General features: G+C 72.9%; 46 protein-coding genes and 3 tRNA genes (2 of these 49 cut by a window edge). 25 read left to right on the forward strand and 24 right to left on the reverse strand.

Going from position 1 to position 57065, the window contains the following annotated elements:
• The 9 genes from ACWCXC_RS12270 to ACWCXC_RS12310 form a co-directional block, all read left to right on the forward strand.
• Window positions 1–443 carry the 3' portion of a phosphonatase-like hydrolase gene (locus tag ACWCXC_RS12270; protein WP_450888617.1) on the forward strand. It extends 241 nt beyond the left edge of the window, so only the last 443 of its 684 coding nucleotides appear in the window; the start codon falls outside the window, past its left edge; the stop codon is at window positions 441–443.
• Entirely contained in the window at window positions 440–1525 is a 1086-nt protein-coding gene (locus tag ACWCXC_RS12275) for an ABC transporter ATP-binding protein (protein WP_450888466.1), read from the forward strand. Before ACWCXC_RS12270 ends, ACWCXC_RS12275 begins: the two co-directional genes overlap by 4 nt.
• Window positions 1518–2438, forward strand: a complete 921-nt coding sequence (locus tag ACWCXC_RS12280) for a 2-aminoethylphosphonate ABC transporter permease subunit (RefSeq protein WP_450888468.1) — start codon at window positions 1518–1520, stop codon at window positions 2436–2438. Before ACWCXC_RS12275 ends, ACWCXC_RS12280 begins: the two co-directional genes overlap by 8 nt.
• Complete coding sequence (locus tag ACWCXC_RS12285) at window positions 2425–3222, forward strand: ABC transporter permease (protein ID WP_450680644.1); 798 nt, start codon at window positions 2425–2427, stop codon at window positions 3220–3222. Before ACWCXC_RS12280 ends, ACWCXC_RS12285 begins: the two co-directional genes overlap by 14 nt.
• A gap of 52 nt (window positions 3223–3274) precedes the next feature.
• Entirely contained in the window at window positions 3275–4336 is a 1062-nt protein-coding gene (locus ACWCXC_RS12290) for a 2-aminoethylphosphonate ABC transporter substrate-binding protein (RefSeq protein ID WP_450680643.1), read from the forward strand.
• A gap of 112 nt (window positions 4337–4448) precedes the next feature.
• Window positions 4449–5237 (forward strand): HAD-IIA family hydrolase, encoded by a 789-nt coding sequence (locus ACWCXC_RS12295; protein WP_450680642.1) that lies wholly within the window; start codon window positions 4449–4451, stop codon window positions 5235–5237.
• Between the two features lie 135 nt (window positions 5238–5372).
• Window positions 5373–5936 (forward strand): hypothetical protein, encoded by a 564-nt coding sequence (locus ACWCXC_RS12300; protein WP_450888471.1) that lies wholly within the window; start codon window positions 5373–5375, stop codon window positions 5934–5936.
• 1 nt (window position 5937) lies between these two features.
• Window positions 5938–6654 (forward strand): class F sortase, encoded by a 717-nt coding sequence (locus ACWCXC_RS12305; protein ID WP_450680640.1) that lies wholly within the window; start codon window positions 5938–5940, stop codon window positions 6652–6654.
• 373 nt (window positions 6655–7027) lie between these two features.
• The gene (locus ACWCXC_RS12310; RefSeq protein WP_450680661.1) at window positions 7028–8059 is read left to right on the forward strand and encodes a glycoside hydrolase family 6 protein; all 1032 of its coding nucleotides are present in this window, start codon (window positions 7028–7030) and stop codon (window positions 8057–8059) included.
• Between the two features lie 77 nt (window positions 8060–8136).
• Here ACWCXC_RS12310 and ACWCXC_RS12315 read toward each other — a convergent pair whose 3' ends face one another.
• From ACWCXC_RS12315 to ACWCXC_RS12325, 3 genes are all read right to left on the reverse strand, one after another.
• The gene (locus ACWCXC_RS12315) at window positions 8137–10071 is read right to left on the reverse strand and encodes a galactose oxidase-like domain-containing protein (RefSeq protein WP_450680639.1); all 1935 of its coding nucleotides are present in this window, start codon (window positions 10069–10071) and stop codon (window positions 8137–8139) included.
• Window positions 10068–11987: a glycosyltransferase family 2 protein gene (locus ACWCXC_RS12320; protein WP_450680638.1), complete on the reverse strand. Its 1920-nt coding sequence runs from the start codon at window positions 11985–11987 to the stop codon at window positions 10068–10070. The genes ACWCXC_RS12315 and ACWCXC_RS12320 overlap by 4 nt, the downstream gene beginning before the upstream one ends.
• 492 nt (window positions 11988–12479) lie before the next feature.
• Window positions 12480–12553, reverse strand: a tRNA-Lys gene (locus tag ACWCXC_RS12325).
• 183 nt (window positions 12554–12736) lie between these two features.
• Between ACWCXC_RS12325 and ACWCXC_RS12330 the strand changes: the two genes are divergently transcribed.
• From ACWCXC_RS12330 to ACWCXC_RS12345, 4 genes are all read left to right on the forward strand, one after another.
• The gene (locus ACWCXC_RS12330) at window positions 12737–14173 is read left to right on the forward strand and encodes a peptidoglycan-binding protein (protein WP_450888474.1); all 1437 of its coding nucleotides are present in this window, start codon (window positions 12737–12739) and stop codon (window positions 14171–14173) included.
• A gap of 25 nt (window positions 14174–14198) precedes the next feature.
• Entirely contained in the window at window positions 14199–16220 is a 2022-nt protein-coding gene (locus ACWCXC_RS12335) for an SPFH domain-containing protein (RefSeq protein ID WP_450888476.1), read from the forward strand.
• Between the two features lie 159 nt (window positions 16221–16379).
• Window positions 16380–16970: a lytic polysaccharide monooxygenase auxiliary activity family 9 protein gene (locus ACWCXC_RS12340; protein ID WP_450680635.1), complete on the forward strand. Its 591-nt coding sequence runs from the start codon at window positions 16380–16382 to the stop codon at window positions 16968–16970.
• Window positions 16971–16996: 26 nt separating this feature from the next.
• Window positions 16997–18664 (forward strand): AMP-binding protein, encoded by a 1668-nt coding sequence (locus ACWCXC_RS12345; protein WP_450680634.1) that lies wholly within the window; start codon window positions 16997–16999, stop codon window positions 18662–18664.
• Here the strand turns inward: ACWCXC_RS12345 and ACWCXC_RS12350 are convergent.
• The 8 genes from ACWCXC_RS12350 to ACWCXC_RS12385 all read right to left on the reverse strand — a co-directional run bounded on the left by ACWCXC_RS12350 (window position 18650) and on the right by ACWCXC_RS12385 (window position 25632).
• The gene (locus tag ACWCXC_RS12350) at window positions 18650–20194 is read right to left on the reverse strand and encodes an MFS transporter (protein WP_450888479.1); all 1545 of its coding nucleotides are present in this window, start codon (window positions 20192–20194) and stop codon (window positions 18650–18652) included. The genes ACWCXC_RS12345 and ACWCXC_RS12350 overlap by 15 nt on opposite strands.
• Window positions 20195–20324: 130 nt before the next feature.
• Window positions 20325–20398 (reverse strand) — tRNA-Lys (locus ACWCXC_RS12355).
• Between the two features lie 73 nt (window positions 20399–20471).
• Entirely contained in the window at window positions 20472–21230 is a 759-nt protein-coding gene (locus ACWCXC_RS12360; protein ID WP_450680632.1) for an IclR family transcriptional regulator, read from the reverse strand.
• A 166-nt stretch (window positions 21231–21396) separates the two neighbouring features.
• Window positions 21397–22248, reverse strand: a complete 852-nt coding sequence (ehuA, locus tag ACWCXC_RS12365) for an ectoine/hydroxyectoine ABC transporter ATP-binding protein EhuA (protein ID WP_450888481.1) — start codon at window positions 22246–22248, stop codon at window positions 21397–21399.
• Window positions 22238–22882 carry an ectoine/hydroxyectoine ABC transporter permease subunit EhuD gene (gene ehuD, locus ACWCXC_RS12370; RefSeq protein WP_450680630.1) on the reverse strand — a complete coding sequence of 215 codons (645 nt, stop codon included), beginning with the start codon at window positions 22880–22882 and terminating at the stop codon, window positions 22238–22240. The genes ehuA and ehuD overlap by 11 nt, the downstream gene beginning before the upstream one ends.
• Window positions 22879–23613 carry an ectoine/hydroxyectoine ABC transporter permease subunit EhuC gene (gene ehuC / locus ACWCXC_RS12375; protein WP_450680629.1) on the reverse strand — a complete coding sequence of 245 codons (735 nt, stop codon included), beginning with the start codon at window positions 23611–23613 and terminating at the stop codon, window positions 22879–22881. The genes ehuD and ehuC overlap by 4 nt, the downstream gene beginning before the upstream one ends.
• A 19-nt stretch (window positions 23614–23632) precedes the next feature.
• Entirely contained in the window at window positions 23633–24535 is a 903-nt protein-coding gene (gene ehuB, locus ACWCXC_RS12380) for an ectoine/hydroxyectoine ABC transporter substrate-binding protein EhuB (RefSeq protein WP_450680628.1), read from the reverse strand.
• A 149-nt stretch (window positions 24536–24684) separates the two neighbouring features.
• The gene (locus ACWCXC_RS12385; protein WP_450888484.1) at window positions 24685–25632 is read right to left on the reverse strand and encodes an NAD(P)-dependent oxidoreductase; all 948 of its coding nucleotides are present in this window, start codon (window positions 25630–25632) and stop codon (window positions 24685–24687) included.
• A gap of 206 nt (window positions 25633–25838) precedes the next feature.
• Here ACWCXC_RS12385 and ACWCXC_RS12390 point away from each other — a divergent pair, with 206 nt between their 5' ends.
• Together ACWCXC_RS12390 and ACWCXC_RS12395 are read left to right on the forward strand one after the other, a co-directional pair.
• The gene (locus tag ACWCXC_RS12390) at window positions 25839–26618 is read left to right on the forward strand and encodes a maleate cis-trans isomerase family protein (RefSeq protein ID WP_450680626.1); all 780 of its coding nucleotides are present in this window, start codon (window positions 25839–25841) and stop codon (window positions 26616–26618) included.
• A gap of 128 nt (window positions 26619–26746) precedes the next feature.
• A complete protein-coding gene (locus ACWCXC_RS12395) occupies window positions 26747–27844 on the forward strand; it encodes an LLM class flavin-dependent oxidoreductase (RefSeq protein ID WP_450888486.1) in 1098 nt (365 codons plus the stop codon).
• A 31-nt stretch (window positions 27845–27875) separates the two neighbouring features.
• Here the strand turns inward: ACWCXC_RS12395 and ACWCXC_RS12400 are convergent, their stop codons facing one another.
• Window positions 27876–29744 (reverse strand): putative bifunctional diguanylate cyclase/phosphodiesterase, encoded by a 1869-nt coding sequence (locus ACWCXC_RS12400; RefSeq protein WP_450888488.1) that lies wholly within the window; start codon window positions 29742–29744, stop codon window positions 27876–27878.
• Between the two features lie 415 nt (window positions 29745–30159).
• Here ACWCXC_RS12400 and ACWCXC_RS12405 point away from each other — a divergent pair, with 415 nt between their 5' ends.
• On the forward strand, window positions 30160–31374 hold the full coding sequence (locus ACWCXC_RS12405) for a M6 family metalloprotease domain-containing protein (RefSeq protein ID WP_450888619.1): 1215 nt from the start codon (window positions 30160–30162) through the stop codon (window positions 31372–31374).
• Window positions 31375–31441: 67 nt separating this feature from the next.
• On the opposite strand, the gene ACWCXC_RS12410 is transcribed toward ACWCXC_RS12405, so the two are convergent.
• From ACWCXC_RS12410 to ACWCXC_RS12435, 6 genes are all read right to left on the reverse strand, one after another.
• Window positions 31442–31515, reverse strand: a tRNA-Lys gene (locus tag ACWCXC_RS12410).
• Entirely contained in the window at window positions 31506–32228 is a 723-nt protein-coding gene (locus ACWCXC_RS12415) for a bifunctional DNA primase/polymerase (protein ID WP_450680623.1), read from the reverse strand. The genes ACWCXC_RS12410 and ACWCXC_RS12415 overlap by 10 nt, the downstream gene beginning before the upstream one ends.
• 292 nt (window positions 32229–32520) lie before the next feature.
• On the reverse strand, window positions 32521–32862 hold the full coding sequence (locus ACWCXC_RS12420; protein ID WP_450680622.1) for a hypothetical protein: 342 nt from the start codon (window positions 32860–32862) through the stop codon (window positions 32521–32523).
• 263 nt (window positions 32863–33125) lie between these two features.
• On the reverse strand, window positions 33126–34460 hold the full coding sequence (locus ACWCXC_RS12425) for an AAA family ATPase (protein WP_450680621.1): 1335 nt from the start codon (window positions 34458–34460) through the stop codon (window positions 33126–33128).
• Window positions 34457–36070: a hypothetical protein gene (locus ACWCXC_RS12430; protein WP_450888491.1), complete on the reverse strand. Its 1614-nt coding sequence runs from the start codon at window positions 36068–36070 to the stop codon at window positions 34457–34459. Before ACWCXC_RS12430 ends, ACWCXC_RS12425 begins: the two co-directional genes overlap by 4 nt.
• A gap of 1062 nt (window positions 36071–37132) precedes the next feature.
• Window positions 37133–38101, reverse strand: a complete 969-nt coding sequence (locus tag ACWCXC_RS12435; protein WP_450680619.1) for a phosphatase PAP2 family protein — start codon at window positions 38099–38101, stop codon at window positions 37133–37135.
• 302 nt (window positions 38102–38403) lie between these two features.
• Between ACWCXC_RS12435 and ACWCXC_RS12440 the strand changes: the two genes are divergently transcribed.
• Window positions 38404–39000 carry a histidine phosphatase family protein gene (locus ACWCXC_RS12440; protein ID WP_450680618.1) on the forward strand — a complete coding sequence of 199 codons (597 nt, stop codon included), beginning with the start codon at window positions 38404–38406 and terminating at the stop codon, window positions 38998–39000.
• 12 nt (window positions 39001–39012) lie between these two features.
• Here ACWCXC_RS12440 and ACWCXC_RS12445 read toward each other — a convergent pair whose 3' ends face one another.
• Window positions 39013–40368, reverse strand: coding sequence for a tetratricopeptide repeat protein (locus ACWCXC_RS12445; protein WP_450680617.1), 1356 nt, complete (start codon window positions 40366–40368; stop codon window positions 39013–39015).
• Between the two features lie 243 nt (window positions 40369–40611).
• On the opposite strand from ACWCXC_RS12445, the gene ACWCXC_RS12450 reads away from it, so the two are divergent.
• The gene (locus ACWCXC_RS12450; protein WP_450680616.1) at window positions 40612–41067 is read left to right on the forward strand and encodes a hypothetical protein; all 456 of its coding nucleotides are present in this window, start codon (window positions 40612–40614) and stop codon (window positions 41065–41067) included.
• Between the two features lie 61 nt (window positions 41068–41128).
• Complete coding sequence (locus tag ACWCXC_RS12455; protein ID WP_450888494.1) at window positions 41129–42049, forward strand: spermidine synthase; 921 nt, start codon at window positions 41129–41131, stop codon at window positions 42047–42049.
• Between the two features lie 18 nt (window positions 42050–42067).
• Here ACWCXC_RS12455 and ACWCXC_RS12460 read toward each other — a convergent pair whose 3' ends face one another.
• Window positions 42068–42595 (reverse strand): hypothetical protein, encoded by a 528-nt coding sequence (locus ACWCXC_RS12460; protein ID WP_450680614.1) that lies wholly within the window; start codon window positions 42593–42595, stop codon window positions 42068–42070.
• 110 nt (window positions 42596–42705) lie between these two features.
• Between ACWCXC_RS12460 and ACWCXC_RS12465 the strand changes: the two genes are divergently transcribed.
• The 3 genes from ACWCXC_RS12465 to ACWCXC_RS12475 all read left to right on the forward strand — a co-directional run bounded on the left by ACWCXC_RS12465 (window position 42706) and on the right by ACWCXC_RS12475 (window position 46662).
• Window positions 42706–43413 carry a response regulator transcription factor gene (locus tag ACWCXC_RS12465; RefSeq protein WP_450680613.1) on the forward strand — a complete coding sequence of 236 codons (708 nt, stop codon included), beginning with the start codon at window positions 42706–42708 and terminating at the stop codon, window positions 43411–43413.
• Window positions 43410–44852: an ATP-binding protein gene (locus ACWCXC_RS12470; RefSeq protein WP_450680612.1), complete on the forward strand. Its 1443-nt coding sequence runs from the start codon at window positions 43410–43412 to the stop codon at window positions 44850–44852. The genes ACWCXC_RS12465 and ACWCXC_RS12470 overlap by 4 nt, the downstream gene beginning before the upstream one ends.
• Window positions 44853–45171: 319 nt before the next feature.
• Complete coding sequence (locus tag ACWCXC_RS12475) at window positions 45172–46662, forward strand: glycoside hydrolase family 18 protein (protein ID WP_450680611.1); 1491 nt, start codon at window positions 45172–45174, stop codon at window positions 46660–46662.
• A gap of 172 nt (window positions 46663–46834) precedes the next feature.
• On the opposite strand, the gene ACWCXC_RS12480 is transcribed toward ACWCXC_RS12475, so the two are convergent.
• Window positions 46835–48604 carry a 2-isopropylmalate synthase gene (locus ACWCXC_RS12480; RefSeq protein WP_450888621.1) on the reverse strand — a complete coding sequence of 590 codons (1770 nt, stop codon included), beginning with the start codon at window positions 48602–48604 and terminating at the stop codon, window positions 46835–46837.
• A gap of 230 nt (window positions 48605–48834) precedes the next feature.
• On the opposite strand from ACWCXC_RS12480, the gene ACWCXC_RS12485 reads away from it, so the two are divergent.
• A complete protein-coding gene (locus tag ACWCXC_RS12485) occupies window positions 48835–49527 on the forward strand; it encodes a FadR/GntR family transcriptional regulator (protein WP_450888498.1) in 693 nt (230 codons plus the stop codon).
• Window positions 49528–49529: 2 nt separating this feature from the next.
• On the opposite strand, the gene ACWCXC_RS12490 is transcribed toward ACWCXC_RS12485, so the two are convergent.
• From ACWCXC_RS12490 to aspT (ACWCXC_RS12500), 3 genes are read right to left on the reverse strand one after another with little or no spacing between them, the layout of a single operon-like run.
• Window positions 49530–51203: a bifunctional aspartate transaminase/aspartate 4-decarboxylase gene (locus ACWCXC_RS12490; RefSeq protein WP_450680609.1), complete on the reverse strand. Its 1674-nt coding sequence runs from the start codon at window positions 51201–51203 to the stop codon at window positions 49530–49532.
• A 15-nt stretch (window positions 51204–51218) separates the two neighbouring features.
• Window positions 51219–52922: an aspartate-alanine antiporter gene (gene aspT / locus ACWCXC_RS12495; protein ID WP_450680608.1), complete on the reverse strand. Its 1704-nt coding sequence runs from the start codon at window positions 52920–52922 to the stop codon at window positions 51219–51221.
• Window positions 52923–54599, reverse strand: coding sequence for an aspartate-alanine antiporter (gene aspT / locus ACWCXC_RS12500; RefSeq protein WP_450680607.1), 1677 nt, complete (start codon window positions 54597–54599; stop codon window positions 52923–52925).
• A gap of 669 nt (window positions 54600–55268) precedes the next feature.
• On the opposite strand from aspT (ACWCXC_RS12500), the gene ACWCXC_RS12505 reads away from it, so the two are divergent.
• Both ACWCXC_RS12505 and ACWCXC_RS12510 read left to right on the forward strand, forming a co-directional pair.
• Window positions 55269–56597, forward strand: coding sequence for an ABC transporter substrate-binding protein (locus ACWCXC_RS12505; protein ID WP_450680606.1), 1329 nt, complete (start codon window positions 55269–55271; stop codon window positions 56595–56597).
• A 211-nt stretch (window positions 56598–56808) separates the two neighbouring features.
• Window positions 56809–57065, forward strand: the start of a protein-coding gene (locus ACWCXC_RS12510) for a carbohydrate ABC transporter permease (protein WP_450680605.1). It continues 739 nt past the right edge of the window; only the first 257 of its 996 coding nucleotides appear in the window; the start codon lies at window positions 56809–56811; its stop codon lies off the right edge, out of view.

Genomic DNA, 57065 nt, shown 5'->3' on the forward strand with positions numbered 1-57065 from the left:
GCGCCCTCGTCGACGCGGGCGGCATCGCCCCCGTCCCCGGTGCCCGCGAGGCCATCGGCCGGCTCACCGACGAGGGCCGGACCGTCGTCCTGACCACCGGCTTCTCCCGCACCACCCAGGACGCCATCCTCGACGCGCTCGGCTGGCGAGACCTCGTCCCGCTCACCCTCTGCCCCGCCGACGCTGGCGGACGGGGCCGCCCCTACCCGGACATGGTCCTGGGCGCGCTGCTGCGCACCGGCGCCGTCGACGACGTCCGCCGCACGGTCGTCGCGGGCGACACCGCGTACGACATGCTCAGCGGGGTGCGCGCCGGGGCCGGGATCGTCGCGGGCGTCCTCACCGGCGCCCACGACACGGACCGGCTCACCGCCGGCGGGGCCACCCACGTCCTCGGCTCGGTCGCCGAACTGCCCGGCCTCCTCGCACGGGCCGAGGCATGACCGCCGGGGCCGAAGCCGCCCGGGGCGGCATCAGGTTCGACCGGGTCAGCGTCGCCTACGGCGGCACCGTGGTCCTGGACGGGCTCGACCTCACCGTCGAGCCCGGCGAGGTCATGGCCCTGCTCGGCCCCTCCGGCTCCGGCAAGACGACCGCCCTGCGCGCCGTCGCCGGCTTCGTCCGGCCGGCCTCCGGGCGGGTCTTCCTCGGAGACCGCGACGTCACCGCCCTGCCGCCGCACAAACGCGGCATCGGCATGGTCGTCCAGCAGTACGCCCTCTTCCCGCACCTGCGCGTCCAGGAGAACGTCGCCTTCGGCCTGAAGGCGCGCAAGACCCCCCGCGCCGAGGTCCCCGCCCGCGTCGCGGAGGCCCTGGCCCTGGTCGGCATGGGCGACTACGCCCGGCGCTACCCGCGCGAACTCTCCGGCGGCCAGCAGCAGCGCGTCGCCATCGCCCGCGCCCTCGCCGTCCGCCCCGGCGTCCTCCTGCTCGACGAACCGCTCTCCGCGCTCGACGCCCAGCTGCGCTCCGGCATGCTCGCCGAACTGGCCCGGCTCCACCGCGAACTGCCGGACGTCTCCATCCTCTACGTCACCCACGACCAGATCGAGGCGCTGACCCTCGCGGACCGGATCGCCGTCATGGACCGGGCCCGGCTCCGCGACTGCGGCACCCCGCAGGAGCTGTACCGGCGCCCGCGCACCGAGTTCACCGCCTCGTTCGTCGGCAACGCCAACCTGCTGCCGGTCACCGTCTCCGAGGCCCCCGGCACCGTCGACTTCGCCGGACACCGCCTCGCCGTCCCCACCGGCGAGGCGGCCGGCGGGGCCACCGCCACCCTCTGCGTCCGCCCGCACCTGATCGGCCTCGGGGACGGCCCCAACGCGCTGACCGGCACCCTCACCGAGGTCCAGTGGCGCGGCGCCACCCACCGGCTGCACCTGGACGTCGACGGCCACCGGATCAAGGCCGACGTGCGCGAACTGCGCGAGACGCCCGCGCTCGGCGGCCGGGCGACCGTGCACTTCGCCGCCGAGGACGCGGTGCTGCTGCCCGCCGGAGCGGGGGCCGGTCATGACTAGGACCGGTACGGCCCCGATCCGCCGCCCCGAACCCGTCGCTGCCGCCACCGCGCCGACCGGCGGCACCACGGCCGCCGCACCGCCCCGGGCCCCCCGGTCCCGCGCGGGGGCCTGGGCCGTGCCGCCCGTGGCGGTGCTCGCCCTCGTCTTCCTCTACCCGCTGTTCCTCGTCGTCCGGCAGTCCCTCGGCCCCGACGAGGGCGGCACCTCGCTCGCCCCGTACAGCGAGGTCCTGGCCTCCGCCTCGTTCCGCTCGGCGCTCACCACCACGGTGTGGCTGGCGGCCGGTTCGACGGTGGGCTGCCTGGTCCTCGGCTTCCTCCTCGCCCTCGTCATCGCCTTCGTCCCGTTCCCCGGCGGCCGGGCCGTCGCCCGGTTCGTGGACGTCTTCCTCTCCTTCCCGTCCTTCCTCATCACGCTCGCCCTGCTGTTCGTCTACGGCAGCACCGGCATCGCCAACGGCGCCTGGACCGGCGTCACCGGGGCGGCCGAGGGCCCCTTCCACTTCCTCACCACGCCGTGGGGCGTCCTCCTCGCCGAGATCACCTACTTCACGCCGTTCGTGATGCGCCCCCTGCTCGCCGCCTTCTCCCAACTGGACACCGCACAACTGGAGGTGGCGTCCTCGCTGGGCGCCGGGCCCGCCCGGATCATCCGCCGGGTGATCCTCCCCGAGGCCCTTCCCGCGCTCCTCGCGGGCGGCAGCCTCGTGCTCGTGATGTGCCTCAACGAGTTCGGCATCGTGCTGTTCACCGGGGCCAAGGGCGTGACCACCCTGCCGATGCTCGTCTACGGCAAGGCGATCCTGGAGTCCGACTACCCGGGCGCCTGCGTCGTCGCCGTCGTCAACATCGTTCTCTCCGTGGGCCTCTACGGCCTCTACCGGGCGGTGAGCCGACGTGCTGGTGCATAGCCGGGCCGGGACCTGGGCCGTACGCGCCCTGTTCCTGCTGCTCTTCGTCCCCCTGTTCGCCCTGCCCCTGCTGGTGATCCTCGCCGCGTCCCTCGCCACCCACTGGTCCGGGGTGCTGCCCTCCGGCCCGACGCTCGACCACTACGAGGCGGCCACCTCGGGAGCTGCCCTCCAGGCCCTCACCACCAGCCTGGTCACCGCCGCCGCCGCGAGCGTCACCGCGCTCGTCGTCGGCACCTGGGCGGCCCTCGCCGCCGCCGCGCTCGGCCGGCGCGGCAGACGGCTCCTCGACGCGCTGTTCATGCTGCCGGTCGCCGTGCCGTCCGTGGTCGTGGGCCTCGCCGTCCTCGTCGCGTTCAGCAGGCCGCCGGTGCTGCTCAACGGGACGCGCTGGATCGTGATCCTCGCGCACACCGTGCTCGTCATGGCGTTCGCCTACACCTCGGTCTCGGCGGCCGAGGCCCGTCTCGACCCGGTGTACGCGCAGGCTGCGGCCAGTCTCGGCGCCCGCCCCTCGTACGTGCTGTGGCGGGTCAGGCTCCCCCTCCTGCTGCCGTCGCTCACGGCGGCGGCCGGGCTCTGCTTCGCCCTGTCCATGGGCGAACTCAGCGCCACGATGATGCTCTACCCGCCGGACTGGACCCCCCTCCCGGTGCAGATCTTCGCGGCCACCGACCGCGGCGCGCTCTTCACCGGAGCGGCCGTCGCGGTGGTCCTGATGGCGGCGACGCTCCTCGTGCTGTTCGCGGTCTCCCGCGTCCGCACCCGCGCCTCCTACCGCTGACCCCCTCCTTCCCCCTCCGCAGATCCCCGTTCCCCCAGGAGACACGACTGCCATGCGCACCCACCACCTCCGGCCCCTCGCCGCCGCCACCGGCGCGCTCGTCCTCGCCGCCACCCTCTCCGCCTGCGGCGGCTCCTCCGCCGCCTCCGACGAGAAGGTCGTCACCGTCTACAGCGCCGACGGCCTCAAGGGCGAGAACGGCGACGGCTGGTACGACAAGGTCTTCAAGGACTTCGAGAAGCGGACCGGCATCACGGTCGAGTACGTCGAGGGCGGCTCCGGCGAGATGGTGCAGCGCGCCGTCCGCGAGAAGACCAACACCCAGGCCGACGTGCTGGTGACCCTCCCGCCGTTCATCCAGCAGGCCGACGCCAAGGGCCTGCTCCAGGCGTACACCCCGGCCGGCTCCGACCGGGTCGCCGCCGCCGACAAGGCCGCCGACGGGAAGTGGACCTCCGTCGTGAACAACTACTTCGGCTTCGTCTACAACCGCAAGGAACTGACCACCCCTCCGGCCACCTGGGACGATCTGCTCGACGGCCGGTTCAAGGAGAAGATCCAGTACTCCACCCCGGGCGTCGCCGGCGACGGAACCGCCGTGCTCATCAAGGCCATGCACGACTTCGGCGGCCAGGAGCCGGCCATGGCCTACCTGAAGAAGCTCCAGGCCAACAACGTCGGCCCGTCCGCCTCCACCGGCAAGCTCGCCCCCAAGGTCGACAAGGGCGAACTCCTCGCCGCCAACGGCGACGTCCAGATGAACTACGCCCAGTCCAAGGACATGCCGAACCTCGGCATCTGGTTCCCCGCGCCCTCCGGGGGCAGGCCCACCACCTTCGCCCTGCCCTACGCCGCCGGGCTGGTGAACAAGGCCCCGCACACCGCCAACGGCAAGAAGCTGCTGGACTTCATGCTCGCCGAGCAGGCCCAGAAGGACGTCAGCGCGGTCGGCGGCGGATTCGCCGCCCGGGGCGACATCGAGGCGACCGACGCCAACGCGGCCGAACTCGGGAAGCTGATGAGCGGCGTCGAGGTCTTCCAGCCCGACTGGGCCGACATCGGGACGAACCTCGACACCTACGTGGACGCCTGGAAGACGGCCACCGGCAGCTGACCCCGCGTCCGTACGCCCCTCGGGGCGGACCGCCTAAGATCGGGGACGTCGGCGCTGCACAACGCGGTGCCGCCGGCGTCCCCGCATCGACGTACGGCGACTGGAGTCCCACATGGCAGAGCGCAAGCCGATCTCGTCCTGGCTCACCGACATGGACGGTGTCCTCATCCACGAGGGGACCCCGATCCCCGGTGCCGACGCCTTCATCAAGCGGCTGCGGGACTCGGGCCTGCCCTTCCTGGTCCTCACCAACAACTCGATCTACACCGCCCGGGACCTGCACGCGCGGCTCAACCGCATGGGCCTGGACGTGCCCGTCGAGAACATCTGGACCTCCGCCCTGGCCACCGCCCAGTTCCTGGACGACCAGCGCCCCGGCGGCACCGCCTACGTCATCGGCGAGGCCGGACTCACCACCGCGCTGCACGACATCGGCTACGTCCTCACCGACCACGACCCCGACTACGTGGTCCTCGGCGAGACCCGGACGTACTCCTTCGAGGCGCTCACCAAGGCGATCCGGCTGATCAACGCCGGGGCCCGGTTCATCTGCACCAACCCGGACGAGACCGGCCCCTCCGCCGAGGGCCCGCTGCCCGCGACCGGCTCCGTGGCCGCCCTCATCACCAAGGCGACCGGCAAGGCCCCCTACTTCGCCGGCAAGCCCAACCCGCTGATGATGCGCACCGGGCTCAACGCGATCGGCGCCCACTCCGAGTCCAGCGCCATGATCGGCGACCGGATGGACACCGATGTGCTGGCCGGTCTGGAGGCGGGCATGCAGACCTTCCTCGTGCTCACCGGGCTCACCACGGTGGCGGACATCGACAAGTACCCCTTCCGCCCGTCCACCGTCGTCGACTCCATCGCGGACCTGGTCGACCTCGTCGACGCGGGCTGACCGGGGCCGGGGAGGCGGCGGCATCCGGCATCTCCCCGCACGCCACCCGCCCAGCGCACTCCACCGGCCCAGCGCCCCGGGTCTGCGGATGCGGAAAGCCGCGCCAGGCGTGAACCTTCGATAAGGAGGTTCACGATGCGTTCCATACCGCTCACGTTCTGTGCCGCCGCGGTGGCCGCGGCGACCCTGATGCCCGCGTCCGCCGCACTGGCCGACTCCCCGTCCGGCCACGGCGACGGCCGGTCCCGGGCCACCCTCACGATCACCCCGGCCTCCGCCACCCCCGGCGCGGAAGTCGATCTGAGGGTCGAGGGCTGCACGGGCATGGAGGCGAAGGGCAGCTCCGACGCCTTCGTCACCGAGGCGCGCTTCTCGCCCGCCGCCGACCGGGGCACACTCTTCGCCGAGGCCCGGATCCGCTCGGACGCCGAACCGGGCGACTACGACGTCCAGGTCGTCTGCAAGGACTCCGCGCACACCAAGGTCAGCGGCGTGCTGGCCGTCGTGCACCGCAACCGGCCGATGCCCGTCGCCCCCGTACGGGCCGGCGGCGGAGGCACCGCCGTGCTCGCGGACAAGGCCGCCCAGCAGGACGGACCCGGAACCGCGCACGCGGTGACCGGCCTCGCCCTGGCCGCCGTCGCGGCCGTCGCCGTCGCCCTCCGCAGCGCCCGGCGCCGCCGCCCGGCCAGCGACTGACATGTCCGCCTCGGACCACTCGGCGGGGCACGGCAGGCTGCTCACCGGGGTCGCCTGGGCCGTGCTCCTGCTGGGCCTGTGGCTCTGGGGCCGCGGGATCACCGACGGGAGCGGCGCCACGTCCGCCCCGACCACCGGCGACGTCGCCGCGGTCGGGCGCCCGCTCGGCGTACCGCTGCCCCCGGCCCACGACCCGATCGACGGCGTCGCCCCCGCGAGCGTCGCCATCCCCTCGATCGGGATCAAGGCCCCCGTCGTCGCCCGCGGCCTGGACGCCGACGGCGCCATCGACCCGCCGTCCTTCGCCACGCCCCAGACGGTCGGCTGGTACGGCGGCGGCACCGAACCGGGTGCCGGGGGCCCGGCGCTCTTCGTCGGCCATGTCGACACCGAGACCAAGCCGGCCGTCTTCTACGGGCTCAGCGCGGCCCGCCCCGGCGCCCGGATCGAGGTCACCCGGACGGACGGCAGCGTCGCCGAGTTCACCGTCGACGACGTCCAGGTCTTCACCCGCAAGCGCTTCAACGCCCAGAAGGCGTACGGCCCCCGCGAGGACGGCCGGGCGGAGCTGCGGCTGATCACCTGCGGCGGCACCTACGACCGCGAGGCCCGCGCGTACACCGCCAACGTCGTCGTCTCCGCCTATCTGACCGGCGAGAAGGCGGCGGGGAAGGCGTCGGAGGGGTCCCGCACCGAGGTGGCGGCCGGCCCCGGCTGACCCCTGGGCGAGCGAGCGCGGCCCGGCCCGGCCGGCCCCCGGAACCCTGGGGGGCCGGCCGGGCCGGTCCTCGACCGCGGGGCGCGGGCCGCGGGAGTGACCCGGCGCGGACACGGGAGGCCGGCGGGGGCGGCCCGGACGGCGCCCTGCCGGCACCGTCCACTGTAGGCGCGCCGACTGCTCACGCCCACACGCTTTCTGACGGAACGTCGATTACTGGTCACCCTCCGCACCCGGATACTTTGGACGGAGCGGGGTGAACCCGTCGTAACGGCTCTGCGGGGACGTCGTGAGGGTCCGGGCCGCCTCCGGGCCCTGTGCCAGGATGGACGCGATGCGACAGGGCACCGCCGTCGCGTACGAGGGGGAGTGGATGTACGGCAGTCACAACGGCCGGTTCGGCATGCGGGGGGTGTGCGCGGCCGTCGCGGGCGCCGCGCTGCTGCTCGCGGGATGCTCGTCCGACGACGGGGACTCCCCGAAGGGCGGGACGAACCCGGCCGCCCTCGGCCAGCAGCCCGAGGAGAGCGACCCGTTCTGGGTCAACCCCGACGGGACCGCCGCCCGGCAGCTCGCCCGCTACACCGAGGACGGCGAGAAGGAGAAGGCCGCGCTCGTCCGCCGCATCGCCGCGCAGCCGACCGGCGAGTGGATCGGCCCGGACAGCCCCGAGGCCGAGGCCAAGGGCTACACGGAGGCGGCGGAGCGGGTCGGCCGGCGGGCCCTGCTGGTCCTCTACAACATCCCGCACCGCGACTGCGGCCAGTTCTCCAAGGGCGGCGCCGCCGACGGCGACGCGTACCGCACCTGGGTGGAGGCCGTCGCGCGCGGCATCGGGGACCGGGACGCGACCGTGATCCTGGAGCCGGACGCCGTGCTGCACCTGGTCGACGGCTGCACCCCGCGGGAGTTCCACGAGGAGCGCTACGACCTGCTCAAGGGGGCGGTGCGGCGTCTGAAGCGCCAGTCCGGCACCACGGTCTACGTGGACGCGGGCAACGCCGGCTGGCACACCCCGGACGCGCTGTTCCAGCCGCTGCGGCAGGCGGGGATCGACCAGGCGGACGGCTTCGCGGTCAATGTGTCCAACTTCCAGACCACCGAGGTCAGCACCGAGTTCGGCAAGCAGCTCTCGGCCAAGGTCGGCGGCAAGCCGTTCGTGATCGACACCAGCCGCAACGGCAACGGCCCCTATACAGGCGGCGCCCCCGAGGAGAACTGGTGCAACCCGCCGGGCCGCGCCCTCGGCCGGACGCCGACGACCCGCACGGACGACCCGCTGGTGGACGCGTATCTCTGGATCAAGCGCCCGGGGGAGTCCGACGGCGACTGCAAGGGCGGCCCGAAGGCGGGCGAGTGGTGGCCACAGTACGCGCTGGGGCTGGCCCGGAGCGCGAAGGGCTGAGCGGACCGACGGCCACCGGCACGGACCGGGCGGCACCTCTGCCACCCGGTCCCTGCCGGTTCCCGAACAGCGGGCTCCTACGGGATCTCCACCCAGGTCGCCTCGGACGGGGTGCCCTGGGCGTCGGTGACGAAGAGCATGTACCAGCCGGAGGGCACCAGGGCCCGGTTCTCCGGCACGGTCACCGCGATCCCGCCGTCGGTCTTCTTCAGCTCCAGCGCCACCGAGCGCTGGTCGGTGTCGGTGACATGGGTGACCGCGCTCGGCCGCATCAGCTTGGCCGAGGTGATGGACGCGGCCTGGTTGGTGGTGAACACCGCCGTGGCCCCGCGCTCGATCCGCTTCGGCCCGGCGGTCAGCTCCGGACGCCCGTCCCGGTACAGATAGGGCGGGGTGTAGATCTCGATGCGCTGCTCGAAGACGCCCGGCCGGGTGTTGGCCTTGTCCGCGTAGAGCGAGTCCGATCCGAAGATCATGACCCGTCCGTCGGGCAGCAGCACCGAACCGGAGTGGTAGTTGCGCCCCACCGCCGGGTCCGCGACCCGTCGGTACGTGTCCGTCTTGGCGTCGTACAGCCGGGCCTGGAGCACATTGGAGCCGCCGCGCCCCCGGTAGTCGCCGGAGCCCCCGGTGACGAGCAGGGAGTCGTCGGGGAGCAGGGACGCGCTCGGGTAGCGGGTGCCCTCGTCGAGCGAGGCGCCGTCCTCGAAGCGCGGCTCGGCCGCCTTGAGGTCGACCAGCCGGGACTTCTCGCTGGACTTGGCGGACTCGCCGACGCCGCCGCCGCCGATCACCATGAACTTCTCGTCCTGCGCCGGGGGCAGCCGGACGGTCGCGGAGGTCTCCATCATGTCCGGGTCGCCGAGGCCGGGGATCTTGGTGAACCGGTTGGTCGCCAGGTCCCAGACGCCCGGATCGCGGCCGACGTCGGCGGGGCCGTAGCCCGCGTTCGAGCCGGAGTAGAAGAGCTTGCCGTCGTCGAGCAGGAAGACCGCGGGGTAGGTGGGGAACTTCCGGACGATGCCGGTGTACGTCCACTTCTTGGTCTTCGGATCGTAGATCTCGTCCTTGCCGGGGACGATCTGCCCGATCTCGTCCAGTCCGGAGAGGGCGAGGACCCTGCCGTCCTCCAGGGTGGTGAGCGTCGGGTACCAGCGGGCCTCGTTCATCGGGTCGACGCTGATGTACTTCTCCGCCACCGGATCGAACTCGAAGGCCTCCCGGATGCCCTGGAAGTCCTTCTTGTCCAGGGCCAGCTTCTGGGCTATCCCGTACACATTGCGGGTGTCGGAACCGGAGAGGCCGGATATGCGGTAGTTGTCCTCGGTGCCGGTCTCGTACGCCGCGCCGGACTTCTCGGCCTCGACGTAGATCCGGCCGAGCCCGGGGTCGTTGCGCACGAAGGCGCCGGTGGTCTTGTCGAAGACCTTGGTGGCCTTCTCGACCAGCACGGGGTCCTTGGTGACGAAGCTCTTGCCGTTGTCCTTGCCGGTGAAGCGGGTGCCCGCGGGGAGCGTGATCGGCTTGTCCGGGTCCTCGTTGTGCACGATCATCAGGCCGCCCGCCTTGGTGACGTCGCCCTTCAGCTTCTCGTAGCGGCGGGTGCCGCCGGCGATGAGGAGCTTGCCGTCCGGCAGTTGGGTGTGGCCGGCGCAGAACATGTCCTTGGGCGTCGGAATGTCCTTGAAGGTGTTGGTCTCCGGGTCCCAGAGCACGGACCGGAAGCTCTTCGCGTCGAAGTTCTTCTGGTTGTTGCCGGAGCCCGCGACGAGCAGCACCTTGCCGGTGTGCAGCAGCGCCGCGTGGATGGTGTTGATGCGGAACTCGGAGGGGATGTCCAGGAAGTCCCAGTGGCCGTTGGCCTCCTTGTAGCTCGCCTGGTTGATCCTGTAATCGTGGTAGCGCTCGGTGCTGAAGCGGTACAGCCACGGCCCGTTCGCTCCCGCGAGCGCGAGAACCACCGCCGTACTGATCGCCATGCGGCGGGTACGGCGGCTCGGACGGTACGTCATCGTTTACGTCCCCCAAGGGCGATCTGCATGGTCTGTTCGTTGTCCGCCCAGCGCGGCTCGTCCTGCGGGGCAGGGGCGTGGGCCGGCGGGCCGCTCGGCGGCGGCGGTCCGGCCCGGCGCTTCTTCTTCTCGGTGTGGACCGTGTACCGCCAGCCGATGATCGGCGCGGCGGTGATCAGCAGGGCGAGCGCGGCCCAGGTGAGCATCGCCGGGTGGCTGTGGCCGAGGACCAGGGAGGCCACGATGGAGCCGGCGAAGACCGCGATGAAGAAGAGGTGGATGCGGAAGGTGCCGAAGAGGGTGTCCGGGCTGGAGGAGTCGCCCTTGGGCGTCACCACGAAGGAGCTCTTGCGTCGCAGCACGGCGTCCATCAGCGAGCGGGCGTAGACCGGCGCGGAGAGCGCGGACATCATCATGCCCGCCAGGCCGCCGGAGCCCTCGGGCTCGTGCGGCGAGACGTTGTGCCGGCGGTTCCAGACGTACAGCCCGATCTGGAGCGCCGAGGCGTTGCCGTACAGCATCATCCAGACGACCGGGTCGATCTGCACGCCCGAGGCGCCCATGCCCAGGAACAGCGCGCAACTGAGGGCCGCGAGGATCCAGTTCAGCGCGGACATCGGATAGAAGATGATCATCATCGTGTAGTTGAAGAGCTTGCCCGCCGGCAGCGAGGTGAAGCCCTTCCCGTACTGCTTGAGGATCGTCTCGTACGTCCCGCGCGACCAGCGCAGCTGCTGGGTGAAGAAGTCCGTCCAGGCGGTCGGGCCCTCGCCCACGGCCAGCACGTCCGGGGTGTAGACGGAGCGCCACTTGCGGCCGGTGTGCGGGTTGCGGGCGCGGTGCATCTCGAAGCCGGTCGCCATGTCCTCGGTGATCGAGTCGTAGAGACCGCCGATCTGCTTGAGGGCCGAGATGCGCACCGCGTTGCTGGTGCCGACGAACATCGGGGCGCCGTAGCGGTTGCCGGCGCGCTGGATCAGCGCGTGGAAGAGGAACTGCTGCGATTCGGCGGCCTTGGTGACGAAGGTGTCGTAGTTGCCGTAGACCTGCGGGCCGATGACGAAGCCGACGTCCGGGTCGCGGAAGTAGCCGAGCATCCGCTCCAGGTAGTTGGGCAGCGGTACGTGGTCGGTGTCGACGGAGGCGAAGAAGTCGTACGCGTCGCCGTGGGCGTCGAGCCAGGCGTTGTAGTTGCCGTGCTTGGTCTTCGCCCGGTGCGGGCCCTTGGCCTGGTTCCAGTGCGCCACGCCCTTGCGGGAGAAGTGGTGGACGCCCAGGCGGGCGCAGACCTCCTTGACGGCGGGGTCGTCGCCCTCGTCGAGCAGCCAGATGTGCAGGAGTCCGCGGTGGCGGATGCGTACCGCGGCCTCCAGGGTCTTCGTCACCATCTCCAGGGGCTCCTTGCCCGGGACGAAGGAGGTGAGGAAGGCGACCCGGGTGCCGTTCTCCGGCACGACCGGGACCGGGTCGCGCGCCACGAGCGTGGCGTGGGCGTTGGAGAGGACGTTCATCGTGCGGAACAGCTCGATCAGGCCGATCGAGACGAGCATCACGACGTCCAGGGCGAGCAGGGTGTCGTTCTTGAGGTTCGGGTCGCGCTCGGTCCAGTGTTCGGGCTGCATCAGCCAGACGAAGAGGCCGAGCGAGACCAGCGGTGCGGCGCCCAGCAGCAGGGCCGCGCGTATCCGGTGGGGTTCCTGGGACAGGAGCGAGCGGTACTTCACCCGGTACGGAGTCGTGGGGTCGGGCTGGGTCAGGGGCCCGGCGAGCCGGCTGTAGTGCTCGTAGTCGTAGCGGGGCAGCGGCTTTCTCTCGCGCCGTCTCTGGCCCCCGTTCCGCAGCTGTGAGGGTATCCGGAGCTGCGTGGTCCGGGTCGGGTCGTGGTCCTGCCGGGCGCCTGGCGGCGTCGACGTCATGGGTCATCCCCCTGCACGCAGGCGGGGCTGCGTGGTCGGTTCGGTCGTGGTGTCCGCCGCATCACCCCCCTGGGACGCGCCGGACGGCTCGGTTCAGTGGCGGGTCGCCCTTCCTGGGACATGGAATGACGCCCGTCCGGTTGCACGGTGCCGGTACGGCGCGCGTGACGGACGAGGTCCCCACCCCGCCCCGCGCACAACCGGAACCTCCCCCTCATCTGCCCCCAACTAGAGAGGCCCCCGGTGTGCTTGGCACCGGCGGCCCTCAGACAGGTTGGCCGACACCGCCCTCGATCGCAAGGGTGAAACAGAACGGTTGCCGCTCATATGCGCGATTTGGGTCCCCCTTGTCGGGGACTATCGCCGGGGTGTAGGACGAGCATATGGTGTCACTGGGTAAGGGAATGATGACCGTCTGTCAACAGTGAGCGGGGCGCGCACAGAAAACGAACAAGGCCCCCTCACGTGAAGTGAGAGGGCCTTGACGCTGCGTGCGCCGCCAGGGACTCGAACCCCGGACCCGCTGATTAAGAGTCAGCTGCTCTAACCAACTGAGCTAGCGGCGCCTGCTGACCTGGAGAACTCTACCCGATCTCCGGGAGTGCTCCCGACCATTTCCCCATCGGCACGGCCTGTCGGATGGTCGTTTTTTCACTTCTGTCCGTCAAAATGCGTTATGTCAGGAGAGTTGAGACACTGACGCCCGTGCAGATGCGCCCAAAGATCGTGACGAGTGCGGAGGGAATCGCATGACTGTGCCGGCCTTCGAGGAGTACGTACCCGCCGTCGACTGCACCTGCCCGGGGTGCGCCGCCCGTCGGCGCACCGCCGCCGCGGGGCTGCCGACCCGTTACGGAGGACACCCCGCCGCGCACGGCGCGCGCCGGGCGATGGTGCTGGTCACCACCGCCGGAGTGGTGCTCGGCGCCGGTCTGGCGGAGACCGCCGTGGCGGCGGCCGCCCCGGTCCCGGTGACCGACCCGGCTCCGGGCATCGACCCGGCCCAGGGCATCGACCCGGTTCCGGACATCGACCCGGTTCCGGACATCGACCCGGTTCCGGCCGTCGTGCCTGCGGCGGCGGCCGGCCCGGGGGCCATGGCCGATCCGGCGGACGACGCGCTCGACGCGGTGCCGGAGAGTCCGCAGGGCGTACCGGGCCCGCTGCGCGGGACGGGCGCCTCGGGCCCGCCGTCCTCCACGACCGCCGCCCCGGCCCTGCGTCCGGCCACCCGGGCCGAGATCATCGACCGGGCGAAGGCGTGGGTCTCCGCCCAGGTCCCGTACAGCATGTCCGCGTACTGGTCGGACGGCTACCGCCAGGACTGCTCCGGTTATGTCTCCATGGCCTGGAACCTGCCGGGCAACGAGTGGACCGGCAGCCTCGCCGCGTACGGCACCCGGATCTCCCGCGAGGAGCTCCAGCCCGGGGACATCCTGCTCTTCCACAATCCGGCCGATCCGGCGAAGGGCTCCCACGTCACGATCTTCGGCGGCTGGACCGACTCCGCGCACACCCACTACACGGCGTACGAGCAGACCAAGCCGCGCGCCCGCAAGCAGACGACGCCCATGGCGTACTGGTCCCACTCGTCGAGCTACGTCGCCTACCGCTACAAGGGCCTGACGACCGGCACGGGCGGCGGCTCGACCGCGGCCGCGTTCCCGGGCGCGGGGTCCTTCGGTGCGGGCGAGCGCAACGCCCATGTCACCGAGCTGGGCCGGATGCTCGTCGCGCGCGGCGGCAAGCGCTTCTACAAGGTCGGCCCCGGTCCCGCCTGGAGCGGCGCCGACCGGCAGGCGACGCAGGCGTTCCAGCGGGCCCAGGGGTGGAGCGGCAAGGAGGCCGACGGCATCCCCGGCCCCGACACCTGGCGCCTGCTGGTGAACGGGACCGGCCGCGACATCCCCCCGGCCGGCGCCTCCATCGGGCGCGGCACCACGGCAGCCCCGGCCTTCCCCGGACGGGGCTCTTTCCGGCCGGGCCGGTCCAACAGCCATGTCGAACGGCTCGGCAGGCAGTTGGTGAAGAAGGGATACGGCAAGTACTACCGGTCCGGTCCCGGGCCCCGGTGGACCGAGGCGGACCGGCGCAATGTCGAGGCCTTCCAGAAGGCCCAGGGCTGGCGCGGCGCCCAGGCCGACGGCTATCCGGGGCCCGAGACCTGGCGGCGACTCTTCGCGTGACACGACGCAGATGAAGGAGACGGGAATGCGAATCACCGTGTCGGACACCTCCGGGATGCCCGAGGACCGGGAGGGCCCGGACCGTACGGAGTACGGCGACGAGCGGTACGGGACGGTCCCGGTACGGGAATGGGTGGGCCCCGGCGGCGCGGGCAGCGTCACCGACGCGTGGGCCGCCGCGGCGGACGCCGCCCTTCGGGGGGACGACCGCCCGCCGCCCCCCACGCCCGCCCGGGACACCGCCCGCGCCCCCGTCTCCGACCCGGCCCCCGACACGGACGGGGACCCGGCCCCCGGCGCGGCCCCGGCCGGAGCGCCGGACGCGGGTTCCTGGGGGGACGCGCGTGCGGACGCGGGCGCGGAACTGGGTGCGAATCTGGGCACGGAACCGGGCGCGGGTCTGAGTGCCGGTTCGCACGCGGACCTGGGCGGGGAGCCCCGTACGGAAGCCGACACGGACGCGCCTACGGATGCGCGTACGAGTGGGCGTACGGAACCGGGCCCCGATTCCGTCGTCGATCTCGTGCTCGACCTGGTGCCCGGGGAGAGCCTCCGGGAAGGGACCGGATTCGGGGCGACCTCGGCCTCGGTGTCCGTGCCGGCCGCGGGGCCCGGCGGACGGGACGGCGGGCAGAGCGGTGGGCGGGTCGGTGGACAGCTCGGCTCGCAGGTCGGCGGTGCGCGGGATCTGGTGCCGGCGCCCGCTTCCGGCTCGGCCGCGACCGGCTCCGCGCCCGTCGCCGCTTCCGCGCCCGCGGACGGCTCCGCGCGGCCCGGGGAGCCCGCTCCCGCCCCGGAGGCGGAGGCGGACGACGGGGCCGGGGTGCTCGTGCTCGCGGGGGTCGCCGGGCCGGGCCCGGTGGAGGCGGGGGCGGAGGACGCGCCGGGCACCGTCGTGGAGCACCGGGGCGATGCGCGGACCGACACCGGACGGCACCAGGCCGTCATCGCGGGGGAGCGGACCGCCCCCATCCCCGTGCACCTCCTCTTCCGCGACGAACCAGGGGCCCCGGCGGACGCGGCGGCGCTGCCCGTCGCGGTCCTGGGGGCGGCCTCCGGCGGGGAGCGGCCGGCCGGGCTCCGGCGGCCCCCCGTACCGAGGAGTCCGCAGGTGCGGCCCTCGACGCGGCCCGCGCCGGTCGCCGACCCCCGGCTCGTCGAACGGCCCGGACCGGCGCTGCCCGGCTGGGCCGCGCTGCTCACCGGCCTGGTGGGGACGGCCGCCGCCGGGGCGGTCCTGTGGTGGACCGGAGCCCTGCCGGCCCGGCTGCTCGCCCTGGCCGGGGTGGACCCCCGCCCGTACGACGGGGTGGGCGCCGGGCCCTGGGCGGCGCTCGCCGTCCTGGGCTTCGTCGTGCTCTTCGCCCTCGGCGGCCTGAGCCGGGGCCGGGTCGGCTCGGCCTGGGTGCTGACGCTCTTCGGCCAGTACCGGGGCACCGTGCGGCGCACCGGGTTGATGTGGATCAGCCCGCTGCTGCTGCGCCGCAGGGTCGACGTCCGGCTGCGGCACTGGCGCAGTGAGCCGCTGCCGGCGGTCGACGCCAACGGCACGGCGCTGCGGGTCGTCGTCCTGGTCGTCTGGCGGGTCAAGGACACCGCGCGGGCGGTGCTCGGCATCGAGGACCACGAGGAGTACCTGCGCGAACAGGTCGAGTCGGCCATGGCCCGGGTGCTCTCCCAGCTTCCGGCCGACGCCTTCCACGAGGACGCGCCCACCCTGCGCAACGCCGAGGCGGTCGGGGACGCGCTGACGCTGATGCTCAAGGCGGACTGCGAACCGGTCGGCGTCGAGGTGTACTCGGCCCAGCCGACCGGGATCGAGTACGCCCCGGAGATCGCGGCGGCCATGCAGCGGCGCCGGATCGCGGCGATCGACGCCCAGCACCGCGACAGCGTATTGACGTCGGTGGTGGACGCGGTGGACGACACCGTGAGCCGGCTGACCGCCCGGGGCCTCGTGGAGTTGGACGACTACGAACGCAAGTCCCTGGTGAAGGACTTGACGGTGGCGTTCTACACCGGACGCGGCGCAGGCGACAGCGCCTGAAGCGACCGTTCCGTATCCGGAGGGAAAACCGGAAGCCCACCCTCATTGGTCTGGACATGTCCATGTCCCGTCCCTAGGGTGGGCTTTGGTCTAGACCGCACAACGGCGCGCGCAGCCCTGCTCATGGAACGTCCCCCACATGTCCGAGGAGCGACAGCAATGCGTAAGAAGGTAAGTGCGGCCCTGGTGGGCCTGGCGGTAGCGGGTGTCTCGATGGTCGCCACCGGCAGCGCCAGCAGCCACGGCTACACGGACAATCCGATCAGCCGTCAGAAGCTGTGTGCCAACGGAACCGTGACCGGCTGCGGCAACATCCAGTGGGAGCCGCAGAGCGTCGAGGGCCCGAAGGGCTTCCCGGCCGCGGGCCCGGCCGACGGCTCCATCTGCTCCGCCGGACACGGCGAGTTCGCCCAGCTCGACGACCCGCGCGGCGGCAACTGGCCCGCCACCAAGGTCACCGCCGGCCAGGGCTTCAGCTTCCGCTGGCAGTTCACCGCCCGGCACGCCACGTCGGACTTCCGGTACTACATCACCAAGGACGGCTGGGACCCGACCAAGAAGCTGACCCGGGCGGACCTGGAGCCGCAGCCCTTCATGACGGTGCCGTACGGCGGCAAGCAGCCCCCGGCGACCCTGACCCAGCAGGGCACGATCCCCACCCAGAAGACCGGGAAGCACCTCATCCTGAGCGTCTGGAACGTCGCGGACACGGCCAACGCGTTCTACGCGTGCTCGGATGTTCAGTTCTGACGCTTGGTCAGTTACCGTGCGGCGCCATGGGGAGCGCAGGCACCGTCGCGGAGCTCGTACAGCGCCAATGGGGCGACCACCGGCCCGGTCTGAGATATGAGGACCTCGTCCTCACCCAGCACCAGGTCGCCTCGGGCGCTGCCGCACGGGCCGCGCTCCTGGCGGATCTGCTGCCTCCGGGCGGCGAACCGCACCTCGGGGTGCTGCTCGACAACACCCCCGAATTTCCGCTGTGGCTGAGCGCGGCGGCCCTGGCCGGGGCCGCCGTCGCCGGCATCAACCCGACCCGGCGCGGCGCCGAGCTGGCCCGCGACATCACGCACACCGCATGCCGGGTGCTGGTCACCGAGCGCGCCCATCTGCCGCTGCTCGACGGACTGCCGCTGCCCGGCGTACGGGTGCTGGTCACCGACACCGAGGCGTACGCCGGACTGCTCGCCCCGTACGCGGGCGCGCGCCCCGGTGACACGGTCCTGCGGACCCCCGCACCGGACACCCGGATGCTCCTCTACTTCACCTCGGGCTCCACCGGCGCGCCCAAGGCCGCCCTCTGCACCCAGGGCCGGCTGGCGGCGGCCGGGCAGTCGCTCGTCGACCACTTCGGGGTCCGCCGCGAGGACGTCCACTACCTCTGCATGCCGATGTTCCACGGCAATGCCGTCATCGCCGACTGGGCGCCCGCGCTGACCGCCGGGGCCGCCGTCGCCCTGCGCCGCCGCTTCTCCGCCTCCGGCTTCCTCCCCGACGTCCGCGCGTACGGCGCCACCTACTTCACCTATGTCGGCCGTGCCGTGCAGTACCTGCTGGCCACCCCCGAACGCCCCGACGACCGGGACCACACCCTGCGCCTCGGCTTCGGCACGGAGGCGGGCGCGGTGGACGCGGCCCGCTTCCGGGAGCGCTTCGGGGTGCGGCTGGTCGAGGGGTACGGCTCCTCGGAGGGCGGGGCGGCGATCCAACGGACCCCGGACACCCCGCCGGGGGCGATCGGCCGGGCCTCCGACCGCGACGATCTCGCGGTGGTCGACCCCGAGACGGGCCGCGAGCGGGTCGCCGCGGTCCTCGACGCCGACGGCCGGCTGCTCAACGGGGACGCCGCGATAGGCGAGCTGGTCAACCGGGGCCGTACGCCCTTCGAGGGCTACTGGCGCAATCCGGAGGCGGACGCGGCCCGGATGCGCGGCGGCTGGTACTGGACCGGGGACCTCTTCTTCCGCGACGCCGACGGCTTCCTCTACTTCGCCGGCCGCACCGAGGACCGGCTGCGCGTCGACAGCGAGAACCTGGCCGCCGCGATGATCGAGAACATCCTGGCCCGCTGGGCGGACGCCGCCGCCGTCGCCGTCTACGCCGTGCCCGACCCGGTCGCGGGGGACCAGGTGATGGCGGCGCTGGCGCTGCGCGAGGGGGCGGAGTTCGACCCCGGGGCCTTCGCCGCCTTCCTGCGCGCCCAGCCCGATCTGGGGACGAAGATGGCGCCCCGCTTCGTGCGCGTCGTGGACGCGATGCCGGTCACCGCGACGAACAAGGTGCACCGGGTGGGGCTGCGCCGCGAGGGCTTCTGGTCCGGCGGACGGCTGTGGTGGAACGGCGACGGCCCGTACCGGCCGTTCGGCGAGGAGGACCTCGCCGGGCTGGTACGGGCGTACGAGGAGCACGGCCGCCACCGTCTGCTGTCGTCACACGGCGTGTGAGACGGCGGCCGACCGCGAGGCGTCCTGCCGCGCGGCCTCCGGGCGGGCCGCGCCCGTCCGCCGCAGCCGGGTCGCCGCCAGCACCGCCCCGAGCAGCAGGAGCACCGCGCCGGCCACCGCCGCGTACTGCATGCTGTGCACGAAGGCGTCCCGGCCGATCGCGATCAGCGCACCGTCCCCCGTGGACAGGGCGCCCGGCAGGGTCTTGCGGGCCGCCTCGGGTGCCGAGGACGGCATGTCGGCGGTGTAGACGGCGGTGGCCACCGCGCCCAGCAGCGCCATGCCCATCGCTCCGCCGAACTCCTGACCGGTCTCCAGCAGCGAGGCCGCCGATCCGGCCTTCTCCTCCGGGCTGGTCGACATGGCCAGATCCGAGACCAGCGCCATCACGGTGACGATCCCGCAGCTCATCACGGCGGCGGCGATCAGCAGCACCGCGAGCGAGTCGGTGCTGGCCAGGGCGAGGACGCCGAAGCCGGCGGCCGCGATGACGAACCCGGCGCAGATCACCCGGGCCCGGTCGGTGCGCTGGGCGATCGCGGTGGCGGCCGGGGCGGCGGCGCCCACCGCGAGCGACGGGGCCAGCGACCAGAGCGCGGCCTCCATCGTGCTCATGCCGAGCACCGACTGGAGGTACTGGGTGGTGAAGAAGGACGAGCCCATCATGGCGAACGCGGCCAGCGCGTTCAGCCCGATCCCGGTGGAGAAGTTCCGGTCGCGGAACAGCTCACGGCTGATCATCGCGTCGGAACGGGCGCGCTGACGGCGGACGAAGACCCACCCCACGAGGAGCCCGGCGGCCACGATCAGCAGATTGCGCGCCTCGACCCCGTCGGCGGCGGTCTCCTTGATCCCGTAGACGACCGGCAGCACGGACCCCATCGACAGCGGCACGCTCAGGAAGTCGAACCGGCCCGGCTCCGGGTCCTTGAACTCGGGCACCAGAACCGGCGCCAGGATCAGCAGCAGCACCATCGCGGGCACATTGACCAGGAAGACCGAACCCCACCAGAAGTGCTCCAGCATCACCCCGCTGAGCACCGATCCCAGCGCCACCCCGCCCGCCATCGCCCCGGACCAGATGCCGATCGCCTGCCCCCGCTGCCGCTCGTCGCGGAACATGTTCCGCACCAGCCCCATCGTCGAGGGCATCAGCGTCGCCCCGCCGATCCCGAGCAGCGCACGCGCCGCGATCAGCATCTCCGGACTGGTCGCGTACGCCGCCCCCACCGACGCGGTGCTGAACGCCGCCGCCCCGATCATCAGCAGCTTCCGCCGCCCGATCCGGTCCCCGAGCGACCCCATCGTGATCAGCAGACCCGCCAGCGCGAACGCGTACACATCGAAGATCCACAGCTGCTGGGTGGCGCTCGGCGCGAGGTCCCGGTCGATCGACGGGATCGCGAAGAACAGGACGGAGACGTCCATCGAGACGAGCAGGAGGGGGAGGAGCAGAACCACGAACGCGGTCCACTCCCGACGTCCGGCGCGTACGCCGGGGCTGGCGGTGGTGCTCGAAGGCTTCGTCATGACAGGGAATATACGGCTGTTTAAAACAGGCGTCTAGTACGAGTGTGTAAAACGCCCGTACATGTCGCCGGGCAGCGCACAACACACGAGGCGGTCTCCGTTGAACGGAGACCGCCTCGTGTGCTGTCTGTGCGCCGCCAGGGACTCGAACCCCGGACCCGCTGATTAAGAGTCAGCTGCTCTAACCAACTGAGCTAGCGGCGCCTGCTGACTCGAAAATAATACCTGGTCCCGAGGGGTGCTGATGACACGTGCCCGTGGGCCCCCGGGACGGGGGCTACAGGGCGAGCGAGAGCAGGACCGGGGCCGCGCTGCGGTTGAGGGTGTCGGCCGCGGCGCGGAGGCGGTGGGCGTGCTCGACCGGGAGGGAGAGCGCGAGGCAGCCGGCCGACGATCCCGCCGTCAGCGGCACCGCGGCGCAGACGGTGCCCACCGCGTACTCCTGGAGGTCGAGCACCGGCACCGTGGCCGGCTGGGCGTCGAGCTTGGAGAAGAGGACCTTCTCGCTGGTGATGGTCCGGGAGGTCAGGCGGGCTATCTTGTGCCGCGCGAGGTGGTCGCGCCGCCCGTTCTGGTCCAGCTGGGTCAGCAGGCACTTGCCGATGGCCGAGGCGTGGCCCGTGGAGCGGAAGTCGACCCACTCGTTGACCGCGGGGGTGCGCGGGCCGTCGGCGTACTGCGTGACGCGGATCTCGCCGTCCACGTACCGGCTGATGTAGACGGCGGCGCCCACCGAGTCGCGCAGCTGGGCGAGGGTCTGCTGGAGTCTGGCCTCCAGGGCCTGCCGACGGGCGGCACCGGAACCCAGGAGCAGCAGCGAGGCGCCGATGACGTAGGCGCCGTCGGTGATCTGCTCGACGTATCCCTCGCGGCGCAGGGTCAGGAGCAGTGAGGCGAGGTGGCCGGTCGGCAGACCGGTCTCGCGGGCGATCTGGGTGTCCGTGACCCCGTTGCCGTGCTGGGAGACCGCTTCGAGAACGCGCAGGGCGTACTGCACCGAATGGAACGGTGCGGTCGGTTCGGGCTTCAACGCCACGGTGTCCCCCTACCAGGTTGTGACCGCAAGCTCTGCCACCACGATAGCCGCCAAGAGGCCGTTTCGAGGCGGGTGTTGGCGACTGATCGGGGCGCCCCGGGGCCACTGGCTGGGGCGCACCCGTCTGGCATATGCCAGAGTCATCGGCGGGCGGTGGATGCCGAGGTCACAGCACCGCGTTGAGGAATTCGCGCGTGCGTTCGTGCGACGGATCGGTGAAGATTTTTTCCGGCGGGCCCGACTCCACGACGCGTCCCGCGTCGAACATCAGGACCTTCTTCGAGACGTCGCGGGCGAAGTTCATCTCGTGGGTCACACAGACCATCGTGATGTCGGTGTTCCGTGCGATGTCGCCCAGCAGCTCCAGCACCCCGGCCACCAGCTCCGGGTCGAGCGCGGAGGTCACCTCGTCCAGGAGCAGGATCTCCGGCTCCATCGCCAGCGCGCGGGCGATCGCCACCCGCTGCTGCTGGCCGCCGGAGAGCTGCGAGGGGTGCGCGTCCGTCTTCCCGGACAGGCCGACCAGGTCCAGCAGCTCCCGGGCACGGGCCTCCGCCCGGTCCCGGTCCATGCCCAGCACGCTGACCGGCGCCTCCGTGATGTTCTGGAGCACCTTCATGTTGGGGAACAGGTTGAACTGCTGGAAGACCATGCCGATCTTCTTCCGCGCCTCGCGCAGATGCTTCTCCGACGCGGGCTTCAGCGAGCCGTCCGGGGCCCGCATGTGCGAGAGCGGTTCGCCGCCGATCCGGATCACCCCGCCGCTGACCTTCTCCAGCGTCATCAGCAGCCGCAGGATCGTGGTCTTGCCCGAGCCGCTGGGCCCGATCAGGGTGACGTGCTCGCCGCGCTCGACCGTGAAGTCCAGCTCGTCGAGCACCACGTGGTCGCCGTACCGCTTGACGACCTTGTCGAAGTGGATCAGCGGAGGGGCCGGGGCGTCCGGGGCGGGGGCCGCGACGGTGTCCTCGGGGGCCGTGGCCGCGGTCTTCTGCAGGGGGAGGGGCTCAGTGGCCAAGGCGCTTCTCCAGTTTTCTCATCAGCAGCGAGGTGGGGTAGCTCGCGACCAGGAAGACCAGGCCGGCGAGGGTGAACACCTCGGTGTAGGCGAAGTGGTCGCCGCCGTACTTCCGGGCCTCGAAGACCATCTCCTGCACCGTGATCACGGCGAGGAACGGGGTCTCCTTGAACATCGAGATCGCGTAGTTCCCGAGCGCGGGCAGCACCTTGCGCACCGCCTGCGGCAGGATCACCGCCTGCCAGGTCCGCCGGGCCGGCAGCGACAGGGCCCGGCAGGCCTCCCACTGCCCCTGCGGCACCGCGTCGATCCCCGCCCGGTACACCTCCGAGGTGTACGCGGCGTAGTGGATGCCCAGCACCACGATGCCGACGGTCAGCGGCTCCACCGACGTGAACAGCGCCGCCGCGCCGACCAGCTGCACCAGCAGCGGCGTGGAGCGGACGAACTCCGTCACCGCCTTCACCGGCACCGTCACGAACCGGGTCGGGGCCCGCCCGGCGACCGCGATCGCGAGCCCGAGCACCGCGGCGACCAGCGTCCCGAGGACGGTGGCCAGCAGCGTGACCTCGAAGCCGTCGAGGAGCAGCGGCAGCGCGTCGCGCGCCGCGCCCCAGTCGAATCCCTCGTTCACCGGGCACCTCCGGAGGCCGGGGCGGTCACGGCGCTGCGGGACTTCAGCAGGCCGGCCCCGCCGGTGTGCAGGCCGAGCCGCCGCTTGGCCGACCGCTCCAGCAGGTTCATCAGCAGCGTCAGCGCGTACGCCAGCACGAAGTAGCAGACCAGCAGGGTCCCGTAGGCGGCGAGCGTCTCACCGGTACGGCTGCGCAGCTGCTCGATCGCCGTCATCAAGTCGGCCGCCGAGATCAGCCAGAGCAGCGGCGTGCACTTCAGCAGCTGGATCAGCAGATTGGTGAAGGACGGGATCATCTGCACCCACGCCTGGGGCAGGATCACCTTGCGCATCCGGTGCAGCGGCGTCATGTTGAGCGCCACCGCCGCCTCGTACTGCGCGCGCGGTACGGAATTGATCGCGCCGCGCACCACCTCGGCGCCGTACGCCCCGTAGTTGAGCCCGAAGGCGACGACCCCGCAGAGCAGCGGCGTCAGCTCGTACCCCGTCAGCAGCGGCATCGCGTAGTAGAGCCAGAACAGCTGGACGTACAGCGAGGTGCCGCGGAAGAACTCCACGACCACGCGGGAGACGCCGCGCACCACGAGCAGCCCGCTGACCGACATCAGGCCGAGCGCGAAGGCGAGCACCAGGGCCGTCAGGGCGCCCAGGACGGTGGCCTCCAGGGTCACCCACAGGCCCGAGCGCAGTTGGGGCAGATCGTCGGCGAGGGCGGAGAAGAAATCACTCATGCGGTGGGTACCGTCCCCGTCAGCCCTTGCAGAGGTCGGCCGTCTTCAGGGTGGCCGGCGGGAGTTCGGTGGCCCCGAAGCCGTACTCCTGGAGCAGCTGCACATAGCGCGACCTGTCCGCGACGATCTTCTTCAGCTCGCGGTTGAAGGCGTCCCGCAGCTCCTCGTTGCCCTTGCGGAAGACCGCGCCGCCGGGGCTGTACTGCTTGACCCCGTCCAGCTCCGGCAGGAACGCCTCGGTGACCTCGGTCTCCGGGTTGGTCTTCGCCAGCCAGCGCAGCGAGATGCCGGTCAGCAGGAAGGCGTCGACCCGGCCGCCCTTCACCGCGTCGGCTCCGTCCTGCGGCTTCTGGAGCGTCTTGATCTTCCCCTTGGAGATGCCGGCGCCCTCGGCGTACGAACCCTCGACCGCGCCGGCCATGACGCCGACGGTGATCCCGGCGGCCTTCGCGGAGGCCAGGTCGGTGATCTTCCTCGGGTTGCCCTTCTTCACCATCATCGCGGTCGGCGAGATGAACTCCGGCTCGGAGAAAAGGGCGTTGGCGCACCGCTCGGGCGTGATGGCCATGCCGGCGCTGACCACGTCGTACTTCCCGGCCTGGAGCCCCGGGATCAGCCCGTCCCAGTCCGAGAGCGTCGGCTTCAGCTCGTCGACACCGAGCGCCTTGAAGATCTCCCGGTGCAGTGCGGGCGCCTCGCCCTTGAGCTCCTTGCCCTCCATGTAGCCGTACGGCGCCTCGTTGGCGTACGCGACCCGGACATAGCCCTGGTCGCGGAGCGTGTCGAGGGCTCCCTTCCCGTCCGCCGAGCCGGAGTCGGTCTTGCTGCACGCGGTGAGCAGCCCGGGGACGACGAGCAGACCTCCCACGGCGGCCGTTCGATTGAGAAAGCCCCGGCGGGACAGGTTCGGGAAGTCAGCCATGTTCGCAATCTCCTGACGGGGTCGCACAGTCCGGACAGGCTTGGCGCCTGCCCGATCCCGTACGTCTATGCGGGAAACCGGCGCATGTAATCGAACGGTGGCCGGAGGGTGACCTTCCCGTGTCCGAATCCCGGGTGTCCGGTGCCGGGTCACGGACCCGGTGCGTAGCCGAGCGCCGGGTCCACCGGATGCGGCAACTCCTCGCCGTCCGCCCACCGTTCGTACAGCGCGACGAACTGCGCGGCCAGCCGGTCGTGCCGGCCCGCCACCGCTCCGGCCCGGCGAGGCGTCACGAGCAGCCCCGGCACGTCCGCCGGAGCGCCGGCCGCACCGTCGAGCGCCGCCCCCGCGATCCACCGGTCGCGCACCGCGGCGGCCAGTTCGTCCTCGGCCACCGAGGCCGCGCTGCCCACGTTGACGAACACGGCCGACGGCTGCATCAGCCCGAAGAACCGCCGGTCGAACAGGCCGCGGGTGAGCGGGGTCGGCGGCAGGGCGGCGACCACCCGGTCAGCGGCGGCGGCCAGCCGGTCCAGATCGTCCATGCCGTGGATCGTCCGCCGCGCCGTGCGCCCCACCAGCGCCACCTTCACCCCGAGTGCCATCAGCAGCCGTGCCGTCTCGCGCCCGACCGGCCCGGCCCCGACCACCACCGCGCGCGAACCGGCCAGCAGCACCGGCGTACGCCCCCGGCTCTCCCGCCCCGGAGCGGCCGGGGCGCCCGCCGCGCGCCACCCCGCGCCGGCGGTGTCCCGGGCGAAGCCCAGCAGCAGCCCGGCCACGTACTCCGCGACCGGCCGTTCGAAGACGCCCCGCGCCCGGGTCAGCACCGTCCCGCCCGCCGCCAGCTCCGGGCAGACCACCCGGTCCACGTCGGGGCCCGCCACATGCACCCAGGTCGGCCGCCGCCCGGACCCGGGCCAGGCGGCACGCACCGCGTCCGAGCCGGTGTCCCACACCAGCAGCGCGTCGGCCTCCGCGAGCGCAGCCGCCAGCCCCGCCCCGTCGGTGCGCCGGATCCGCACCCGGCCCGTCAGCGCGCCGAGCCGGGGCGGCGGATCGGCGTCCAGGACGAGCAGGACGGGCTGCTCCGGCATCGGGCGGTTCCTCCGGCGTCGGCCGAGACGGACGGTCCCTCCACGCTCGCAGCAGCCCTCCGGCCCGTCAACCGGCCGGGACCCCCACCGACGCGTCCTCCCGCCGGATGCGAGGAATACTGGAACCGAGGCGGGGAACGCGGCCGGAAGGCCACGGTCCGCCCCGTCTCGTCCGGACCGTGCCGCACCGGACAGAAAGGGTGGACATGACGACCGTCGGATTCCTCTACCCGGGCCAGGGCGCGCAGGACGACTTCCCGCGCCTGGAGATCCTCCTCGACAGCACCATCAGACTCGTCGTCCACCGCACCGGATGCCCCGACGACGCCTACCGCGAGGACGCCCTGCGCGCCCTGGGCGCCACCGAACTGCTCCTCCCCGGGATCGAGGAGCTCCAGCGCTCCGGGGTGCAGTCCGTCGTCTGGGCGTGCGACGCCGGGAGCTTCCTGTACGGGCAGCGGGGCGCGCACGACCAGGTGATGGCCGTGGCCCGCGCGGCGGGCGTCCCCGCCTCCAGCACCCCGATCGGCTTCGTCCACGCCGTACGGAAACTGGGCGCCGCCCGGGTCGCGGTCGCCGCCACCTACCCCGAGGACATCGCCGCCGGCTTCACCGCCTTCCTCGGCGAGGCGGGTGTGGAGGTGGTGTCCACGCACGCGGCGGGCGCGGCGTCCGCGGCCGAGGTCGCGGGGTGGGGCCCGGAGCGGGTGGCGGAGCTGGCCGCGGCGGCGGACCGCCCGGAGGCCGACGCGGTCCTGCTGCCGGACACGGCCCTGCACACCGTCGGCTCGCTCCCCGCGCTGGAGGAGGCCCTGGGCAAACCGGTCCTCACGGCCAACCAGGTCGCGGCCCGGGAGGCCCTGCGGCTGGCCGACCGCCCCGCCTGGGCGCCCCGGCTCGGCGCCCTGTTCGCGGGCCGCGAGGCCGCCCCGGCCCCGGTGACCCCCACCCGCCGACGGGCGTACGCGCACACCCGGCGGCCCTGACCCGCGACGGCTCGGCCCGGGGACCGCTCCCGGAACGAGAACCGCTCCCGGAATAAACGGAGTCATCCTCCTGTTGGGCTTCTCCGGACCCGAAGCAACGACGCGAGCACCACCGGAGAGGCCAGGACGTGGACGAGACCCGAGGCGACGAGATCCGTGGCGAGGCGCGGGGGACGGCGCCCGTACCCCTGTCCGTACTGGACCTGGTGACGGTCGGGAAGGGCCGCACCGCGAGCCAGGCCCTGCGCACCGGGGTGGAGATCGCCCAGCTCGCCGAGCGCCGCGGCTACCACCGCTACTGGGTCGCCGAGCACCACTCCATGCCCGGGGTCGCTTCCTCCTCGCCGGCCGTGATCCTCGCCCACACCGCCGCCCGCACCGAGCGCATCCGGCTCGGCTCCGGCGGCGTCATGCTGCCCAACCACGCCCCGCTCGTCATCGCCGAGCAGTTCGGCACGCTGGAGGCCATGGCCCCCGGCCGCATCGACCTCGGCCTCGGGCGCGCGCCCGGCACCGACGGCGCCACGGCCGCCGCCCTGCGCCGCACCGACCGGCTGAACGAGGGCGCGGACGACTTCCCGCAGCAGCTCATGGAGCTGACCCGGTTCCTCGACGACGACTTCCCCGACGGCCACCCCTACGCCCGGATCCACGCGGTCCCCGGCCCCGTCCAGGCCACCGCCGACGGCGGCGTCCAGTCGCCCGCCCGGCCGCCGCTCTGGCTGCTCGGCTCCTCCGGCTTCAGCGCCCGGCTGGCCGGACTGCTCGGGCTGCCCTTCGCGTTCGCCCACCACTTCTCGGCGCAGAACACCGTGCCCGCCCTGGAGCTGTACCGCGAGTCCTTCAAGCCCTCGGCCGTCCTGGACGAGCCGTACGCCCTGATCGGGGTCGCCGCCCTGGCCGCCGAGGACGAGGCCGAGGCCCGCCGCGAGGTGCTGACCGGCGCCCTGTCGATGCTCCGGCTGCGCTCCGGCCGGCCGGGCCTGGTCCCGACGCCCGAGGAGGCGGAGGCGTACGCCTTCTCCCCGATGGAGCGCGAGTTCGTCGACAGCTGGCTCGTCAACATCGTCCACGGCACCCCGGACGAGGTCCGCACCGGCCTCGACGACCTGGTCAAGCGGACCGGCGCCCAGGAGCTGATGATCACCGCCAACGCGCACGGCGGCGAGGCCCGGCTGCGCAGCTACGGGCTGATCGCGGACGCCTACGGGATGCCGGGGGCCTGAGCGCCCACGTCCACGGACGGCCCGGGGGCGGTCACGGGCTGCCCGGGGCCCGGGCCACGGCCCGCGCGCCGATCAGTTCCGTGATGCGCTCCGGGGCGACCGCGCGCGAGTACAGCCAGCCCTGACCGGTGTCGCAGCCGATCCGGCGCAGCCGCTCGGCCTGGCCCGCCGTCTCCACGCACTCCGCGGTGACGGTGAGGCCGAGGCGGTGGGCGAGCTGCACCATCGCCTCGACGATCGTCTCGTCGGCGGGGGTGGGATGCGTGCCGTCCTCGTAGCGGAAGCCCCGGACGAAGGCGCCGTCCAGCTTCAGCGCGGAGACCGGCAGCCGGCTCAGATAGGCGAGGTTGGAGTAGCCGGTGCCGAAGTCGTCGATGGCGATCCGCACCCCCATGTCGCTGAGGGACTGGAGGGCTCGCAGCGGCCGGCCCGCCGATCCCATCACCGCCGACTCGGTCAGCTCCAGTTGGAGCAGTGAGGGGTCCAGACCGGTCTCGGCGAGGATCTCGGCCACATCGGTGACCAGGTCGGAGTCCCAGACCTGGCGTACGGCGACGTTGACGCTGATGAACAGCGGCGGCTCGTCCGGGTGGGCGAGCTGCCAGGCCCTGGCCTGCCGGCAGGCCGAGCGCAGCACCCAGCGGCCCAGCTGCACGATCGAGCCGTCCTCCTCGGCGATCGCGACGAACCGATTCGGCGCGAGCAGACCGAACTGCGGATGGTTCCAGCGCACCAGCGCCTCCACCCCGCGCACCACCCCGTCGGCCATGCCCACCAGCGGCTGGTACTCCACGGTGAACTCCCCGCGCTCCACGGCCGGGCGGAGCGTGGAGGAGAGCGCCTGGCGGGTCATGCGGTGGGCGTTGCGCTCGGGGTCGAACAGGGTCCAGCGGGCCTTGCCGTCGGCCTTCGCCCAGTAGAGCGTGGTGTCGGCGGCCTGCATCAGGCCGGTGGCCGAGGTGCCCGCCACCGGACGCTCCACCACGCCGATCGAGGCGGAGACCGCGAGCCGCTGGCCGGCCAGGTCGAAGGGCTGCTGGAGCGCGCCGAGCAGGGTGCGGGCCAGTTCGGTCAGCTGCGGGGTGCCGGTCGAGTCCTCGACCAGGACGGCGAACTCGTCGCCGCCGAGCCGGGCCACCAGATGCGGTCCGAGGGCCTGCGGTCCGCCCCGGGCCGCGCACTCGGTGAGCCGGGCGGCCACGGCGGCCAGCAGCCGGTCGCCGGTGCGGTGGCCCAGAGTGTCGTTGACCGCCTTGAAGCCGTCCAGATCGAGGTAGCAGAGGCCGATCCGGCCGGACCGGCCGGTGTCGTCCCCGTGCGGACCCGTGGCCAGGACCGCCGAGAGCCGTTCGAAGAACAGCGTCCGGTTGGCCAGCCGGGTCACCGGATCGTGCATCTGGAGGTGGCGCAGGCGGGTGCGCAGTTCGCGCCGCTCGCTGACGTCGGCCACCGACATCAGGACCTGGCCGGGGCCCGCCGGGTCGGGGGGAGCGGCCATCGGCACGACGGTGATCTCGGCCCACAGGGCGCGTCCGTCGGGGTGCTTGAGCCGGCGGGTGCAGCGGAAGCGGGTGCGGCGGCCGTGCAGCACCTCGCGGTACGCGTGCCAGGTGCGGCCGTCCGCGCCGAGGTCGACCAGGTCGGAGGCGGACTGCGCCGTCAGGGCCGCCGCGCCGGTCCCGGCCAGGGCGCCCAGCGCCTCGTTGGCGGTGACGATCAGCCCCTCGTGGTCCACGACGGCCATGGGGAGCGTGGCGACCCGGAAGGCCGCCCGGTAGTCGTGCGCCTCGGCGGCCGTCCCGGCGCACCGCCACGCTTCGTCACGCTCCGTGAGTGTTCGGGGCGGTGGTGTGGGGGTCGTGCCTGCCGGGGGCCTGGGCCCCTCGGAGGTTCCGCTCACCGTTCGCTCCCGCCGTGCAGTTCTGTCCCGGACGCCTCCGGCCGGACCGGCCCGCCGCGCGGAACGCCGTCGTCAGGGGCGCTGACCGCGCGGGAAAGCGAGGTGAAGCATAGAGGCTGGCACCTCGGCCGTTCCAGCGCTCCGGCCCCCGGGGGCCGCCTCCCCGGTGCGCGGCTCCCGGCAGCGCCAATCCGCTTTGCCCATGACTGACTCTTTCTGTCTCGCTCTGTTCTTCCGCGTTGCTCCAGTGATCGATTGTGACTTTACGTGATCATGGGAGGTGCTCCAGTGGCTGACCCGAGTGGGGCAGCCCAACAGGACGTACCTCCCGAACCGCCCCAAGGTGGTGACCAGGCCGCTGGAGTCCGCACCCGCACCGGAGGTAGATGTGCCGCGTCAGCACGGGCCCCGAAGGCTGGAGAGGCCCACTCCGCGCGCGGTCGCCGCCGGGCTGATCTCCCTCCTCGCGGTCGCCGCCACCTCCCTCGTGGCCGGCCCCGCCTCCGCCGCCACCGGCGCGGCCGAGGCATGCGCCCTGCCCCGCACCGACGCCCACCACTCCCTCGGCCTCGACGACTGGAACGGCGCCTACCCGCGCCCCGACCACGCCCTCGACGCGGTCATGGTCTTCCTCTCGTTCCCCGACTCCCGCCCCGTCACCACCCCCGCCGAACTCGCCGCCGACTACTTCCCCGCCACCACCCGCTTCTTCCAGCGCGCCTCGTACGGCACGTTCACCCTGCGCCCGCACCCCCAGCGCCAGTGGATCCGGATGCCCAGGCCCTCGTCCGCGTACGGCATACAGCGCGACTGGGCCGACGACCGGCGCAGCGCCTACCTCCGCGACGCGATCGACGCCGCCGACCGGCGGGTCGACTTCTCCCGGTACGACCTCGTCTATCTCGTGGCGGACCCGGACGCCCCCGGCGTCGACTCCGACGCCACCAAGGTCGTCAACTTCGACCGGCCGCTGCGCGCCGACGGCAAGGACATCCGGCGCGTGGTCACCGTCTTCGAACACCACCCGCCGGACCACAACGTCCTCGCCCACGAGACCGGCCACGTCTTCGACCTGCCCGACCTCTATCACCGTCCCTCGGACGGCAAGGGCGACTGGGACACCTACGTCGGCGACTGGGACGTCATGGGCAGCCAGTTCGGCCTCGCCCCCGACCTCTTCGGCTGGCACAAGTGGAAGCTGGGATGGCTCGACGACCGGCAGGTGGTGTGCGTCCAGAGCAGCCGGGTGCTCACCCTGGAACCGACGGCCGCCGTGCCCGTGCGGGGCGCCTCCATGGGCACCCGGCTCGCCGTGATCCGGACCGGCGAGGGCAGCGCCGTTGGCATCGAGGCCCGCAGTGCCATCGGCAACGACGCCACCACGTGCTCCGAGGGCGTGCTGCTCTACCGGATCCGCAACGAGACCCCCTCCGGCGGCGGCCCGGTCGACGTCCTCGACACCCACCCCGGCACCGACGCCTGCTGGGACCGCTCCGTCTACCCACCGCTCGCCGACGCCCCGCTCCGGGTCGGGGAGACCTACTCGGTGCCCGGCGGGCACACCACGATCGAGGTCGCCGACCGGACGCCGTCGGGCGCCTGGACCGTACGGATCACCACCGGCACCTGAGAGGGCCGGAACGGGCGTCCGGACAACGAAGAAGCCCCCCGCTTCCGCGAGGGGCTTCTTCCGTCGGTGCGCCGCCAGGGACTCGAACCCCGGACCCGCTGATTAAGAGTCAGCTGCTCTAACCAACTGAGCTAGCGGCGCCTGCTGACGTCGTAGACCTTAGCACCCTGATCGGCGGGAGGAAAAATCGACATCCGAGGCGTCGGAGCGGGCACCGCGCGGGCCACCCGGACACAGGCCCAGAGCAGGGCGTCCGGCCCCGGGAGCCAGGGGCTGCGGGTGTCGGGGGCGACCAGCCAGCGGGGGCCGCTGTACGCGGGAGTGCAGGTCAGGGGCGGAACCGTCACCGCGTCCCCGGTCCCGTGGCAGAGCAGCGGAGGCACCCGTGGGGCGCCGTCCTCCGGTCCCCCGACCGTCCGCCCGGAGGGCCCGGACGGGCCGCTGCCCCACTCCTCCCAGTCGAGCAGCGAGGGCAGCCGCTGGGCCGTGCCGGGGCTCGCGAAGAGCAGCATCCGGCCCCGGTGCGAGGCGACCGGACCCGAGCCCGGACCGTCCGCCCACAGATGCTCCAGCATCCGCCGCCCGAACAGCGTCGGCACGTTCACCACGTCGAAGGCGGAACCGCACGGCAGGACGCCCGGCGCCGAGGGGTGCGCCTCCCACTGGGCCAGGGTGCTGCGCGGATACGCGGTGGCCCCGGCCAGCCAGGCGGCACCGGCCGCGGTCACCTGGGCGGTCCGGTTCCCGGCCTGCTCGCGCAGGAGGGCGAAGATGTCGTCACCGCCGCCCCCGGCGGGGGGACGGGGGCCGTCGCCGTGATGCAGGGTCGTTTCGTCAGGCAGCCATGCGGTCATGTGCACAGGTCTACCCGGAGTGATCGCGCGGATTCCGAGAGTTGCCGGAAATCGGGACAGGGTGGGGTGCGGGGGAGTATCTTGCGCGACTGGCATATGCCAGACGACTCGGCGGGACTACCCGGAGTCATCGCCACGGCCCCACGCCGCGCTTTGGGCGCGCGGAGCCCCACCGGTCACACAGGCCGAAGGCCGTGGCGCGGACGTTCCCCGGGACCGGCCGCCCCGGCACGCACGTGCCCCGCACCCGGCCGCCCCGCACACCGCGCCCCGCACACCCCCGGCCGCCCTGTCAGGGCCGGCTCTCGTTCAGCAGGCTGCGGCCGAACTCCACCATCTTCACCGCGTAGTCCTCGGTCCACTCGGCCCGGCGGGCGATCTCCGCCGTCGACAGCCGGTCGAAACGGCGCGGATCGGCCAGCTGGGCCGCCGCGATCGCCTGGAACTCCACGGCCCGGTCCGTCGCCGCGCGGAAGGCCAGCGTCAGCTCGGTGGCCCGGCTCAGCAGCTCCTTGGGGTCCTCCATCGACTCCAGGTCGAAGAAGTGCTCCGGATCGGCCACCGCGGCCGACGGCTCGAAGAGCAGCGGTGCGGGGCGCAGCCTCTGCTGCTCGTTCCGCTCGGGTTGTGCCATGTGCTTCGTCCTCCTCCGGTGGGCCCGACGGCCACCCTCCATTGTCCGCGCGGGCGCAAGGGCGCCCCGGGCCGTCGCGCGGCCCCCGCACTCAACACCCCGCGCGCACCCGGTGTTCCGCCAGATGCGCCGGCACCGCGTGGTTCGCCTCCCAGCCGTCCGGGGCTGTAGCCGTTGGCCGCCTCCGGCGGCGTGCCGGACTCCGTCCGTCAGTCGGGTGGCGATGCGCTCGGCGCCGTACGGGACGGGGGCCGGTGCGGTGGTCACGGTCGCCAGACCACCCGGTGTTCCGCCAGATGCGCCAGCACCGCGTGGTTCGCCTCCCAGCCGTCAGGGAACTTGACCGTGACCCCCAGTTGCACCGGCTCCGTGGACGGATGCTCGTCCAGCAGCTCCGCGACGCCCTCCCGGCAGACCACGATGCACGCGTGCCGGTGCCGGGAGGCCAGCACGCACAGCCGGCCGGTCTCCAGATGGAAGGCGGTGGCGTCCGGGCGCCCGGACAGCGGATGGAGGACCACCGTCACATCGAACTCGCGGCCCTGGAGCCGGTTCGCCGTGTCCACCGCGACACCGGACACCCCCAGCTCGGCGAGGGCCGCCCGCACCGCCGCCGCCTGGTCGCGGTGGGCCGTGCCGACCGCCACCCGGTCCGCCGTCACCGGCGCCGGCACCTCGGAGCGCTCGCTGACCGCGGCCCCGCCCCGGTCCAGCAGCCGGCGCACCACCCCGGCCACCGCCCGGACCGCCTCCGGATCGGTGCGCGGGGTGTGCCGGGCCGGCAGCTCCAGCAGCCCCCAGCCCGACTCCGCCGCCTCGTCCAGCACCCGGTCCGCCGCCGAACCGTCCGACGCCACCCCGAACGACAGCCGTCGGTCCCCGTGGTCCGTACCGCTGCGGAACGGGGTGTACGGGTAGAAGGCGTCCGACACCAGCGGCGCGGCCGAGGCCGGCAGCCGCCAGGACACCGGGAGCCGGTGCTGCGGCAGCTCCGGATTGTGCGCGAGCAGCGTGCTCACCGCACTGGCCGAGGGGTCGTAGCTCAGCCCCGCCCACTGGTCCGCGCCCACGATCGAGAACGGGTCCAGCTGGCCCGGATCACCGACGAACAGCGCACGCTCGAAGAGCCCGGCCACGGCCAGCAGCGCGTCCGAACGCATCTGGTACGCCTCGTCGACGATCGCGTGCCCCCACGGCTCCACGTTCTTCACATGGGCCCACTTCGCCGCCGTCGAGATGACGACGTCGAGCCCCGCCAGATCCGCCGCCTTCGCCGATTTCCGTACGTTGTCCAGGCCGTCCAGCACCGGGTCGTACGGGTCGGAGTCGTTGCTGTGCAGCCGGCCCACCGGTAGCCCCGGGTCCTTCTCCGCCAGCCGCACCACCAGATCGTCGACCTGGGCGTTGGTCTGCGCGACCACCATCAGCGGGCGCCCGGCCGCGGCCAGTTCGCGTGCGGCCCGCACCACCAGCGTCGACTTGCCGGCGCCCGGCGGGGAGTCCACCACGATGCCCCGGGCGCTCCCGTGCAGCGTGTCCTCCAGAATCCGGGCGGTGGCCAGGTCCGCCGCCGCGCCCGGGTCGAATACGGCCGTCACAGCAGGTCCTCCGGGGTCACGGGGTCGGGATGCTCGGCCGCCGTCGCGGCCGTGCCCGGCGGTCCGCCGTGGGTCCACGGCGTCTCCTCCGCGTCCGGCAGCCGCGGCCCGCCGCGCTGGTCGTGCTCGAACAGCGTCCAGGCGATGCGCTCACCGGGCTCGGGGACGGACCCCGGCGCGGGCTCCTTGCCCCGGCCCATCCGGTCCAGGATCCGCAGCACCAGCGCGGGCGCGCCGTCCTCGCCGTCCGCCGGGCCGTACCCCGCGAACTCCGCCGTCTGCGGCTTGCCGTCCAGCGTGCGGTAGACCTTCACGCGCTCGCCCAGCTGCGGCCGCTCGTCGGTGCGCACGGTCACCAGCGGGCGCGGCGAGGGCCGCTTGGACTCGCTGTACGCGCTCTCCACCGCGACCACCTCGCCGAGGAACGCCTCGCCCGCCAGCCGCCGGCCGGCCAGCACCAGCGGATCGTCCAGCGCCTCCTGCGCCTCCAACTGCGCCTGCGCCGTCTCGCGCGCGGCCAGCTTGCGGGCGGCCGTCACCGCGTCGTCCCGGCGCGGCTGCGGCGGCTCACCGGCCCGGACCCGGTCGCGGTGGCCGGTGAACGACCAGCGGTCACGCGTCCAGCGGTCCTCCGCCCCGGCCCCCTCCGGCAGCTCCCGCAGCAGGTCCAGGGCGTGCCACACCGCGTCCCAGGTCGGCCGCATCACCCCGGCCAGCAGCCCCCGGATCTCCCGCTCGGCCGCCGTCAGCTCGGCCAGCCGGGCATCGGCCGCCAGACCGTCCTCGGCCGAGGCCAGCGCGGTGCGCGCCCGGTCGAAGCGCTCGATCGCCGGGGCCAGCAGCCGGTTGTCGAAGTCCGGATCGGTGGCCGGTCCGGCCGGCGGGCAGAGCAACTGGCCCCCGGCGTCCCTGGCCAGCTCGGCCCGGAGCGCGGCCTCGGCCCCCGATTCGCCCGCCGGCGGGTCGATCCAGGCCAGCAGGGCGCCCAGATGCTGGTCCTCCAGCGAGGACTGGCCGCTCGCCCAGTGCCGGTTCAGCAGGTCCGTGGCGGCCAGCAGCAGCGAGGAGCCCGGCACCCGGGCCCGCTCCCCGTAGTGCGTCAGCCAGCGGCCCAGCAGCGGCACCCGGACGGGCGCCGGATACGGGGTGTCCGGATCGTCCTCGGCGGTGCGCCGGAACCGCATCGAGCGACCCAGCAGCCGGACGAACTCGATTCCCGCCCGGCTCGGCACGATCAGCTGCGCCGCGTCCAGGCACAGCTCCGCCTCGACCTTCGTCCGCTTGCCGGTGGCGGGATCGGTCTCGTTCCGTTCGACGGGCTCGACCGCGTCCGCGTACGCCTCGACGGCCGGCAGGACCGCCTCGGCCAGCTCGGCCAGGAAGGAGAAGCGCAGATCCCGGTCGCGCGGCTGGGCCACCGTCAGCAGCCGGGGCGCGTCCCGGTCCGTGCCCACCAGCGCGCCCAGTGGCGCGCCCGCCTCGCCCGCCGTGGTCAGCGGCACCAGCACCAGCGGACGCTCCACCAGATGGCGGTGGCGGACCGTGGCCGTCGGCTGCGCGCGCCCGCTCTCCACGGCCTCCAGCCGGGCCAGGGTGGTGATCAGCGACATGCCGCACCGCCCTCCAGCGCCTCGGCGCGCAGCGCCGCCGCCCGGCGCAGCGCGGCGACCGTCGGGTCGGCCGGATCGCCCTCCTTGCCCGCGGCGGCGGCCAGCACCCCGGCGACCGTGGTCAGCCCGCCCAGCTCGCCGCGGACCCCGCGACCCAGCGCCTCGACCGCTCCCGCCTCCCGGGCCCGGGACCGGCAGTGGAAGGCCAGCTCGCAGGCGGCCAGGCACTCCGGGGCATAGGCCGCCTGGACCGCGTCCACGGCGGTGCACAGCTCCTGGGCCGGGCGCGCGGGGTCGAAGGTGGTGCCCTCGGGGAGGGCGGCGGCGATCTCCTCGATCCGGGTGAGCCGGGTCAGCTGGCGGCGGGTGACCGCCCGCTGCTTGCGGACGTCGACCACGGAGGCGGTGGGCAGATTGGAGAAGTCCTTGGGGCAGACCAGCAGCACCCGGTGGTCCACCCGCGCGCCCCCGGTCGCGTCGGAGACCCGCTCCAGCGCCAGGACGTAGACGGCGGACTGGCGGGCGGCGGCGCCGACCTTCGCGGCGTCTGCCGAGCCGTCGATCATGGGGAAGGACTTGATCTCGACGACCGTCCAGGTGCCGTCGGGATGGACCACCACCGCGTCCGGCTCCAGATAGGCGGGGGAGCCCGCCACCTCCAGGGCCAGCATCGGGTGGTCCAGCAGCGTCCAGCCGCCGGAGCCGGTCGCCTCGCGCAGCGCCAGCGCGGTGCGGGCCGCGCGGCCCTCGGGGCCGGCCGCCGCCAGATCGGGCACCGCCACGTCCCGGGGCGGCTCGCCGGGCACCCCGAAGCGGTCGTGCAGCAGCCGCATCAGCTCCGTACCGCCGTCGGCCTTCACGCGGGCCTCGAAGGCGTTGCCCCGCATGAAGGCGAACTGGGACTGGCCGAAGGGGGCCGGGGAGCCGAGGGCGGTGGCGAGGGCGCCCTTGTCGACGCCCGCCCCGTCCAGCAGGGCGCGTCGCCGGCAGCCGGGGTTGGCGGCCAGGGCGGCCAGCGCGCGGGCGTCCAGCGGACGCGGCGCGACCGCCGGCCCCCTCAGCTCAGCGAGCCGCCGCCGCAGGGTCGCCGCCGGTGGCGCGTCCGGCTCCGGCGGTGACGTCGGCCGGGGCAGCCGGGCCGGTTGCTGCGGTGTCGGCGGGGTCTGCGGAGGAGGTCCGCTGGCCGGGAATTCGCTCACCCGCGGAAGTCTTGCATCCGGCACTGACATCCGGGGTGCCCGCCGGGGCGGAGAGGCGGGCGAATCGAGGTCCCAGCGCCGCCTTGACCCGGTCGGCCAGGCGCATCACGGGCCGGGCCAGCAGCGCGCCGGCCCCCATCACGGCCGCACCGGCCACGGCGTCGAGGAAGTAGTGGTTGGCGGTGCCCATCACGACGACGACGGTGATCACCGGGTAGGCGATCCCGGCGGCGCGCAGCAGCGGGTGTTTGGCGTGGCGCCACAGCAGGATGCCGCACCACAGCGCCCAGCCCACGTGCAGACTCGGCATCGCCGCGTACTGGTTGGTCATGCCGCCCATGCCGCGCGGGGCGCTGGCCTCGGTGCCCCACCAGCCGTACGCGCTGTACTGGGCCATCGTGTCGACGAAGCCGTGCGTGGCGTCCAGCAGCCGCGGCGGGCAGGTCGGCATCAGCGTGAAGCCGATGAGGCCGAGCATCGTGGAGGTCATGAGCCAGGTGCGGGCCCGGCGGTAGACGGCGGAGTGGCGCCGGAAGAGCCAGACGAGCACGGCCGGGGTGACCACGTAGTGCAGGGAGGCGTAGGCGAAGTCGGCCGGTATGCCTATGGAGGCGTGGGCGGTGAACAGCCGGTTGAGCGGATGCTCGGCGTTGAGGTGGAGGGCCTTCTCCAGGTCCAGGATCCGCAGCCCGTGGTCGACGGCCGTGGACACGTCGCCGCGGACCAGGAGCCGGCCGCCGGAATAGCACGCGTACACCAGGGCCAGGAGCGGAAGCTCGGTCCACCAGCGGGGCCTGGGGCGCTGCTCGGGCGCGGTGGTGGCAAGCGGCATCCGGAAGCTCTCCATCATGTGTTCATGCGGCCGACGACGGGCGTTCAACCGTACGGTGCGCGTCGGCCGTGAATCCCCCGGGGGTGCGGTGGGCACCCGTCAGCTGCTCATTCTGTCTGTGGTCACAGGGACGCCGCGGCGGCCCCGCGGGTTGCCCCGCGCACGGGTGCGCGATGATGGGAAATCCGGACGTTCCGTTCCCCCGCTCCGCCCGTTCCCTCCCGGACGGACGCGTCCCCGTCGACGTCCAAGATCTCAGACATCCGCACCTCAGGTCTCAGTTTTCCAGGGAGAACCGTCACATGGCACCGCGCATCCTGCTGGCCCGGCACGGCCGGACGGAATGGTCCGTCCGCGGCAATCACACCGGCAGGACGGACATTCCGCTGCTCGACTCGGGGCGTGAGGGGGCCAAGCTGCTCGGTGAGCGACTTCACAGCGGACCGTGGGCGGACCTGCCCGGCCTGGAGGTCCGCACCAGCCCGCTCGTCCGGGCCTCGGAGACGTGCGCCATCGCGGGGTTCGGCGGGCGGGCCGAACCGTGGGACGCGCTGCTGGAATGGGACTACGGCGCGTACGAGGGGATGACGCCGGCCGAGATCAAGGCGATCCGGCCGGACTGGTTCATCTGGCGCGACGGGGTGCCGGACGGGGAGACCCTGGCCGAGGTCTCGGGCCGTGCCGACGAGGTCGTGGAGTGGGCGCGTTCGGCCGACCGCGACGTCCTGGTCTTCGGCCACGGCCACATCCTGCGGGTGCTGGGTGCGCGCTGGCTGGGCGAGGACGCCTCCTTCGCGGCCCGTATCCGGCTGGACCCGACCTCGCTCTCCGTCCTGGGCTGGGCGTACGGCGCCCCGGCGATCGAGCGCTGGAACGACACCGGTCACCTGGAGCGGTGACGCCCGCGGGCGTTACGCGTAGGCCCGTGCCGTCGCGTGGCGGTCCAGGAAGTCCTTGACGTCCACCGAGCCGCGGACCCGGGGCCGCAGCACCGACGCCGCGTTCGCCAGCATCGTGCGGATCCGGGAGGACTGGACCTGGTCGAGCAGGTCCAGCACCCGGTGCCCGGTCGCGGCGGCCTCCTCGGTGAGACCGGCGCGGGCCAGGTCCATGGTCAGCTCCGTCCGGTAGAGGGCCAGGTTCCGGGTGAAGTGCGGGTCCTGGAGCCGGGTGGCCCGGCGCGCGTGCCGGGCGGCCCGCGCCCACTCGCCCAGCGCCGACCAGCACTGCGCCTCCAGCATCTCCAGCTCCGCCTCGCGGAAGAACGTCATCCACTCCGGGTCCGAGGCCGCCGGTCCCTTGGCGAACGCGGTGTGCGCCCGGCCGAGCGCCCGTTCGCAGCCGGTACGGTCCCCGAGCCCGGCCCGGCCCCCCGCCTCGCGCAGCGCGAGCAGCGCCTCCAGCCGGGGCGAGCCCAGCGGCCGGGCGGCGCGCTGTCCGGCCTCGGCCGCGCGGACGGCCTCGCGCGGCCGGCCGGTGTCGCGGGCCAGGAAGGAGGTGTTGCAGAAGGCGTGCGCCTCCAGCGCCGCGTCCCCGGCCACCCGCGCGGTGGCCAGCGCCTCCGCGTAGTGCGAGCGGGCGTCCGCGAACCGGCCCGAGTCATGCGCCAGCCAGCCCACGGAGATCGCCAGCTCGCCGGCGCCGGCGTGCAGCCGGTCCGCGGTGGAGCGGCGGGCGGCGGTGCCGGAGTCGAGCAGGGCGTACGCCGTCCGCAGGGGCTGCGAGGCCCGCCGGTAGAGGCCGTCGCCGCCGTGCCGGTCGTCGAGCAGCCGGATCTGGCGCACCGCCTTCTCGACGGCGTTCACCTCCGCGTCGCCGACCCGGCGTTGCAGGGGCAGGGAGACGGCGGGGCCGCCGAGGCCCAGGCCCAGGGAGGCGGCCACCGTGGTGCCGCCCGTCATGAATGCGCGACGCAGCACGTCGCTCTCCTCGTCGGTGTCGCTGCCGAGCACGAGCAGCGGGGAAGTCGGGGACGGCGGGGATTCCGCCGCGGGCCTGGCCGCTCTGCCGCGTACCGATTCACGCGGGGAGAAGCCGAGGTCCGCGAGGCTCGCCCCGGGGAACATGTGGAGGAAGACGCGTTCGTACGCGTAGTTGGGACAGCGGATCTCGCCGGACTCCACGCGCCCGATGTAACGGGCGTCGCACGCGACCTGCTCGCCGATCTCGCGGGCGGACCTGCGTACCGCGGCAGCGAACTCCCCGGCGGACCGCTGTCCGCGCAGTCGCCGGAAGGCGAGGTTGGGAACTGCCCCTGTCGACGCCATGGCGGGGCCCTCTCTGGTGCGAGCCGGAAGCCTGTTGCCGGGTGTCCCGGCGGAGCAAGAACGTACCGGCCGCGACGCGGCACACACCCTGGCCTTTCGCCGCAAACCGGGTATCTCGCCCATGATCCGCCATGAACTGCCACCCTTTGCGGCGGTGCTGCACCGTAGCCCTTGACGCGCTCCGCGCGTTGGTCCATGCGGTGGCGGAGTCCGGCTCCGTCCGGCGATGAGAGGAGAGGTCCCTTGTTGCATCCCGGCACGGCGGCCGGCGCGCGGACGACCGCGACGACGGCCGCGACCGCGACGCGTGGCACGGAGGTGCCCGCCGCCGGGGACGCGCCCCCGGTGCCCGAACCCTGCGATCTGGTCACGGTCCCCGCCCGGCAGGGCCTGGAGGCGGTCGACATCCTGCGCCGCGGCGCGGACCAGGAGGCCGTCGGCCCGGTCATCCACGACGGCGCCTGCGCCACGGTCGGCTTCCTGGTGCCGCCCGGCACCGCCCAGGGCTGGGACGTGCCGGGCAGCGCCTGCACCCGGACCGACGGCCGGGGGCTGCGCCTCCCCGCCGAACCCCCGGCCGCCGGGAGCGGCTGGCTGCTGCCGCCCGCCGAGGACACCCCCGTCACCGATCCGGCCGTGCTCAGGGCCGCGCTCGACCAGGCCGCCCGGCTCATCGAGGCGGCCGACAACTGCCGCTGAGCGCCCGTCCCCCGGGCGCCGTCCATAATGGGAGGACGGCACGGGGCAGGGACGAGGGACAGTGGCACGCAGAGGAGCGTCCGGCGGTACGGGCGACCGCACGCGGCGGGCGGACCGGGGGACCGGCCGGGCGGCGCGCGGCTCCGGCGCCGCCGACACCGTCACCGAACCGGTCGGCGGCGGGCTCGCGGCCCTCGTGCCCGACCGGGAGCGCCCCCGGGCCCGGACGCTGACGATCGACGGCGCCCCGCAGTCCCATGTGGACCTCGACGACCCGGCGTACCTCTCGTTCGCCTACCAGCGCCGGATCGGCCACGTCGCGGATCTGGCGGCCCCCGCCGGACAGCCGCTGCACGTGGTGCACCTGGGCGGCGGGGCCTTCACCCTGGCCCGCTACATCGCCGCCACCCGGCCCCGCTCCACCCAGCAGGTCATCGAGGTGGACGAGGCGCTCGTCGCCCTGGTCCGCCGGGAACTGCCGCTGGACCCGCAGGCCAGGATCCGGGTCCGCGCCACCGACGCCCGCGCCGGGCTCGGGAGGATCCAGGACGGCTGGGCCGATCTCGTCATCGCCGACGTCTTCAGCGGCGCCCGCACCCCCGCCCACCTCACCAGCACGGAATTCCTCACCGAGGTCCGCCGCGTCCTGAAGCCCGGCGGGAGTTACGCGGCCAACCTCGCCGACGGCCCGCCGCTCGCCCATCTGCGCGGCCAGATCGCCACCGCCGCCGCCCTCTTCCCCGAACTGGCCCTCGCCGCCGACCCGGCGGTCCTGCGCGGCCGCCGCTTCGGCAACGCCGTCCTGCTGGCCTCGGACACCGCGCCGAGGACCGCCGAGCTGACCCGCAGGGTGGCGACCGATCCGCATCCGGGGCGCGTGCTCCACGGCCGGGAGCTGGTCGACTTCACCGGCGGAGCGGGCCCGGTGCACGACGCCGCGGCCAAGGCGTCGCCCGCCCCGCCCCCCGGCGCCTTCGACTGAGCGGACCGCGCCGCACGGTCAGGAGGCCACCACGTCGACCTGCGGCGGATGGTCGTGCCAGGTGCAGTACACCGACACCGTCGTCCCGTCGACCTTGGCGAAGTTCACCCGGATCCAGGTGGTGTTGGTCCACACCTGCACCGACCAGCCCTGCTCCGGGGTGGCGGAGACCAGCTTCGCCGAGTCCGCGCGGAACTCGAAGACGATCCGGCCGCCGTCCGTGGCGTAACTGCGCGCCGTTCCCGAGGAGGTGGGCGCCGGCTTCGGGGAGCCGGCCGGGGTGTGCGAGGGCGCCCGGGACGGGGCCGCCGACGGCGTCGGCGTGGCCGCGGGGGAGGTGCGCGCGGGCGAAGGGGTCGGACGCGGACGGTGTGTGGAGGAGGCCGTCGTGGTCGCGGCGTCCCGGTCGTCCGTCGTGATCGGCACCGCGCGCGGCGGGTCGTACGCCGTCCCCGCCATGACGGAGTGCACGCCCCACCACGACAGCGTGACCGCGGCGCCGGTGGCGAGCGACCACGCGAGCGTGTGTACCAGTCCTCGTTGCATCGGGGCACATCCTGCACCACGCGTCCCGGCGGTGTCCCCCTCGCCCGCCCCCGCCCCCTCCCCGGCCGGACCGTCTCCGGAACGGACCCGAATGGCGTACGGTGCCGCCCATGCCCAGTGTGCTCGTGGTCGAGGACGACCAGTTCGTACGTTCCGCCCTCATCCGGCACCTGACGGAGGCCGGGCACACCGTGCGCAGCGTGGGCACCGCGCTCGAAGCGCTGCGCGAGGTCGCCCACTTCCGGTTCGACGTGGTCATCCTCGACCTCGGACTGCCCGACCTCGACGGCGCCGAGGCGCTGAAGATGCTGCGCGGCATCACGGACGTCCCGGTCATCATCGCGACCGCCCGCGACGACGAGAGCGAGATCGTCCGGCTGCTCAACGACGGCGCCGACGACTATCTGACCAAGCCGTTCTCCGTGGAGCACCTGTCCGCGCGGATGGCCGCCGTGCTGCGCCGCTCCCGGGGCACCGGCGGACGGACCCCGCCGCCCCGCCTCATCCAGGTCGGCGGGCTCTCCATCGACCCGCTGCGCCGCAGCGCCGAACTCGACGGCACCGCCCTCGACCTGACCCGGCGCGAGTTCGACCTGCTCGCCTTCCTGGCGGGCCGGCCCGGTGTCGTCGTCGCCCGCAAGGAACTGCTCGCCGAGGTCTGGCAGCAGTCCTACGGGGACGACCAGACCATCGACGTCCACCTCTCCTGGCTGCGCCGGAAGCTGGGCGAGACGGCGGCCCGGCCCCGCTATCTGCACACCCTGCGCGGCGTCGGCGTGAAGCTCCAGCCGCCCGCCGCTCCGGAGCCGTCCGCATGAGATGGGCCCTGGTCAAGGTCTGCCTGGCCGTCACCGCGATGGTCGTGGTGGCCTTCGCCGTCCCGCTCGGCCTGGTCGTCAAGGAGATGGCTCGCGACCGGGCCTTCTCCGACGCCGAACGGCAGGCCGCCACGATCGCCCCCACGCTCTCCATCACCACCGACCGCGACAAGCTGGAGAAGGCCGTCCTCACCACCGAGCCGGGCGCCGAGGGCCGGATGGCCGTCCACGTCCCCGCCTCCGGCGAGGCCGGGAGCACCGCCGTGGAGATCGGCACCCGCCGCGCGACCCGCGAAGACCTGGAGACCGTACGGAAGTCGGGGCGCGCCGCCATCACCGAGGTCACCGACGGCTCCGCGCTGCTCCAGCCGACCTCGCTGGGCTCGCGCGGCACGGTCGTCGTCGAGGTCTTCGTCCCGGACGGCGAGGTCTCCCACGGCGTCACCACGGCCTGGCTGATGCTCGCGGCCGTCGGCATCGCGCTGATCGTCGGCTCGGTCGCGGTGGCCGACCGGCTCGGGGTGCGCATGGTGGAACCGGCCCGGCGGCTGGCGGACGCCGCCCAGGACCTGGGGGAGGGGCGGCTCGGCACCCGGGTCCCCGAGGAGGGGCCCACCGAACTGCGGTCCGCCGCGACCGCGTTCAACTCCATGGCCGACCAGGTCGTCCAGCTCCTGGCCAACGAGCGGGAACTGGCCGCAGACCTCTCGCACCGGCTCCGCACCCCGCTCACCGTGCTGCGCCTCAACGCCGCCTCGCTCGGCGAGGGCCCGGCGGCCGAGCAGACCCGGGCCGCCGTCGAGCAGCTGGAGCGGGAGGTCGACACCATCATCCGGACCGCCCGCGAGCAACGCCCGCACACCCAGGGGCAGTCCGGCGGCCCGGGAGCGGGCTGCGACGCCTCCGAGGTGATCCGCGAACGGATGGCCTTCTGGTCGGCGCTGGCCGAGGACGAGGGCCGGGAGGTGCGGCTCGCGGGGGTGGACCGGACGGTACGCATCCCGGTGGCCCGCCCCGAACTGGCGGCCGCGCTCGACGCCCTGCTCGGCAACGTCTTCCGGCACACCCCCGAGGGCACCGCCTTCGCCGTCGACGTCCACCACAGCGGGGACGCGGTGCTCGTGCTCGTCTCGGACGCCGGCGGCGGCATCGCGGACCCGAAGGCGGCGCTGGCGCGCGGCAGCAGCGGCGGGGGAGCGCGGGGCGCGGTCGGCTCCACCGGACTCGGTCTGGACATCGTGCGCCGGGTCGCCGAGTCCACCGGCGGCGATGTGCGGATCGGGCGCTCGGTGCTGGGCGGTGCGGAGGTCCGGGTCTGGATCGGGCTCGGCCCGCAGGGGCCGCAGGGGCGGGGGAGCGGCCACCGGGTGGGACGGCAGCGGCGCGGGGTGCTGCGCCGACGCCCCCGCCCGCGCTCCGGCGCGGGCCCCCGCCTCTGACCGGTGCCCGGTCGCCTTTCCGCGCGCTGGTCTCCGACCGGGGCCCGGCCGCTTCTCCGTGCCGCCCCCTCTGACCGGCGCCCGGTCGCCTTTCCGCGTGCCCGTATCCGACCGGGGCCCAGGAGCGCGGCACAGGCCCGTCCGGCCGGCCGCGTGGTCCGCCGGCCGCCCTGCGCGCCCGGTTCTTAACCCGTGCCGATGTGTTCCTTAAGCCCGGCCTAAGAACGCCAACAGCCGCCCGGATGGCGCGCTTTGCCGGAATCGGGGCCGCTAGCGTGCTTCCGGATCCCCCACTTCCGTATGACGAGGCAGGAACGCGATGGGCACCCGTACGCACCGGCGCACCGTGCGCACCCGGACGAAGGCGATCGGCGCGGTCGTCGCCGCGGCCGTGATCGGCGGCACCGTCTTCGCCCTCACCGGCACGGCCCAGGCCGCCGCCGTCGGTGCCGCGTACACCCGGACCAGCGGCTGGACCGGCGGATACACCGGGCAGTACGTCGTCACCAACGACACGGACAGCGCCCGCTCCGACTGGACCCTGGAGTTCGACCTGCCGGCCGGCACCCGGATCAGCTCGCTGTGGAACGGCGAACACACCGTCAGCGGTCAGCACGTCACGGTGAGGCCCGCGAGCTGGGACACGGGGCTGGCGCCGGGCAGGTCCGTGACCATCGGCTTCGTCACCACCTCCGACACCACGGCCGCCGACCCCACCGGCTGCCTGATCGACGGCGCCGCCTGCTCCGTCGACACCGGTGCCACCCCCGAACCCAGCGGCCGTCCCAGCGAGACCGCCACCCCCACCCCGACGGCCTCCGCGACCCCCACCGCCACCCCGACCGGGAAGCCCACCGCGAGCCCCACCCCGACTCCCACCCCCACCCCCACGAAGACCGAGGGCGGCGGCACGGCGGGCACCGCGCGCTTCGCCCCGTACGTGGACACCTCGCTCTACCCCGCGTACGACCTGCTCGACACCGCGGCCAGCACGGGGGTGAAGCAGTTCACCCTGGCCTTCATCACCTCCGGCGGGGGCTGCGCCCCGCTCTGGGGCGGGGTCACCGGACTCGGTGACGACCACGTCGCCTCCCAGATCGGCGCGCTGCGCGCGGCCGGCGGGGACGTCCGGGTCTCCTTCGGCGGCGCCGCCGGCTCCGAACTGGCCCTGCGCTGCTCCTCGGCCGCCGACCTGGCCGCCGCGTACGGCACGGTCGTCGACACCTACGAGCTCACCAAGGTCGACTTCGACATCGAGGGCGGGGCGCTCCCCGACACCGCCGCCAACACCCGCCGCGCCCAGGCGATCGCCCAGCTCCAGAAGTCCCACCCCGGTCTGGACGTCTCCTTCACCCTGCCGGTGATGCCCGAGGGGCTGACGCAGCCCGGCGTCGACCTGATCGCCGACGCGAAGAGGAACGGTGTCGACGTCGGGGCGGTCAACGTGATGGCGATGGACTACGGCGCCTCGTACAGCGGCGACATGGGCACGTACGCCGTCCAGGCCGCGACCGCCACCCAGGCCCAGATCAAGGGCGTGCTCGGCCTCTCCGACGCGGAGGCGTGGAAGACCGTCGCCGTCACCCCGATGATCGGGGTGAACGACGTCGCCACCGAGGTCTTCACGGTCGAGGACGCCACCCAACTGGCCGCCTTCGCCCGGGAGAAGGGCCTCGCGTGGCTCGCCATGTGGTCCGGCACCCGGGACAAGGCGTGCCCCGGCGGCCCGAAGCCGACCGCGGACGCCTCGTGCAGTTCGATCGCCCAGGAGCCGCTGGCCTTCACCAAGGCGCTCGGCGCCTACCGGTAACGCCCGCGAAGAGCGCCCGCAGCCGGGCTCTCACCCGAAGCCATCCCTCCCCGCGCATCCCGGCCGGCCCCCCACCCCCCACCGCCCCGGCCGGGGTGCGCCCCCCTTCCGCCCCGGCCGGGGGAACCGCCCTTCCCCCGGCCGGGGTGCGTCACCCCCCTTCCCCCGTCGCTCAGTCGAGGGCCGGGACCGGGACGTCCATCCGGTTCACCGCCGAGAGGACCGCGGCCACCGAGGCCGCCACCGCCGAGTCGGCCCGTCCCGCGCCCCAGCGCACCGTGCCGCCCGAGCGGCACTCCGCGTACGCCGTGACCGTCCCCGGGGCCGAGCCGCCCTCCGCGCCGTGCTCCGAGAAGTCGAGGACCGCGACCGGCACCCCCGCCGCCTCCAGGGCGTGGGTGAACGCCGAGACCGGGCCGCCGCCCGTCCCCTCGTAGTCGCCCTCGCGTCCGTCCACCCGCAGCGAGCAGACGAACCGGCACTCACCGGACCCGGTCGTCTCCGCCGACCACGAGGTCAGCGTGACCCGCTCGTCCCCGCCCGGCGCCAGATACGTGGCCTCGAACAGCTCCCACAGGTCCTGGGCGCTCGCCTCCCGGCCGCTGTCGTCCGTCGCCCGCTGCACCGTGCGAGAGAAGTCCGCGCGCATCCGCTCGGGCAGGTCCACCCCGTGCCCGGCGCGCAGCAGATGGGCGATGCCGCCCTTGCCGGACTGGCTGTTGACCCGGATGACCGCCTCGTACGTACGCCCCACGTCCGCCGGGTCGATCGGCAGGTACGGCACCTCCCACCGCTCCTGGCCGGTCCGCTCCCGGTGGGCGAAGCCCTTGCTGATCGCGTCCTGGTGGGTGCCGGAGAACGCGGTGTGGACCAGATCGCCGCCGTACGGATGGCGCGGCGGCACCGCCAGCCGGTTGCAGTGCTCGACGGTGCGGCGGATCTCGTCGATGTCCGAGAAGTCGACCATCGGGTCCACGCCCTGCGCGTGGAGGTTGAGGGCCAGCGTGACCAGGTCCACGTTGCCGGTGCGCTCCCCGTTGCCGAACAGGCAGCCCTCCACCCGCTGCGCGCCCGCCAGCACGGCCAGTTCCGCGCAGGCCACCCCGGTGCCCCGGTCGTTGTGCGGGTGCACGGAGAGGATCACCGAGTCGCGGCGGTCCAGATGGCGGTGCATGTACTCGATCTGGTCCGCGTAGACGTTCGGCGTCGCGATCTCCACCGTGGCGGGCAGGTTGTGGATGACCGGCCGGTCCGGAGAGGCGTCCCACAGCCGGGTGAGGCTGTCGCACAGCTCCAGGATGTAGTCCGGCTCGGTCAGGACGAAGACCTCCGGCGAGAACTCGAAGCGGAGGTCCGCCCCGGGCCGCGCCGCCGCCAGCCGGTCCATCAGCCGGGCCGCGTCCAGCACCATGGAGTGCAGCTCCGCCCGGCCGCGCCCGAGGACGACATCGCGCCAGACCGGGGCGGTCGGGATGTAGAGGTGGACGACGGCCCGGTCCAGGCCCTCCACGGAGGCGAAGGTCCGCTCGATCAGATCGGCCTTGGCCGGGGTGAACACCACCGGGGTCACGTCGTCCGGTACGGCCCCGCCCGTCGCCAGATGGCGGACGAAGTCGAAGTCGGTGCGGCTCGCGGACGGGTAGCCGACCTCGATCTCCTTGTAGCCCATCGCCACCAGCAGATCGAACATCCGGCGCTTGCGCGGGGTGTCCATCGGTTCGGCGAGGGCCTGGTTGCCGTCGCGCAGGTCGACCGGCACCCAGAGCGGGGCCTGTTCGGTACGGGCCTGCGGCCAGCTCCGGGCGGTCAGCGGGATGTCCACCCGGTCGAAGGCGGAGCGGTAGCGGTGGGAGGGCATCGAGCTGGAGCGCTGCGGATTCCAGCGCGGGGCGTCCTCGGGCACCGGGCCGCGCGGGGTGCAGAGGGTGGGGAAGGCGAACATCGGGGACGCGCCGGCCGGGGGCTCGGGCGTGGACTGCTGCGGGAACTCGGGCATGAACACGGTCTCTTCTCGCATCGCCGGACGCGACCGGCACAGCACGGCACCCCGCGGCGGGGTGCCGATCGCTTCAGGCCCCGCCGCGGCAGCCGAGGAGAAGGAGACCGCGGTACGTCACGATCGGTACACTAGCCAGAAACCAAGTCCTCAGACAACCTGACAGGTGAACACGCGTGTCCCCGCTCGGCCCCCTCCACCCCAGCCCCCTGGTCGACCAGGCGACGCGCCATCTGCGCGCCCAGATCACCGAGGGCCACTGGCCGGTCGGCACGAAGATCCCCGGCGAGACCACCCTCGCCCGGACCCTGGGCGTCGGCCGCTCCACCGTGCGCGAGGCCGTGCGGACGCTCTCCGCGCTCGGACTGCTCCGCGCCCGCCAGGGCTCCGGCGTCTTCGTCATCGCCGACGAGGCCGCCGAGGCGTGGCCGCTGCGGCTGCGCCGCGCCGCCGTCACCGACGTCTACGAGGTCCGGATGCTCATCGAGGTCCAGGCCGCCCGGCTCGCCGCCCGCCGCCGCACCGACGAGGACCTGACCGCCCTGGACGCGGCGCTCACCGCCCGGCGGGCCGCCGGCTCCGGCCCCGACGCCGCGTTCGTCGACGCCGACATCGCCCTGCACCGCACGGTCGTGGCCGCCGCCCACAACCCCGTACTCACCGATCTCTTCGGCGAGTTCGCCCCCGCCCTGCGCCAGGGGCTGATCGACCTCGTCGAGCTGCTCGGACTGCGCCGCGCCGACCCGCACCACGGCGAGGCCGAGCACCACGCCCTGGTCAGGGCGGTCGTCGCGGGCGACGCCGAAGCGGCGGGCCGGGCCGCGCAGGCGGAACTGGAACGGACCCTGGCCCGCCTGCGCACCGCCTGACCTCAGGCCGCGCCCGTCGCCTCCGCCGCCCCCGAGGCCCGCCACTCCTGCGCGTACTCGTCGAAGATGGTCCGCAACTGGTGGCCGATCTTCAGATAGTCGAGATCGTCCAGATTGGCCAGGGAGACCCGGACCGACCACTCCGGTCCGTCGAAGCCGCCGCCGTTGAGCAGCACCACGGAGGTCTGCTCGGCCAGCCGGAACAGCGGGTCCACGGGCTCGTAGTTCTGCTCCAGATAGTCGGCGAACTCCTTGCCCAGGGTGCGTTCGGCCTCCGCGAGCAGATCCAGCTCGATGTAGTACGCCGCGCGCTTGGGGTCCTCCGAGATCTTCATGTGGGCGCCTTCCAGCAGCAGTTCGAGCCGCTGCCGCACAATGGCCCGGATCCGGGCCTTGTACTCCTGGCCCTCGTCCAGCATGTCGAAGAGCGAGAAGAGCACCATCATCACCTGCTGCGGAAGCGACAGCCCCGCCGTGTGGTTCAGCGCCACCTGCCGGGAGTCCGCCAGCAGCCGGTCGATGAACCGCATCCGCTCCGGTTCCAGGGTCAGCGAGCCGTACCGCTTGGCCAGCCGGGCCTTCTCCGCGGGGTCCTGCGCGGCCAGCGCGTCGTCGATGACGTTGTCGTCGTGCAGCCCGATGACCCCGAGCCGCCAGCCGGTCGCGCCGTAGTGCTTGGAGTACGAGTACACCAGCAGGGAATTGCGCGGGAGATCGGCGGCCAGCGAGCGGAAGCCCTCCACGAACGTCCCGTAGACGTCGTCCGTCACCACGATCAGGTTCGGGTTGTCCTTCTCCACGATCCCGACGATCTGCTCGGCGACCCGCGGGGCCAGCGCCAGCGACGGCGGATTGCTCGGATTGACGCAGCACACCATCCGCACCGAGGGATCGGCCAGCTTGGCGACCTCCTCGGGCGGGTAGCGCCACTGCCGCACCCCGGTCTCGGTGAACAGGTTCGCCTCCACGTGGACCACGTCGAAGCCGTACGTGTCCAGCTCCGGGATCTCCAGATACGGGGTGAACACCGGCACCATCAGGGCGATCCGGTCGCCCTTCTTCAGGATTCCGTTCTTCAGCAGCGAATCGAAGATGTAGCACATCGCGGCGGTGCCGCCCTCGGTCGCGAACAGGCTCAGCTTCTGCCCCTCCGGCGGCCGGTGGTCGAACATCTCGTCGGCCAGATAGCCGCGCACGATCTGCTCGGCGTGCGGCAGGATGCGCCCCGGCACCGGGTAGTTGTCCCCGATCGAGGAGTCCGCCAGCTCGTGGACGAAGGCATCGGGCTCGAAGCCGAAGCGCTTGACCGCCAGATCGAGGCACGCCGTCAGCAGCTCGATCCCCGGCAGCTCCGGATGCGTCCGCGCGAACCGGGCGAACCGCTCCGCGCACCCGGCCTCCTCCGGCATCCCGCCGAGGTTGTCCGCCGTCCAGACCCGGCGGGACTCCTCGATCGCGAAGTAGCCCAGCGCGTGGTACGCCTCGCGGGGGCCGGTGGCGACCCAGTTCGGGTTGCCGCGCCCCGCGTTGAGCATGACCCGGGTCGTCTTCCCCTTCTGACCGGGCTTGTCGCTCTGCGCCGACTGGGCGATGCTGATGAACTTGTCCTTCAGCTCGAACGGGCTGAGCTGGGCGAACGAGCGGATCTCGGCACGGCTGAGAGTGGCCTTGGGCATGACTGCGCTCCCGGTTCAGTGGTTGAGGATGACGATGACGGCGCCCCACACGGTCAGCAGCACATTGCCGACGGCGTACGGGATGGTGTAGCCGAGCGTGGGGATCTGGGACTTCGAGGTCTCGTTGATGGCCCCGATCGCGGCCGTGGTGGTCTGACCCCCGGCCAGCACGCCCATGAGGATGGGGAACCTGATCTTCTGCACGTAGTGGCCGACCAGGAAGCCCACGATCAGCGGGACGACGGTGGCGACCGCGCCCAGGAGCAGCAGCCCCCAGCCCGCCGACGACAGCCCGCTGGTGAAGCTCGGACCGGCGTTGATGCCGACCACCGCGACGAAGACGCACAGGCCCAGCGTGTCCATGAACCACTGGGCGCCCGGCGGAACGTTCCCGTACGTGGGGTACTTGCCCCGGATCCAGCCGAAGACCAGACCCATGATCAGCCCGCCGCCCGAGGTGGACAGCGAGATCGGGACCCCGCCCGCGGTCAGCGCCGGAATGCCGATGCAGCCGCCGAGGAAGATGCCGAGCCCGACCCAGACCATGTCCGTCGCGAAGCTCGTCGGCACCGGCTTGCCGAGCTCCCGCCCGGCCGGGCCGACCAGCCGCTCCGGACCGGAGAGCACCAGCGTGTCGCCGCGCTCCACCGGGGTGGAGAGCCGGAAGGGGAACTCCGCCCCGGCCCGGTAGATCTTCTCGATGTAGACCCCGGCCATGAAGGGCTCGCGGCGCAGCTCCTCCACGCTCCGCCCCAGCACGGCCTTCTCGGACGCCACCACGTGCAGGGTCTCGGTGCGGTACCCGAGCAGGGTCACGTCGTCCGCCTCCGGGCCCACGTGCGTACGGGCGTCGAAGTCCACCAGGTCGTGGCGCAGGGCGCTGACCGCCACCGTGTCGCCCTCGCGCAGCACCAGCGACTGGTCCTGCGGCAGGACGCCGCCCTCGCGCCGGACGCCGGTGATGTAGATCCGGCGGCCGAGCGCCCGCTGCTGGGCCTCGAAGTCAGAGATGCTGCGGCCGGCGAGATCGGGGCGCTCCACGGTGTACGCGCGCAGCACGGTCTCGTAGTAGCCCTCGCCCTCGTCCGGGTTCTCGTCCGGGGCGTCCAGTTCGGCGGCCAGCTCCGCGCTCTCCTTGGCCAGGTCCCTGCGGTAGAGCCGGGGCAGGACGTTGGCCAGGAGCATCGCGCACAGGATGGTGCCGAGCGGATAGGTGACCGCGTAGCCGACGGCGACCAGGTTCTGTTCGGACTTCACCTGGGAGGAGGAGAGTCCGGGCAGGGTGCCGATGGCGTCCTGGGCGACGCCGATGGCGGCCGACTGGGTGAGCGCGCCGCTCATCAGCCCGGCGCCGAGCCCGGGGCCGTAGCCGAGCACCACGGCGAACAGCCAGGAGATCAGCAGTCCGGTCACACAGACCACGACCGCGTTGACGACCTGCGGCAGCCCGTCCTTGCGCAGCCCGCGGAAGAACTGCGGGCCGACCCGGTAGCCGAGCGCGAACAGGAACATGATGAAGAACAGGTTCTTCACCGTGCCGTCGATCTGGACCCCGAACTGCGCGCCGAGCACCAGCCCGGCGACCAGACAGCCGGTCACCGCACCCAGGGCGATGGCCTTGTAGCGGACCTTGCCCAGCAGGAAGCCGAGCGCGACGACGAGGAAGACGAGCAGTTCGGGGTGGGGGTCGAAGACGTTGCGGTTCAGGAAATCGATCATTCAGTTCCCCAGGACGCCGACGAGGATGGGACCGGTGAGCGGCAGCAGGAAGTTGGAGAGCGCGTAGGTGATCGTGTAGCCGAGCAGCGGGACGGAGCTCTGGGCCACCTGGGTGATGGAGGTGATGGCCGGGGTCGAGCACTGCTGGCCGGCGATCGCGCCGATGAGCAGCGGTTTCTCGATGTGCAGCAGTTTGAGCCCGACGAACAGGGAGATGGTCGCGGGCACCAGGACCATGGCGATCCCGGCGAACGGCAGCAGCGCCCCGTACTCCTTGAGCAGCGGCCATGCCTGCGGTCCCGCGGTCAGTCCGGTGCAGGCGATGAAGACGGCGAGCCCCAGGTCCTTGAGGGTGTTGGCGGCCTGCGGGGGGAAGGCTCCGAAGGTCTGCCTGCGGGAGCGGAACCAGCCGAAGAGCAGCCCGGAGACCAGGCAGCCGCCGCCGGTGCCGAGCGACATCGGGATGTCGCCGATGCGGACGACGATCTGGCCGAGCAGGGAGCCCGCCACGATGCCCGCACCCAGGTAGATGAAGTCCGTCGCGTCGTTCTTGACCACCGCGCCGATCCTCGACACCAGCCGGTTCAGCCCCGAGCGGGCGCCGACCAGGGTGAGGACGTCGCCGCGCTGGAGCGTGGTCTCGGCCGAGGCGGGCAGATGCTGGTCGTTGCGCAGGACATCGGTGATGTACACCCCGTCCTGGCGGAATTCGGGATGGGCCTGCTCCAACTGGGCGATGCTGGAGCCCGCCGTGGCCTTCTCGGTGACCGCGACCTGGCTGGTGGCGAGGGGGGTGTCGAGCCCCGGGACCGCCGGGGTCTCCGGCCCGATCTCCCGGCCGGCCTCGATGATCCCGGCCCGCCGGCCGACCAGCTGGACCAGATCGCTCAGGGTCAGTTCCAGATCCGGGGCGGGATCCATCAGCACGCTGCCGCGTTTGACGGCCTCCACGGTGACGGTGCCGCCCAGCGAGGACTCCAGCTCCCCGATGGTGCGGCCGTCGGCGAGGGTGACGAGGAAGGTGCGGCCGACCGTGCCGGGCAGCGCCTCGCGCTCGTCGGACTCCAGCCCGTGGACGCCGCCGCGCATCTTCTCCCAGAGTTCGCGCGAGGCGTCCCGGAGGTTGATGCGCATCAGCATCGGCATGATCTGGCTGGTGTAGAGCACGATGGTGATCAGGCCGAAGAGGTAGCAGACCGTGTACGCGGTGGCCACGTGCCCCTGGTACTGGGTGATCTGGGCCGAGGTCAGCCCGTCGAGCTTGCCGATGGCCTCGGTGGCCGTACCGACCACGGCGGATTCGGTGGCGGCCCCGGCCAGGATGCCGGAGGCGGTGCCCACGTCGAGGTCGAAGGCCTTGGCCAGACCGAAGGCGATGCCCAGCACGCAGACCAGCTCGATCAGGCAGAGCGCGAAGAACCGCAGGCTCTTGCGGTTCAGGTTGGCGAAGAACTGGGGCCCGGCCAGATAGCCGAGCGAGAAGATGAACAGGGCGAAGAAGACCGTCTTGACGTCGTCGTTGACGCTGACGTGCCGGGTGCCGATCAGCAGCGAGACGATCAGCGTGCCGCAGATCCCGCCGAGCGTGATCGGACCGACGCGGATCTTTCCGACCAGGTAGCCGAGCGACAGGCAGAGGAAGAGGGCGAGTTCGGGATGATCGCGGACCACTCCCATCCGGCCTCACCCGCCCCTGGTGTCATACGTGATCATCGGGTGCATAAGGGAGAAATTAACAGCGGGTGAGCTGGACGGCATGTCCGTTCCACACTGCCGGAACCTGAGGCTCCGGATGCGCCGATGGGGTGACGATCCGGTCAGCGGGCGACCGGCCCTTCCGGCCACCGTCCGGCGCTCGGCTTCGGGGAAAGAACGCGAAAGGGCATCCGGGCGGGCCCGGGGCGCCGGGTCCCGTTCACCTTCCGGCGGGGGGATCGGGGGTTACGGCAGCCGTTCGGCGGTCGCGGCGGAAATCCGGCGCGATCGCGGCGCCCCGCCCGAGCCGTCCGCAAGATCCACTCCCAACACCGCCTCCACCTGCGGTTATTCAGGAATCTCCAGCTCCGCTTGAGGGTGTGGGGCGCTTTGGCAAGCCTTCGGCCGGACACGGTCTCGTGACTTGCAGGACACGCTCGCGCAACGGAAGCGTCTTCAACTCTTGACACCCACCCCCCCGAGGCAGCAACCTTCCGACATCGACGCATGGGAGCGCTCCCACATCGCTCCGGGTTTTCCCCGGGCGAACAGCACTGCCCGTGTCTTCCCCCCCGACCCCACGGCACCCGCACCCACCAGCGGGAACGCCACGCAGTGAGCCAGTCCCACCTTGGACCAAGGAGTAGTGGAATGCGTATCACCCGCACCGTCGCCGGACGGAGCCGCAGAGTCGCGGTTCTGACCACCACGGGCCTGACAGCGGCAGCCCTGCTGCTGACGGGCTGCGGCAGCGACTCGGACGACTCGGACAGTGCCGGCGGCGAAGCTGGCGGGAAGATCACGCTGACCGTCGCCGACTTCGGGCAGTTCGGCTACAAGGAGGCCGGGCTCTTCGAGAAGTACCACGAGCTGAACCCGAACATCACGGTCAAGGAAACGACCGCGGCGGACGAGAAGGTCTACTACCCCAAGCTGCTCCAGCAGCTGAACTCGGGCAGCGGCCTGGCGGACGTCCAGGGCATCGAGGTCGGCCGCATCAAGGAGCTCGTCGACACCAAGGCCGACAAGTTCGCCGACCTGAGCAAGGTCATCGACGTCAACGAGTGGGTGTCCTGGAAGGAGAAGCAGGCCACCACGCCCGACGGCAAGGTGATCGGCGCGGGCACCGACATCGGTCCGATGTCCCTCTGCTACAACACCGACCTGTTCAAGAAGGCCGGTCTGCCGACCGACCGCAAGGAGGTCGCCGCCAAGGTCGCCGGGGGTTGGGAGGACTACCTCAAGCTCGGTGAGGAGTACAAGAAGAAGGCGCCCTCCGGCACGTTCTTCATGGACTCCGCCAGCGCCATGTACAACGCCGTGGTCAGCTCCAACGCGAAGCAGTACTACGACGAGAGCGGCAAGCCGATCTACAAGGACAGCCCCAGCGTCCAGCAGGGCTGGAACCTGGCGGCCGAGGCCGCGGACAAGAAGCTGACCCAGGGCCTCGCGCAGTTCAACGACCCGTGGAAGGCCGCCCTCCGCAAGGGCACCATCGCCACCGTCGCCTGCCCCGCGTGGATGGCCGGCCAGATCTCGGTGAACGCCGGCGAGGGCAACAAGGGCAAGTGGGACATCACCACCGCCCCCGGTGAGACCGCGGCCAACTGGGGCGGCTCCTTCCTCGGCGTCCCGACCGCCGGCAAGCACGTCGAGGAGGCCACCAAGCTCGTCAAGTGGCTGACCGCCCCCGAGCAGCAGGCCGCCGTCTTCAAGGCGATCGGCAGCTTCCCGTCCAACAAGGGCGCGTACGACCTGCCCGACGTGAAGAACGCGACGCTCCCGTACTTCAACGACGCCCCGATCGGCCAGATCTACGCCGATGAGGCCAAGTCCATCCCCGAGACGATCCTCGGCCCGAAGGACGGGATCATCAAGGACACCATCTCCACCCAGATCAACAACATGGAGCAGCGCGGCACCAAGCCGGACGACGCCTGGAAGGCGGCGACCGAGTCGATCGACAAGGCGATCGGCTGACGTTCCGCAAGCGCGGGCGGCCCCCGGGCCGCCCGCACCTGCGTGTCCCACTCCAGGGGCACTGGGCTCCGCGGCCCGGCCGCGCGGAGGGCTTGGACGGGGCGGCCGGACGGACTCCGGCCGCCCCGTGCAAGCCCACCGCCCGCGCTCGTCGCCGACGGCCAGGCCCCGTACCCGGGTAACCAAGCAATCCAGGGAAGGACTCCCGCTCGTGGCCACCTCGACTCCCACCCGGGACGCGTACACCCCGCCACCCCGCCGCTCCCAGAAGCCCGTGGACAGCCGCCGGCAGACGTGGCGGAGCCGGCTCTGGCGATTCGACGACAAGGCGTCGCCGTACGCCTACATAGCCCCGTTCTTCCTCATCTTCGGCGCCTTCGGGCTCTACCCGCTGCTCTACACCGGGTGGATCGCGCTGCACCGCGTCGAGATGACCGGCATGGACCAGATGGAATGGGTCGGCTGGGG

This window comes from Streptomyces sp. NPDC001515, assembly GCF_053597115.1.

What these genes read in the sequence shown, in the direction of transcription:
- ACWCXC_RS12275 (WP_450888466.1), top strand. Translation starts at nt 440, where the DNA reads ATGACCGCCGGGGCCGAAGCCGCCCGGGGCGGCATCAGGTTCGACCGG.
- ACWCXC_RS12280 (WP_450888468.1), top strand. Translation starts at nt 1,518, where the DNA reads ATGACTAGGACCGGTACGGCCCCGATCCGCCGCCCCGAACCCGTCGCT.
- ACWCXC_RS12290 (WP_450680643.1), top strand. Translation starts at nt 3,275, where the DNA reads ATGCGCACCCACCACCTCCGGCCCCTCGCCGCCGCCACCGGCGCGCTC.
- ACWCXC_RS12295 (WP_450680642.1), top strand. Translation starts at nt 4,449, where the DNA reads ATGGCAGAGCGCAAGCCGATCTCGTCCTGGCTCACCGACATGGACGGT.
- ACWCXC_RS12300 (WP_450888471.1), top strand. Translation starts at nt 5,373, where the DNA reads ATGCGTTCCATACCGCTCACGTTCTGTGCCGCCGCGGTGGCCGCGGCG.
- ACWCXC_RS12305 (WP_450680640.1), top strand. Translation starts at nt 5,938, where the DNA reads ATGTCCGCCTCGGACCACTCGGCGGGGCACGGCAGGCTGCTCACCGGG.
- ACWCXC_RS12310 (WP_450680661.1), top strand. Translation starts at nt 7,028, where the DNA reads ATGTACGGCAGTCACAACGGCCGGTTCGGCATGCGGGGGGTGTGCGCG.
- ACWCXC_RS12315 (WP_450680639.1), bottom strand. Translation starts at nt 10,071, where the DNA reads ATGACGTACCGTCCGAGCCGCCGTACCCGCCGCATGGCGATCAGTACG.
- ACWCXC_RS12320 (WP_450680638.1), bottom strand. Translation starts at nt 11,987, where the DNA reads ATGACGTCGACGCCGCCAGGCGCCCGGCAGGACCACGACCCGACCCGG.
- ACWCXC_RS12330 (WP_450888474.1), top strand. Translation starts at nt 12,737, where the DNA reads ATGACTGTGCCGGCCTTCGAGGAGTACGTACCCGCCGTCGACTGCACC.
- ACWCXC_RS12335 (WP_450888476.1), top strand. Translation starts at nt 14,199, where the DNA reads ATGCGAATCACCGTGTCGGACACCTCCGGGATGCCCGAGGACCGGGAG.
- ACWCXC_RS12340 (WP_450680635.1), top strand. Translation starts at nt 16,380, where the DNA reads ATGCGTAAGAAGGTAAGTGCGGCCCTGGTGGGCCTGGCGGTAGCGGGT.
- ACWCXC_RS12345 (WP_450680634.1), top strand. Translation starts at nt 16,997, where the DNA reads ATGGGGAGCGCAGGCACCGTCGCGGAGCTCGTACAGCGCCAATGGGGC.
- ACWCXC_RS12350 (WP_450888479.1), bottom strand. Translation starts at nt 20,194, where the DNA reads ATGACGAAGCCTTCGAGCACCACCGCCAGCCCCGGCGTACGCGCCGGA.
- ehuC (WP_450680629.1), bottom strand. Translation starts at nt 23,613, where the DNA reads ATGAGTGATTTCTTCTCCGCCCTCGCCGACGATCTGCCCCAACTGCGC.
- ehuB (WP_450680628.1), bottom strand. Translation starts at nt 24,535, where the DNA reads ATGGCTGACTTCCCGAACCTGTCCCGCCGGGGCTTTCTCAATCGAACG.
- ACWCXC_RS12385 (WP_450888484.1), bottom strand. Translation starts at nt 25,632, where the DNA reads ATGCCGGAGCAGCCCGTCCTGCTCGTCCTGGACGCCGATCCGCCGCCC.
- ACWCXC_RS12390 (WP_450680626.1), top strand. Translation starts at nt 25,839, where the DNA reads ATGACGACCGTCGGATTCCTCTACCCGGGCCAGGGCGCGCAGGACGAC.
- ACWCXC_RS12415 (WP_450680623.1), bottom strand. Translation starts at nt 32,228, where the DNA reads ATGACCGCATGGCTGCCTGACGAAACGACCCTGCATCACGGCGACGGC.
- ACWCXC_RS12420 (WP_450680622.1), bottom strand. Translation starts at nt 32,862, where the DNA reads ATGGCACAACCCGAGCGGAACGAGCAGCAGAGGCTGCGCCCCGCACCG.
- ACWCXC_RS12430 (WP_450888491.1), bottom strand. Translation starts at nt 36,070, where the DNA reads ATGTCGCTGATCACCACCCTGGCCCGGCTGGAGGCCGTGGAGAGCGGG.
- ACWCXC_RS12435 (WP_450680619.1), bottom strand. Translation starts at nt 38,101, where the DNA reads ATGCCGCTTGCCACCACCGCGCCCGAGCAGCGCCCCAGGCCCCGCTGG.
- ACWCXC_RS12440 (WP_450680618.1), top strand. Translation starts at nt 38,404, where the DNA reads ATGGCACCGCGCATCCTGCTGGCCCGGCACGGCCGGACGGAATGGTCC.
- ACWCXC_RS12445 (WP_450680617.1), bottom strand. Translation starts at nt 40,368, where the DNA reads ATGGCGTCGACAGGGGCAGTTCCCAACCTCGCCTTCCGGCGACTGCGC.
- ACWCXC_RS12460 (WP_450680614.1), bottom strand. Translation starts at nt 42,595, where the DNA reads ATGCAACGAGGACTGGTACACACGCTCGCGTGGTCGCTCGCCACCGGC.
- ACWCXC_RS12465 (WP_450680613.1), top strand. Translation starts at nt 42,706, where the DNA reads ATGCCCAGTGTGCTCGTGGTCGAGGACGACCAGTTCGTACGTTCCGCC.
- ACWCXC_RS12470 (WP_450680612.1), top strand. Translation starts at nt 43,410, where the DNA reads ATGAGATGGGCCCTGGTCAAGGTCTGCCTGGCCGTCACCGCGATGGTC.
- ACWCXC_RS12475 (WP_450680611.1), top strand. Translation starts at nt 45,172, where the DNA reads ATGGGCACCCGTACGCACCGGCGCACCGTGCGCACCCGGACGAAGGCG.
- ACWCXC_RS12480 (WP_450888621.1), bottom strand. Translation starts at nt 48,604, where the DNA reads ATGTTCGCCTTCCCCACCCTCTGCACCCCGCGCGGCCCGGTGCCCGAG.
- ACWCXC_RS12490 (WP_450680609.1), bottom strand. Translation starts at nt 51,203, where the DNA reads ATGCCCAAGGCCACTCTCAGCCGTGCCGAGATCCGCTCGTTCGCCCAG.
- aspT (WP_450680608.1), bottom strand. Translation starts at nt 52,922, where the DNA reads ATGATCGATTTCCTGAACCGCAACGTCTTCGACCCCCACCCCGAACTG.
- aspT (WP_450680607.1), bottom strand. Translation starts at nt 54,599, where the DNA reads ATGGGAGTGGTCCGCGATCATCCCGAACTCGCCCTCTTCCTCTGCCTG.
- ACWCXC_RS12505 (WP_450680606.1), top strand. Translation starts at nt 55,269, where the DNA reads ATGCGTATCACCCGCACCGTCGCCGGACGGAGCCGCAGAGTCGCGGTT.